Origin of the sequence: Siminovitchia thermophila, from assembly GCF_016909185.1 — a bacterium.
Lineage (GTDB): Bacteria > Bacillota > Bacilli > Bacillales > Bacillaceae_C > Siminovitchia > Siminovitchia thermophila.
Genome location: NZ_JAFBFH010000010.1, coordinates 1 through 57,671, shown reverse-complemented (window position 1 = coordinate 57,671; position 57,671 = coordinate 1). Strand labels below are relative to the sequence as shown.

Annotated in this window: 47 protein-coding genes and 1 pseudogene (1 of these 48 running past the window's edge); 34 read left to right on the top strand and 14 right to left on the bottom strand. The window is 42.5% G+C overall.

Going from position 1 to position 57,671, the window contains the following annotated elements:
- Positions 1-618 carry the 3' portion of a substrate-binding domain-containing protein gene (locus JOC94_RS08795; protein WP_205179089.1) on the top strand. Its footprint begins 303 nt before the window's first position, so only the last 618 of its 921 coding nucleotides appear in the window; its start codon lies beyond the left edge, outside the window; its stop codon occupies positions 616-618.
- Positions 619-737: 119 nt separating this feature from the next.
- Here the strand turns inward: JOC94_RS08795 and JOC94_RS08790 are convergent, their stop codons facing one another.
- From JOC94_RS08790 to JOC94_RS08775, 4 genes are all read right to left on the bottom strand, one after another.
- Positions 738-1,949, bottom strand: a complete 1,212-nt coding sequence (locus tag JOC94_RS08790) for an NAD(P)/FAD-dependent oxidoreductase (protein ID WP_205179087.1) — start codon at positions 1,947-1,949, stop codon at positions 738-740.
- A complete protein-coding gene (locus JOC94_RS08785) occupies positions 1,946-2,278 on the bottom strand; it encodes a (2Fe-2S)-binding protein (RefSeq protein WP_205179085.1) in 333 nt (110 codons plus the stop codon). The genes JOC94_RS08790 and JOC94_RS08785 overlap by 4 nt, the downstream gene beginning before the upstream one ends.
- The gene (locus JOC94_RS08780; protein WP_077113577.1) at positions 2,271-2,546 is read right to left on the bottom strand and encodes a (2Fe-2S)-binding protein; all 276 of its coding nucleotides are present in this window, start codon (positions 2,544-2,546) and stop codon (positions 2,271-2,273) included. Before JOC94_RS08780 ends, JOC94_RS08785 begins: the two co-directional genes overlap by 8 nt.
- A 69-nt stretch (positions 2,547-2,615) precedes the next feature.
- Positions 2,616-4,277, bottom strand: a complete 1,662-nt coding sequence (locus JOC94_RS08775; RefSeq protein ID WP_205179082.1) for a sigma-54 interaction domain-containing protein — start codon at positions 4,275-4,277, stop codon at positions 2,616-2,618.
- Positions 4,278-4,451: 174 nt separating this feature from the next.
- On the opposite strand from JOC94_RS08775, the gene JOC94_RS08770 reads away from it, so the two are divergent.
- The 14 genes from JOC94_RS08770 to JOC94_RS08705 all read left to right on the top strand — a co-directional run bounded on the left by JOC94_RS08770 (position 4,452) and on the right by JOC94_RS08705 (position 22,276).
- A complete protein-coding gene (locus JOC94_RS08770) occupies positions 4,452-5,627 on the top strand; it encodes an NAD(P)/FAD-dependent oxidoreductase (protein ID WP_205179074.1) in 1,176 nt (391 codons plus the stop codon).
- Entirely contained in the window at positions 5,624-6,661 is a 1,038-nt protein-coding gene (locus JOC94_RS08765; RefSeq protein ID WP_205179072.1) for a proline racemase family protein, read from the top strand. Before JOC94_RS08770 ends, JOC94_RS08765 begins: the two co-directional genes overlap by 4 nt.
- Complete coding sequence (locus tag JOC94_RS08760; protein ID WP_205179070.1) at positions 6,658-7,596, top strand: proline racemase family protein; 939 nt, start codon at positions 6,658-6,660, stop codon at positions 7,594-7,596. Before JOC94_RS08765 ends, JOC94_RS08760 begins: the two co-directional genes overlap by 4 nt.
- A 37-nt stretch (positions 7,597-7,633) precedes the next feature.
- Positions 7,634-9,055: a Na+/H+ antiporter NhaC gene (gene nhaC, locus JOC94_RS08755; RefSeq protein ID WP_077113572.1), complete on the top strand. Its 1,422-nt coding sequence runs from the start codon at positions 7,634-7,636 to the stop codon at positions 9,053-9,055.
- A gap of 22 nt (positions 9,056-9,077) precedes the next feature.
- On the top strand, positions 9,078-9,980 hold the full coding sequence (gene dapA, locus JOC94_RS08750; protein WP_077113571.1) for a 4-hydroxy-tetrahydrodipicolinate synthase: 903 nt from the start codon (positions 9,078-9,080) through the stop codon (positions 9,978-9,980).
- Positions 9,981-10,067: 87 nt separating this feature from the next.
- A complete protein-coding gene (locus JOC94_RS08745; protein WP_205179061.1) occupies positions 10,068-11,507 on the top strand; it encodes a sodium:solute symporter family protein in 1,440 nt (479 codons plus the stop codon).
- Between the two features lie 3 nt (positions 11,508-11,510).
- Entirely contained in the window at positions 11,511-12,647 is a 1,137-nt protein-coding gene (locus JOC94_RS08740) for a M24 family metallopeptidase (RefSeq protein ID WP_205179059.1), read from the top strand.
- A gap of 184 nt (positions 12,648-12,831) precedes the next feature.
- Positions 12,832-13,998, top strand: coding sequence for a metal-dependent hydrolase family protein (locus tag JOC94_RS08735; RefSeq protein ID WP_205179052.1), 1,167 nt, complete (start codon positions 12,832-12,834; stop codon positions 13,996-13,998).
- A gap of 33 nt (positions 13,999-14,031) precedes the next feature.
- Positions 14,032-15,519, top strand: coding sequence for an aldehyde dehydrogenase family protein (locus JOC94_RS08730; protein ID WP_205179050.1), 1,488 nt, complete (start codon positions 14,032-14,034; stop codon positions 15,517-15,519).
- Positions 15,520-16,052: 533 nt separating this feature from the next.
- Positions 16,053-16,595 carry a cupin domain-containing protein gene (locus JOC94_RS08725; RefSeq protein WP_077113567.1) on the top strand — a complete coding sequence of 181 codons (543 nt, stop codon included), beginning with the start codon at positions 16,053-16,055 and terminating at the stop codon, positions 16,593-16,595.
- Positions 16,596-16,692: 97 nt separating this feature from the next.
- On the top strand, positions 16,693-18,729 hold the full coding sequence (locus JOC94_RS08720) for a hydantoinase/oxoprolinase family protein (RefSeq protein ID WP_077113566.1): 2,037 nt from the start codon (positions 16,693-16,695) through the stop codon (positions 18,727-18,729).
- On the top strand, positions 18,726-20,372 hold the full coding sequence (locus JOC94_RS08715) for a hydantoinase B/oxoprolinase family protein (protein ID WP_077113565.1): 1,647 nt from the start codon (positions 18,726-18,728) through the stop codon (positions 20,370-20,372). Before JOC94_RS08720 ends, JOC94_RS08715 begins: the two co-directional genes overlap by 4 nt.
- A gap of 102 nt (positions 20,373-20,474) precedes the next feature.
- Positions 20,475-20,903 (top strand): cyclophilin-like fold protein, encoded by a 429-nt coding sequence (locus JOC94_RS08710; RefSeq protein ID WP_077113623.1) that lies wholly within the window; start codon positions 20,475-20,477, stop codon positions 20,901-20,903.
- A gap of 26 nt (positions 20,904-20,929) precedes the next feature.
- Positions 20,930-22,276, top strand: coding sequence for a purine-cytosine permease family protein (locus JOC94_RS08705; protein WP_077113564.1), 1,347 nt, complete (start codon positions 20,930-20,932; stop codon positions 22,274-22,276).
- A gap of 109 nt (positions 22,277-22,385) precedes the next feature.
- On the opposite strand, the gene JOC94_RS08700 is transcribed toward JOC94_RS08705, so the two are convergent.
- Positions 22,386-23,480 carry a M24 family metallopeptidase gene (locus JOC94_RS08700; protein ID WP_077113563.1) on the bottom strand — a complete coding sequence of 365 codons (1,095 nt, stop codon included), beginning with the start codon at positions 23,478-23,480 and terminating at the stop codon, positions 22,386-22,388.
- Positions 23,481-23,829: 349 nt separating this feature from the next.
- On the opposite strand from JOC94_RS08700, the gene JOC94_RS08695 reads away from it, so the two are divergent.
- From JOC94_RS08695 to JOC94_RS08670, 6 genes are all read left to right on the top strand, one after another.
- Positions 23,830-25,500, top strand: coding sequence for a peptide ABC transporter substrate-binding protein (locus JOC94_RS08695; protein ID WP_077113562.1), 1,671 nt, complete (start codon positions 23,830-23,832; stop codon positions 25,498-25,500).
- Between the two features lie 74 nt (positions 25,501-25,574).
- Positions 25,575-26,504, top strand: a complete 930-nt coding sequence (gene opp3b / locus JOC94_RS08690) for an oligopeptide ABC transporter permease (RefSeq protein WP_077113561.1) — start codon at positions 25,575-25,577, stop codon at positions 26,502-26,504.
- The gene (gene opp3C / locus JOC94_RS08685; protein WP_077113560.1) at positions 26,501-27,517 is read left to right on the top strand and encodes an oligopeptide ABC transporter permease; all 1,017 of its coding nucleotides are present in this window, start codon (positions 26,501-26,503) and stop codon (positions 27,515-27,517) included. Before opp3b ends, opp3C begins: the two co-directional genes overlap by 4 nt.
- A gap of 11 nt (positions 27,518-27,528) precedes the next feature.
- Positions 27,529-29,499: an ABC transporter ATP-binding protein gene (locus tag JOC94_RS23365; RefSeq protein WP_077113622.1), complete on the top strand. Its 1,971-nt coding sequence runs from the start codon at positions 27,529-27,531 to the stop codon at positions 29,497-29,499.
- A 22-nt stretch (positions 29,500-29,521) separates the two neighbouring features.
- Complete coding sequence (locus JOC94_RS08675) at positions 29,522-29,863, top strand: DUF3899 domain-containing protein (RefSeq protein WP_077113559.1); 342 nt, start codon at positions 29,522-29,524, stop codon at positions 29,861-29,863.
- A gap of 20 nt (positions 29,864-29,883) precedes the next feature.
- Positions 29,884-30,960, top strand: coding sequence for a M24 family metallopeptidase (locus JOC94_RS08670; protein WP_077113558.1), 1,077 nt, complete (start codon positions 29,884-29,886; stop codon positions 30,958-30,960).
- A gap of 658 nt (positions 30,961-31,618) precedes the next feature.
- Here the strand turns inward: JOC94_RS08670 and JOC94_RS08665 are convergent.
- Both JOC94_RS08665 and JOC94_RS08660 read right to left on the bottom strand, forming a co-directional pair.
- Positions 31,619-32,641 carry a proline dehydrogenase family protein gene (locus JOC94_RS08665; protein ID WP_077113556.1) on the bottom strand — a complete coding sequence of 341 codons (1,023 nt, stop codon included), beginning with the start codon at positions 32,639-32,641 and terminating at the stop codon, positions 31,619-31,621.
- 267 nt (positions 32,642-32,908) lie between these two features.
- On the bottom strand, positions 32,909-33,448 hold the full coding sequence (locus JOC94_RS08660; protein ID WP_077113555.1) for a helix-turn-helix domain-containing protein: 540 nt from the start codon (positions 33,446-33,448) through the stop codon (positions 32,909-32,911).
- Between the two features lie 187 nt (positions 33,449-33,635).
- Here JOC94_RS08660 and JOC94_RS08655 point away from each other — a divergent pair, with 187 nt between their 5' ends.
- Positions 33,636-34,646: a proline racemase family protein gene (locus JOC94_RS08655; RefSeq protein ID WP_077113554.1), complete on the top strand. Its 1,011-nt coding sequence runs from the start codon at positions 33,636-33,638 to the stop codon at positions 34,644-34,646.
- A gap of 192 nt (positions 34,647-34,838) precedes the next feature.
- Positions 34,839-35,828 (top strand): ornithine cyclodeaminase family protein, encoded by a 990-nt coding sequence (locus JOC94_RS08650; RefSeq protein WP_077113553.1) that lies wholly within the window; start codon positions 34,839-34,841, stop codon positions 35,826-35,828.
- A 537-nt stretch (positions 35,829-36,365) separates the two neighbouring features.
- On the opposite strand, the gene JOC94_RS08645 is transcribed toward JOC94_RS08650, so the two are convergent.
- The 7 genes and pseudogenes from JOC94_RS08645 to putP form a co-directional block, all read right to left on the bottom strand.
- Positions 36,366-37,574, bottom strand: coding sequence for an MFS transporter (locus tag JOC94_RS08645; RefSeq protein WP_077113552.1), 1,209 nt, complete (start codon positions 37,572-37,574; stop codon positions 36,366-36,368).
- Between the two features lie 469 nt (positions 37,575-38,043).
- Positions 38,044-38,394: pseudogene (locus JOC94_RS08640) on the bottom strand (response regulator); the annotation flags it as partial.
- Positions 38,395-38,574: 180 nt separating this feature from the next.
- The gene (locus JOC94_RS08635; RefSeq protein ID WP_077113550.1) at positions 38,575-39,615 is read right to left on the bottom strand and encodes a TolB family protein; all 1,041 of its coding nucleotides are present in this window, start codon (positions 39,613-39,615) and stop codon (positions 38,575-38,577) included.
- 19 nt (positions 39,616-39,634) lie between these two features.
- The gene (locus JOC94_RS08630) at positions 39,635-40,495 is read right to left on the bottom strand and encodes a permease prefix domain 1-containing protein (RefSeq protein WP_077113549.1); all 861 of its coding nucleotides are present in this window, start codon (positions 40,493-40,495) and stop codon (positions 39,635-39,637) included.
- Entirely contained in the window at positions 40,485-40,814 is a 330-nt protein-coding gene (locus tag JOC94_RS08625; protein ID WP_077113548.1) for a PadR family transcriptional regulator, read from the bottom strand. The genes JOC94_RS08630 and JOC94_RS08625 overlap by 11 nt, the downstream gene beginning before the upstream one ends.
- Positions 40,815-41,449: 635 nt before the next feature.
- Positions 41,450-42,679 carry a PucR family transcriptional regulator gene (locus tag JOC94_RS08620; RefSeq protein ID WP_077113547.1) on the bottom strand — a complete coding sequence of 410 codons (1,230 nt, stop codon included), beginning with the start codon at positions 42,677-42,679 and terminating at the stop codon, positions 41,450-41,452.
- A 102-nt stretch (positions 42,680-42,781) separates the two neighbouring features.
- Positions 42,782-44,248: a sodium/proline symporter PutP gene (gene putP / locus JOC94_RS08615; protein ID WP_077113621.1), complete on the bottom strand. Its 1,467-nt coding sequence runs from the start codon at positions 44,246-44,248 to the stop codon at positions 42,782-42,784.
- A 460-nt stretch (positions 44,249-44,708) separates the two neighbouring features.
- On the opposite strand from putP, the gene JOC94_RS08610 reads away from it, so the two are divergent.
- The 11 genes from JOC94_RS08610 (at position 44,709) to JOC94_RS08560 (ending at position 57,334) form a co-directional block, all read left to right on the top strand.
- On the top strand, positions 44,709-46,403 hold the full coding sequence (locus JOC94_RS08610) for a helix-turn-helix domain-containing protein (protein ID WP_077113546.1): 1,695 nt from the start codon (positions 44,709-44,711) through the stop codon (positions 46,401-46,403).
- Between the two features lie 667 nt (positions 46,404-47,070).
- Positions 47,071-47,976 (top strand): ABC transporter ATP-binding protein, encoded by a 906-nt coding sequence (locus JOC94_RS08605; protein ID WP_236017032.1) that lies wholly within the window; start codon positions 47,071-47,073, stop codon positions 47,974-47,976.
- Between the two features lie 21 nt (positions 47,977-47,997).
- Positions 47,998-48,744 (top strand): ABC transporter permease, encoded by a 747-nt coding sequence (locus JOC94_RS08600; RefSeq protein ID WP_077113544.1) that lies wholly within the window; start codon positions 47,998-48,000, stop codon positions 48,742-48,744.
- Between the two features lie 25 nt (positions 48,745-48,769).
- Positions 48,770-49,234 carry a LytTR family DNA-binding domain-containing protein gene (locus JOC94_RS08595; RefSeq protein ID WP_077113543.1) on the top strand — a complete coding sequence of 155 codons (465 nt, stop codon included), beginning with the start codon at positions 48,770-48,772 and terminating at the stop codon, positions 49,232-49,234.
- Positions 49,224-49,634, top strand: coding sequence for a DUF3021 domain-containing protein (locus JOC94_RS08590; protein ID WP_077113542.1), 411 nt, complete (start codon positions 49,224-49,226; stop codon positions 49,632-49,634). Before JOC94_RS08595 ends, JOC94_RS08590 begins: the two co-directional genes overlap by 11 nt.
- A 958-nt stretch (positions 49,635-50,592) precedes the next feature.
- Positions 50,593-52,188 carry a hydantoinase/oxoprolinase N-terminal domain-containing protein gene (locus tag JOC94_RS08585; protein ID WP_077113540.1) on the top strand — a complete coding sequence of 532 codons (1,596 nt, stop codon included), beginning with the start codon at positions 50,593-50,595 and terminating at the stop codon, positions 52,186-52,188.
- Between the two features lie 17 nt (positions 52,189-52,205).
- Positions 52,206-53,378: a DUF917 domain-containing protein gene (locus tag JOC94_RS08580; RefSeq protein WP_077113539.1), complete on the top strand. Its 1,173-nt coding sequence runs from the start codon at positions 52,206-52,208 to the stop codon at positions 53,376-53,378.
- Positions 53,375-53,653 carry a hypothetical protein gene (locus tag JOC94_RS08575; protein ID WP_077113538.1) on the top strand — a complete coding sequence of 93 codons (279 nt, stop codon included), beginning with the start codon at positions 53,375-53,377 and terminating at the stop codon, positions 53,651-53,653. The genes JOC94_RS08580 and JOC94_RS08575 overlap by 4 nt, the downstream gene beginning before the upstream one ends.
- Before the next feature lie 27 nt (positions 53,654-53,680).
- Entirely contained in the window at positions 53,681-54,778 is a 1,098-nt protein-coding gene (locus JOC94_RS08570; protein WP_077113537.1) for a M24 family metallopeptidase, read from the top strand.
- A 15-nt stretch (positions 54,779-54,793) separates the two neighbouring features.
- The gene (locus JOC94_RS08565) at positions 54,794-55,939 is read left to right on the top strand and encodes a DUF917 domain-containing protein (RefSeq protein ID WP_077113536.1); all 1,146 of its coding nucleotides are present in this window, start codon (positions 54,794-54,796) and stop codon (positions 55,937-55,939) included.
- A gap of 69 nt (positions 55,940-56,008) precedes the next feature.
- Positions 56,009-57,334, top strand: a complete 1,326-nt coding sequence (locus JOC94_RS08560; protein ID WP_077113535.1) for a purine-cytosine permease family protein — start codon at positions 56,009-56,011, stop codon at positions 57,332-57,334.
- Positions 57,335-57,671 lie beyond the last annotated feature (337 nt).

Sequence of the window (57,671 nt, the reverse complement as noted above, 5' to 3'; positions counted from 1 at the left end):
CCGTTGCGTTCTTACGCGGGCAGCCTTGACGGCTTGATTGCCATGTATTTGGGAAAAGCGGATATTGTCAGTACGCATTTGCTCGACGGTGATACACTTCAATATAATATTCCCTACATAAGAAAGCTGCTTGTCAGTCAATCCTTTATTGTGATGAACTTGATCGGCCGCAGGGCCGGGCTTTATGTGGCAAAGGGAAATCCATTGCAAATAAGGGGTTGGCCGGACTTGGCCAAGGCTGGTTTAAAGCTGATTAATCGTGAGAAGGGGGCCGGAGCCCGGGTGCTGCTAGACGAACAACTGCGGCTTAACGGTATATCGAAAAAACACGTAAAAGGATATGGAGATATTCAAACAAGCCATTTGGGAGTGGCTAGCAGCGTGGCCAATGGAAGAGCCGATGTCGGTGTCGGCATTGAACATACGGCCAAAGTTGCGAATATTGATTTTATCCCCTTGATGACAGAAAGCTATGATCTTGTCATATTAAAAACAAATGAAAATGAACAGCTCATCGGCAACGTGCAGGCGATTTTACAAAATAAATCTTTTCAAGAAGAATTGCAATCCCTCGGTTATGATGTATCCAGAACTGGTGAAGTAGTATATGAACAGTAAAGATGTTAGTTCGTGAATTGGCCAGGTTTTTAAAACCATGAGGGTACGCCAAGAGATTGCCATAAATATCAAATCAGCATAAAAAAACTGGACCTGCCCGGTCCTGTTTTTTTATGAGCCTATTCGGCAGAAAGCTCTTCCCAAATCTTTTTCATGCGCTCTCTGCCTTGTTGGATGTTTGGTGAAAATTGAATGGCGGCCGCCTGCCTGGTTTCCTGGATAGCTCGTACGGCCTCATCCAATTTTTGATCAATGATCATGGACTCTTTTGCCGCCTGTTTTGCAATCGAGAGTCCGGCGGCAGTCCCTTGGGCCATGGCAATTTTTCCGCTTTCAATCCCGGTGATATTTCCCGCCACAAACAGGCCTTCAAGCGGTGTTTCCATTGTTTCTGAATGAACAGGGACATGCCCTCCCAATTCAGGAATATACCGGAACGGACAGCCGGCGACTGCGGCCAATTCAGCAAGTGGATATAACCCGCCCGCGATGCAAACAAAGTCCGCTTCGTACTCCGTTTGCGAATTTGACATGATATTTCCCCGGGAATCAATATTGACGGTTCGTACCCCTTCCACTTTTGTCTTTCCCACAATTTCAACAGCCGCTTTTCGGAGTTGGAGGGAAGTGCCGTTTACTTTTATGCCTTGTTTCGGATAAAATTGAAGACCCCAGTTTCGGAAAGCAGGACGCTTCATCAAGCGGCTGCCAATGCGCAAAAATCGCGAAGGAGCCAAATGGGAAGCATGGAGCAGGGATTCCATGACATTTTCCGGTATAGCGGCATGTTGACTGAGCGCGTTTTTTTCTGGGAGGATGATCCGTTCCACACGAATGCCGGCCAGTTGCAGTTCATTTAATATGGCAAAGGATAGTATGTTTGCTCCGATAATGATCCCTTTTTTCCCTGCCCGAACCCGGTGGACATTGGTCATCACTTGGGCGGCTCCAATAGACATCACACCCGGCAATGTCCAGCCGGGTATGGGGATTGGAAATTCGGCTGCTCCAGTGGCAAGTAATATAAAAGGAGCATCAAATGTTCCGGCGTCTGTATGGATTTTCCAAAGTTTTTGGGCTTTTTCCAAATCAAAGACTGAAACACCGCAGTGTATATGAACGGACAATTGTTTTGCTTTTTCATGCAGGCGTTTCGATTCTTCTATTCCGTTCCACCATTTTCCCGGTCTTTCTTCGTGTAGCTGTCCAAGCAGCCGGCCGCCCGGCTTTATAAACTCATCGAGTACTGTTACCTCTAGGCCGTGTTGAGCACAGGCAATGGCTCCTGCAAGTCCTGCGGGTCCGGCGCCAATCACAATAACATCGCTCATTTTTTTGCCACCATCTCTTTAATCATATTGGGATGCTGCTTTCCGCTCTCAACAGCCATATCTTTTTTCACAATCGTAAGACAGGCGCGTTGATTTGCCTTCCCGTTGACGGTGACACGGCATTCCATGCAATGGCCAATGTTACAGTAAAATCCGCGAGGTGTTCCACTTTGTTCGTGGACACGGAGTTGGCGGATGCCATTGGCTAAAAGGGCGGCCGCGATTGTTTCTTCTTCGTAAGCGGTATATGTTTCTCCGTCAAATTGAAAAGGAATTTTTTTTCTATGTTCGATTTTGCCTAAAATAGGGTGGTCAATAATTCTAGTCATCAAGATCACCTGCCGTTCCGAAAGTGACCGGTCTGACAGGCGGCTGGTATTTCAACGGAATGTCTGAAACGGAGATGCCCGGCAGTACCTCTTCAATGAGCCGGTCAAGTGTCACCCTGCATGTGCGGCCTCCACAGAAACCCATTCCTGCCCGCGTTCTGAGCTTTAACTCCCTTGCACTGCATGTATATGTTTCAACAGTTGTTTGAATTTGTCCGAAAGTGACTTCCTCACATCGGCAAATGACCAAGTTCTCGTTGCCAGTCATAGGCTTTGCCTCCTTTTGCTGTCTATGCAAGTTTATAATGCAAAAACTGTACCAACAAAGGGAGGATATTCAGTCAAGTCCAAGGCGCTTTAGCCGGTTATACAGGGTGGCTCGTGTGATGCCGAGTTGCTTGGCGCACTCCGCTTTATTTCCTTCTACGATCTTTAAGGCCCGCTCCAACACTTTTCTTTCATGCTTTTCCATTTCGGTCTGAAGCGGCAAAATGGTTTGGTGTTGTTCTTGCTCTTCCCATTTGGGCAGCTGTTTTTGATCAGAGAAGCTGTCCGGAACGAAAGGCAAATACTCTTTTTTGATGATACCGTCCGTCGCAAAAACGACAAGCCGTTCGATGACATTGCGCAGTTCCCGAATATTGCCCGGCCAGTCATACTGTAATAAGGAATGCATAACTTCGGGGGAAAAATCTTGGATGGGACGATCGTAGCGAATAGACAACTCTTTTAAAAAATGATTTGTCAGTTCAATAATATCTTCCTTCCTCTCACGTAAAGGAGGAATTTGGACACTGACGACATTTAAACGGTAAAATAAATCGTCACGGAATTTTCCTTCTTTCACGAGCTCCGATAAGTTTCGATTTGTTGCGGCAATGATACGGAAATCAATATTGATTTCCTTTTCACCGCCAATTCGGTAAAATTTTTGCTCCTGCAACACCCGTAATAATTTTACTTGCATGTCAAGCGGCATTTCTCCCACTTCATCGAGGAATAAAGTTCCTCCGTTAGCCAGTTCAATCTTTCCTTTTTTCCCCTTTTGGCTGGCGCCTGAAAAGGCCCCGCGTTCATAACCGAACATTTCACTTTCAAAGAGAGAATCCGGTATGGCCCCACAGTTAACGGAAATAAATGGGGCGCTTTCTTTTTCGCTTGCATCATGGATGGCTTTCGCGAACACTTCTTTTCCAACGCCGCTTTCCCCTAAAATCAGGACGGTTGACTTAACGGCACACACTTTTTTTGCCAAATCCACTGTTTCCTGGAGGATTCTGCTTTTTCCTTTAATAGCGCTGAACGGATCGTTTGTTTTTCTGTATTTCGCGACCTCTTGCTCGAGGCGGTGTACTTCAAAGGACATGTTAAACAGTTTTTCATTGAGTACTACTTGGCTGGTGACATCCGTTTCCGACACCACGGCCCCAATGATTTCCTCTTCGTAATAGACGGGATTGGAATTAATCAGTACAAATAAGTCGGAACGCGGATGATGTTGTTTGTTTTTAATGCTTTTCCCTTTGTGAAGAGAATGCAAGATTTCCAGTTTGTCAGGTTCAAAAAAGTCCGTAATCAACCGTCCCAATATTTCTTCTTGTTTAATCGAAAATATTTCTTCTGCGCCCTTTGTCCATGTTTTGACACGACCGTCGGCGTCAATGGCCGTCACCGAAGAATCTGATGTGTTGATGACTGCTTCATAAAAAGCGCTTACATGTTGAAAGGAGGTGTAGAGAAACTGGATCATCTGAGCTGCGGTAATATAGCCGTTCGGCTTGTCATTGGCATCAAGCACCACTGTGACGAAAGTTTCTTGGAACGCATTGGTTAACGCCATAAAAGTGTCGTCCTCGTATACCGTTTTACATCGCCATTCTTTTTCAAACGGACTTTTTTGGTAAAAAAACCGCCCGTCTCTTTCCAATATATAGTCCATGTTGTTAGGCCGTATTAACGTATGCAGCACTTCACGGATAGTTGGCAGCGAAAGAGCCATGATTCCACCCCTTATATATAAAAAATTTTACAGTGTAAAGATTATTATACACTAATATGTTCAAGTTTTTAAAATTTTCCCGAAAGTAATATTGATTTTCTCATGTGGCAGGCGGAGCGACCTGGCACAGTATTTGCAACCTATAAAAAGTAAGCACCGAAGGGAGGAACAGCTTTGAAACATTGTGATGTGTTCATCATCGGCGGCGGAATTATCGGGTGTGCTATCGCCTATTACGTGTCCAAATCCGGTCGGCAAGTGACCCTTGTTGAAAAAGGAGATTTTGTAAGCGGCACTTCTTCTCGTTGTGATGGAAATATTTTGGCTATAGATAAAGATCCGGGTTTTGACAGCCAGATGTCTTTGGTCAGCCAGAAGCTTGTCGCTGATTTATCACGGCAGTTGGATTATCCATTTGAATACCGCGCACCAGGAAGTATTCTTGTTTGTGAATCTGAAGAAGAAATGGAAGCTGCGGAGCAATGGGTGGAACGCCAAAAAGCGGCAGGATTGCCGTTTCGGATGTTGGACCGAAATGATATACGGCATGAGTCCAAGTATTTTGCTGACGACTTGCTTGGGGGCTTGGAATGTTCCACAGATTCAACCGTCAATCCATATATGCTTGCTTTTGCATTGTTGGAAGCGGCAAAGCAGCAAGGATCAGAGGCTTGGAAACATACGGAGGTGAGGCGTGTAAAAAAGGAAGGAGACGGGTCTTTTTCCATTGATACGTCAAACGGAATGTTTACCGCTAACCATGTGGTGAATGCCGCTGGCGTCTGGGCGCCTAAAATCGGGGAGATGCTGGGCCTGTCGATTCCGATCAAGCCAAGGAAAGGGCATATCATTGTCGCCTCCAGACAAGAACAGATCGGTTTGCGTAAAGTGATGGAGTTTGGCTATTTAATTTCCAAGTTTGGCGGGGAGCGCCGGGTTGATCCGCTTACAGAGAAATATGGGGTGGCGCTTGTCTTTGAACCGACGGAAAGCCAGAATTTTTTAATCGGGAGCAGCCGGGAATTTGTCGATTTTAACACGAAGGTAGAGCATGAAGTCATTCAATGTATTGCCCGCAGAGCGATTCGCTTTTATCCAAAAATGGCTGACATGATGATAATCCGTACTTACGCAGGTCTCCGGCCGTACACGGAAGATCATTTGCCGATTGTGTCGCGAGTGGATGAGATTCCAAATTTTTACATAGCGGCAGGACATGAGGGGGATGGAATCAGCCTGGCGGCTGTCACAGGGAAAGTTGTGGAGGAGCTCATGAATGAAAAAGAGACCAGTATTCCGATTCAACCTTTAAGCTATCATCGTTTTCAGAAAGGGGTGGCAAGTATTTGAAGGCGCAAAAAGTGTTTACAACGATAGATACACATACAGGAGGAAATCCCACGAGAACTCTCATCAGCGGGCTTCCCGAACTAAAAGGAAACACGATGTCGGAGAAGATGCTGTACATGAAAAAAGAGTATGACTGGATCCGCAAGCTGCTCATGAATGAGCCCAGAGGGCATGATGTGATGTCGGGAGTGCTTTTGACAGAGCCGTGCGATCCCGCGGCGGATATCGGCGTCATCTACATTGAAACAGGCGGATATTTGCCGATGTGCGGCCATGATACGATTGGCGTCTGCACAGCTTTGACAGAGTCGGGGCTCATCTCTGTAAAAGAGCCGGTGACCTCCTTGACATTGGATACACCGGCCGGGTTGGTGGAAGTGGATATCCTTGTCGAAAACGGAAAGGCGGTCACCGTTTCTTTTAACAATGTGCCATCCTTTTTGTTAAAGAGCGTCAGCGTTGATGTGGAAGGCATCGGCGAGGTGCAGGCGGATATCGCGTACGGGGGAAACTTTTACGCGATTATTGACGCCAAATCAGTGGGACTCGATTTGATTCCTGAAAACGCTTCCGACATTATTGCAAAGGCGATCAACATTCGTAACGCCATCAACGAATCAACGGAAGTGGTCCACCCGCAATTTCCGTTTATCAGGGGATTGACCCATGTGGAATTTTTTACGGAGCCAACGCATAAAGAAGCGGATGTAAAAAACACCGTTGTCGTCCCGCCGGGCGGGATCGACCGTTCACCGTGCGGGACGGGGACTTCTGCCAAGCTGGCTGTTCTTTATGCCAATGACGAAATAGGGATAGAAGAAGAATTTGTCCATGAGAGTATAGTCGGCACATTATTTACAGGGCGTGTGCTTCATGAAACGCAAGTCCAAGGAATGGACGCGGTTGTGGCAAACATATCGGGATCGGCCTGGCTGATGGGCATGCACCGCTTTTTCTACAATGAGGAAGATCCGCTTAGGGAAGGGTTTCTTCTTATTCCGCCGATGGAGCATGAAACGGAGGATGTGACATGAAACTGCAAAAAATGTATCACACGACTGACGTGCATGTGGCAGGCGAAGTTTTTCGGATCATCCATGATGTGCCACTCGTTCATTACAGAAGTCTGCAACAATTGGAGGAGCAGCTGCCGGCCACTTTTTCGGAAGAAATGAAATTGCTTGTAAAAGAGCCGCGCGGATTTGCGGGGATCACCGGCTGTCTCGTTGTTCCGCCTGTCAGTGAAGAAGCGGATGTGGCTGTTATCTTTTTTGATCATGAAGGCACAGTGCCTGTTCATAATGCCGGAGTTGCCGCCATCACTACTGCCCTGCTTGAAAATGGCCGCTTAAAGGAGAAACAATCAAGCGAGTATTTGATAGAAACCGTTCAAGGCATCGTTTTTGCATCGGCGGTAATGGAAAAGGAACAGGTTGTATCCGTTATTGTGGAGACAGGTTCGTTTACTCTCGTGAAGTCTGACATTCCTTTTTTAGAGACAATGTATACCCTCGTGCAGGGGGAGCATTTGTATGCTCTGTTTGACGCGAAGGAAGTTGGCGCCGTGCTGGAACTCGCCAATCTTTCAGAATTAAAAGAATGGGGACGACAGGCTGTTCAAAAGTTGGCAAGGGAACGCGCAGTTGAAAGGGTTGTGTTAATGGATTGGGCGGAAGCATCCAAGGGAAGGGTGAAATCAGTCACGTTCCGGGAGGACGGATGGCTCGTCCGTTCGCCGGGCTTCGGTTCGACGGCGGCCTGTTTTACAAGTCTGGTGGGGAAAGGGGAAATCCGGTCGGAACAACGGCTAGTGAATGAAAGCATTTTTGGAAGTTTTCTTGAAGCAAATTTGCTTCAAGTCGACGGCGACAATCGGTTCAGTATACGTGCGAGAGGGTTTATGACAGGGGCGCAAACGTTTATCCTCGATCCAACGGACCCTCTGCCTGACGGTTTTTTGCTTAAGTAATGGCATTCCTGGTTTATGAAAAATGAGGAGGAAAACCATGGTAAAAGAAAAGCGTCTTCCCAATCTGCCTGAAGTAATCTTTGTGTTAGTGAGTTTTATTGTCATCATGTACGTGTTTGTTGCGCAAATTGGCCTTCCGATTCAATTGGCATTGTTCGTTTCCTGGTTTGTCATTATGCTTGTCGGCCTTAAAATCGGTTACACGTATTCCGATTTGCAGGATGGCATTTTAAAGGGGATTCATAACGGTTTGGAAGCTGTCTTGGTCCTCATTACGGTGGGGGCGTTGATTGGTACATGGATTGCCGGCGGAATCGTTCCGAGCATCATTTATTATGGTCTCACCATTATTAATCCGACGATCTTTTTATTTGCCGCTTTCGTTATTTGTACGTTGACATCGCTGGCAACCGGAACGTCATTCGGCACAGCGGGCACTGCCGGCATCGCCATGATGGGGATTGGACACAGTTTTGGAATACCGATAGCGCTTGTGGCAGGGGCCGTCATTTCCGGAGCTTATGTTGGAGATAAAATGTCTCCGCTTTCAGACACGACGATCATGACGGCCTCATTGACGAAAGTAAACTTGATTGAGCACATCAAATCCATGCTGTATGTCAGTGTTCCCGCTTGGGTGTTAACGGGGTTGTTATTTATCTTTACCGGTTTGTTTTACGTGAACAAAAGCGGCGACCTAAGCCGTGCAGAAGCGACGATGGCTTCATTGCAGGAGCATTTTCATATCGGCTGGTATATGCTCATTCCTGCCGTGATTGTTATTATCCTTCTAGCCATGAAAAAGCCCTCGATTCCGACGATTGCTTTTGGTGCCTTGCTCGGAGCCATTTGGTCCTTTCTATTTCAAGATATGACGATACTGGATGCGATTAAAACTTCCTACAGCGGATTTGCGATTGAATCGGGCGTCGATTTTATCGACAATTTGCTCAACAGGGGCGGGATTGTCTCCATGCTTGATGTCATTGTTCTCATTTTGTTTGCTCTTGGCGTTGGCGGTTTGATGGAGAAAATCGGCATATTGCAGGTTATTTGCAACACGATGCTTGCTTGGGCGGATAATGCGGGGAAAGTGACACTTTCTACGATCATTTCCGGATTTTTTGGGAACTTCTTTGGAGGCGCTGCTTACGTATCCATTATCACGGCGAGTAAGATTACCGAAAAAAACTATGATCGTCTTGGCATTGACCGGCGGGTGCTTTCAAGAAATACAGAAGCGGGCGGAACAGTTACGACGCCGATGGTGCCGTGGAGTGATGGCGGGGTATATATGGCCACTGTATTAGGTGTAAGCACTTTGTCCTACCTTCCCTTTTTATGGTTTAACTTTTTGGCTGTATTCATTACGTTGATTTACGGGTTTACGAATAAGTTTATTTGGTATACGAACGATTCGGACAGTGAAGATACGGATCAACAAATTGCAAGTCTATAACATAATGAATGGAGGAAGTAAAATGTCAAAAATCAGGGGAGCTTTTCCGGTTTTAATTACCCCGATGAATGAACATCAGGAGATTGATTGGGGAGGTGTTAAGAACAATATACATTATTTTATCGACCAAGGTGTGGCTGGAGTCATTATCAATGGGAGCACCGGAGAGTTTGTCAGTCTGACGAAAGAAGAAAAATATAAGATGGTTGAAACGGTGGTTCAAGAAGTAAACGGACGAATTCCTGTAATGGTTGGGACAGCGTCCGAAACGACGAAAGAAACAATCGAATACACGAAACAGGCGGAAGCGAATGGCGCGGACGCCGCCTTGATCATTAATCCTTACTATTGCAAACCGAAGGAAGAAGAAATCTATTTTCATTTTAAAGAAGTTGCCAAAGAAACGGATATTCCGATCATGCTGTATAACAATCCAGGTCTGTCCGGCATCGATATGAGCACGGAGTTGATGCTGCGGCTTGCAAGAGAATGTGAAACCATTACACATGTCAAAGAATCGAGCGGCGATATTCAGAAAGCGAGAGACCTCGCCCGTGAAGGAAAAGGCGACATTGAAGTGTTTTGCGGAGCTGAAGAGCTGGTCATGGAATCTTATTTCGTCGGAGCAACGGGCTGGGTGTCCGTAGCGGGCAATATTGTGCCGAAACTGGTGACAGATATGTTTCACTACTTCCAAAATGGTGAAATTGACAAGGCCTGGGAAATCAACGACCGCATTCTTCCTCTCTGTCATTTCCTTGAAGGATCGGGGAAATATGTCCAAATTGTCAAGCGGGCTCTGGAATTGACCGGGCAGGCCGGCGGACCGTCGCGCTATCCAAGACTGGGATTGTCGCCGGCTGAAGAACAGCAGTTGAGAGATATTTTATCTCAATTAAACATTACACTCGCCACAGTAAAATAAAAGAATATGATGTTTGCGAAATTCAGTGGAAAGGACAGGATTACATGGTTTAGTAAAATGTCAATCTTCTACCAGGGGTGGTAAGCCATGAATGTTCATTTAATCATTGTTATTGTGTATTTAACTAGCATGGTTTTCTTAGGAATGTATTTTGCTAAGCGCGAAGTTAAAAATACCGAGGATTTTATGATAGCAGGGCGGCGATTGCCGGGTTTTATCCTCGTTGGAACATTGCTTGCCACGTGGGTGGGATCAGGAACAATAGTCGGAGGGGCCAGTTTTATTTTTCAATACGGGCCTCTCGCCTCTATTATTTACTTTGCCGGTGGACCTATTGGGATCATGATTTTATACTTCATTGCCGATAAGGCCCGATTATTGAAGAAAAATACTTTACCAGAAATGTTGGAGAATAGATATGGAAGTACTACTCGGCTTGTCGCCACTGTTTTTATCCTGTTGGCGTATGTGGGCATTACCGCTTACCAATTCATAGGCGGAGGAGTCATACTGAGTATGACGACTGACATATCACCTGAAACCGGCACGATTCTCATTGCTGTTTTTGTCATATTTTTAGCTGTAACAGGTGGACTATTTTCTGTCTCTTACACAGATTTTGTAAGCGCTATATTGATTGTGTTTGGATTTTTAATCGCTGTCCCATTTTTATTGCCCAAGGTAGATGGTTTTTCTGGAATGGTTTCCGCATTGCCTGACAGTCATGTAAGCTGGTCGGGAGGATTGACATTCCCGCAATTGTTGGGGTTCTTTTTACCGACCTTCCTATTAATACTGGGAGACCAAAATATGTACAATCGATTTTCGGCAGCCAGGGACGAAATCACCGCAAAAAAATCAACAATCGGATTCTTTTTTGGGAATGTCATCATTATTAGTTTAGCGATCTTTATTGCGACAACTGCTGTTGTGTTATACCCGGAAATTCAATCTGACACTTCTATTTTTCATATTGCCGCAAATGCAGTACCGGTTCCCGTTGGGTCACTGATATTGGTTGCTTCCATTGCGTTGGTCATTACGACAGCTAACTCCTTTTTATTATCCATTGCCGGAAATATCGTTTACGACATTTACTCTCGATTTAAGGGTACGCTCACAGATCGGCAGCATTTACGTTTTAGTCGGATGTCTGTTATACTGCTTGGTATTTTGGCCTATGTACTCGGTACTTTTTTTCCGAGTGTATTAGAAGTACAAATGTATTCTTACACGATGTATGGTGCAGCAATTACACCCGTTGTGATGGCGACATTTTTTTGGAAAAGAGCCAATACGGCGGGGGCGCTGGCTTCTATTATTACTGGTGGGATGGCAACCCTTTTCTGGGAACTTGTACTCAATAAGCCGTTTGATTGGAACAGTGTTTTGTTTTCTTTGCCGTTATCGGTCGCTGCCCTCATTATTATCACGTTACTCACGTCAAAAAAGAAGGATATCGCGAGTATGGATACAGATTCAACAATCGTTCATCAAGCAAATGATAAACTTCCGGGAGGTCGGTGAAAAATGAATATAGACCATCGGTTAAATGAATTAAGAACGTTTATGAATGAGCAAGGGCTTGCGGCTTGTGTCATTTCTAATCCGGATCATCAATATTATCTCAGTTCCTTTAAGGCGATCTTATATTCGCGTCCCATTCTATTTGTGCTAGATGAAAAATCAACGAGCTTAATCGTTCCGGCGTTGGAAGAGGTTCATGCCAAGGAAGAAGCAAAGATAGATCGTATTCTTACTTATTATGAACATCCGGAAAAAGCAAAGGAAGGTATTCATCCATATCAACATTTGGAAAAATTGCTCGTTCCGTATTCGACAGGATCAAAAATCGGCATCGATATGAGTGCGACTTCCGCGTGTCTGGCTGAATGGATACGGAAGTTGGGATTTACACTCGTTGATGTAGGACAAAAAATCGTTGAAATGCGTTATATAAAAGATGAAGAAGAGTTGAAGTTGATAGAGGAAGCGGGCCGGCTTGCCAACTTGGCGGTAGATCAATCTTTAAAGGCGTGTAGAGAAGGAATCACGGAAATCGAAATGGATGCGGCAGGAAATGAAGCTTTATTTAAGGAAACGGCTAAAAAGCATCCAAACTCAACACTGGATTTATTTGCCATGTCTCCTTCCGGCATAGAACGCACGATCATGCCGCATGTCTTTTCAAATACAAGGAAACTACGAAAAGGAGATGTGATTATTCATAGCCGTCAAGTGGCACTCAACGGTTATCGGGCCGAGCTGGAAAGAACGGTAGTCCTTGGCGAATTAACGAAAGAGCAAAGAAGAGGTTTTGAAGCGGCAAAACTGGCCCAGCAAGCATCAATTGATTTTATTAAACCGGGAGTTACGGCCGCTGAAGTCGACGAGGTATCAAGAAATGTGTTAAGAGAGGCTGGATTTGGACAGTACGCCATTCACAGGGCTGGGCATGGCATTGGGATATCCGCGCATGAAGAGCCTTCATTACGGTTTGATAATGATTTGATGTTAAAAAAGGGGATGGTATTTACGATTGAGCCGGGAATTTTCATTCCAGGCATAGGGGGATTTAGACACTCAGATACACTTATACTGACTGAGAATGGTCATAGACTCATCACCGAATACCCGCGTGAATTAGAAGATTTAACCTATCGTTAATCCGGGAGTTACTATACATCCGGACTTTCTCCGATACGCCTGTTGCAGATTCGCAGGACAAATAGTGACTGCCTGTCACCGTATTGGACAAATTTTTCATGAGTCCTTGAACATATTGCAATGTCCGCAAAAATCTGATGAAAAAAATTTGCAACTAAATGATCCATTTATCGGAGGTATGTTTATGGAATTTATCATAAATGGGGTAACGGCTTTTTGTGGTGAAAATCTGGCATTGAAAGAAGAGCAGGCTATTTGGATTAAAGATGAGATGATTTATAAAGTTTTACCAAGTGATCAAATTCCATCAGATAAGCATGTCATTGATAGAAGCGGGATGTTTTTGCTTCCTGGATTAATCGATTTACATGTCCATATTATTTGGGACGGTGAGACGGACCCTGTTAAAACGAATGCGGAAGAAAGCTATGAACAAATTATCATTCGCGCTGTAACCAATTACCAAAAATATATAACGAAAGGGATTACGACAATCAGGGATCTTGGTTCCATAAAAGATATTGCCTTACATGTGGCCGAAGCAGCCGATAGAAACCTGATCGCCGGTTCAAGATTAGTCGCATGTGGAAAAACGATCACGATGACGGGCGGACATGATCCTTTTTGGGGAAGTTTTTCGGATGGACCTTCCGAAGTTCTAAAAGCGACACGAGAGCAAATATACAAACATGCCGGGGTTATTAAAGTAAGCGCCACCGGAGGAGTATATGGCAGAAGCAAAGGCGAAGTAGCCGAAAGATCGGAACTCACTTACGAAGAGTTAAAGATTATATGTGAGGAGGCTAATCGATTTGATCTTAAGGTAGCCTCCCATGCCATTGGAAGGGAGGGGATTATCAACTCTATTAATGCGGGAGTAGATTCAATCGAGCATGGTCATTATATCGATGAGGAGATCGTCGAGTTAATGAATAGAAAGGGTTCATCGTGGGTACCGACATTGGAAGTCTATCAAAAGCTTGCCAGTCTGGAGCATGTGCCTTTATATGCCCGAGAAAAAGCAAAAAAAGTAATAGAGGCGCACGAGAAAGCATTTTGTCAGTTTTTTGATCAAGTGCTTGTTGGCGCCGGTTCGGATGCCGGATCCATATCCACTCCTCACCCCTCTTTGCTGGGTGAACTTCATACAATGAATAAATATGTGAATAATCCTAGAGACATTTTGAAAACGGCGACAGTCAATGCGGGAAAGATATTAGGAATTCCTACAGGCCAAATTACAGAAGGCTATTTCGCCGATTTTATTTTAATGGATCAAAACCCTTTATTAGATCTCAATCACCTCGAAGAAATAAAAGAAGTTTATTTAGAAGGAAAAAGATTTGTATAAAAATGTATTCTATTACAAAAAGGAGACTTATCTATGATTACTTCTTATGCAACTTTGAATGAAAAGGTAAAGGATTTTTTAAGTAAACCGATTGGTCTATATATAAATGGAAATTTTGTGCCGGCGAAAAGCGGGAAAACATTTGAAACATTAAATCCGGCGACAGAGGAAGTGCTGGCAACGGTGAGCGAAGCACAGGCAGAAGATATTGATGCGGCTGTCGAGGCCGCCCACAGGGCTTTTCATGAAGGACCATGGTCTGCTTTGACAACGGCCGAGCGCTCACATTTGATCTATAAATTGGCTGATTTGCTGGAGGAGAACAGAGAAGAGCTTGCCCAGCTTGAAACGCTTGATAATGGCAAGCCATTTAAAAATGCCCTGGAAGATGATGTGGATGGAACCGTGAACCATTTTCGCTATTATGCCGGCTGGGCGACGAAGTTGTATGGACAAACGATTCCCATCTCTAAACAATATTTAAATTATACGGTTCATGAGCCAGTCGGGGTGGTGGGGCAGATTATTCCCTGGAATTTTCCGCTGGCAATGGCCTCATGGAAACTGGGAGCGGCACTTGCAACGGGTTGCACTGTTGTCATCAAGCCTGCCGAACAGACTCCCTTGTCGCTTCTTTATACAGCAAGACTTTTTAAAGAGGCAGGCTTTCCCGACGGTGTGGTCAATATTGTTCCGGGATTCGGGCCCGAAGCAGGCGAAGCAATCGTCACCCATCCGAAAGTAAATAAAGTTGCATTTACCGGATCGACCGTCACGGGAAAAAACATTATGAAGAAAGCGGCAGATCAAATCAAACATGTAACCCTGGAGCTCGGAGGCAAATCGCCAAATATTATTTTTGAAGATGCCAATGTGGAAGAAGCGATTGAAGGGGCTTTCCAAGGGATCATGTACAATCATGGGCAAAATTGCAGCGCGGGTTCACGCGTCTACGTCCAGCGTTCATTGTATGATCAAGTGTTGAATGCCCTAGTTGAAAAAGCGAACGAACTCGTTCTTGGCAATGGGTTGGACGATAAAACGGAAATGGGGCCGCTCATATCCATGAAACAATTAGAACGCGTCCTTGGCTATGTTCAAAAGGGAGAGGAAGAAGGAGCCAAAATGGTTGCAGGCGGAAAACGGGCATTCGATACAGGCTTCTTCATGCAACCGACTATTTTTGCCGATGTGACAGACGATATGACCATCGCCAGGGAAGAAATTTTCGGGCCGGTCGTTGTGGTGATGCCGTTTGACACGGTAGAAGAGGTCATTCGCAGGGCAAACGACAGTCATTATGGTTTGGCCGCCGGAATCTGGTCGGAAAATATTCAAACTGCCCATTATGTGGCCAGTCGTCTCGAGGCAGGAACCGTTTGGATTAATGACTACGGCTTGGAAATGGAAGGCGCGCCATTTGGGGGCTATAAACAATCGGGAATCGGCCGAGAACTTGGAAGCTATGCGCTGAATGAATATACCGAGGTAAAAAGTGTTTGGGTGAAAGTGAGATCGTAATCCATAGATTTTTAGAGAAAAACTGCCATAAAGGGGCCGGGACGCCCCCTTGTAAAAATGAAATAAATCGCATGGAATCAAGTTTAAAACCTTGGTTTCACGCGGTATTATTCTAACGATTTTTACGAATATTAATCAACTTTCAACTTATGTCCCAGCCCCTAGGCTGTCAAGAAACCTCGAAGAAAACTTAATCACGGCAAATCCATCCTCCCCTTTGGGGATTACTCGTCTTTTTTGGGGGAAGCGACTTTTGGGGTTTACTAGCGACTATTTTGATTTACTCCCGACGGAAAGCGAAATATGTTGACGTAGCGATGAGGGGGATTTTTTTACACAAATAAACCGGACAATTATAAATGAATTGTTCGGTTTTTGCTATTTCGTATTTGCTTATGTCCCGGCCACTTCCTCATAAAACCTTTTCATGAAAAATCAATTTTATTAAAAAAAAGGTTGATTCACTCTATTTTTTACAGTATAATCATAAATAATTTCAGTAATACTGTAAAAATAGAGAAGAGAGGATTTTGATGGAGGACATTTTTATTAAGATTCAAAAGTTGAGAAAAGAGAGGAGGCTGACTTTAAAAGAGCTGAGTACGGCGACTGGTCTTTCCATTAGTTTTTTATCGCAAGTCGAGAGAGGAACAACGTCATTGGCGATCACTTCATTGAAGAAAATAGCAGATGCTTTAGAAGTGCCCATGGTCTATTTCTTCGAAGAGGAGAGGGATGTAAACTATGCGGTTTATAAAAAAGACCAACATCCTTTTCGAATAGGCAGTTCGGATTCCACGCTCATCAGATTAAGCAGTCAGTTCCCAGAAAGAAAAATAGATGCCTTTATTATTACGTTAGATCCAAAACATAAAGATCCGGAATTGGTTCAGCATCCGGGAGAAGAGTTTTATTATGTATTGGAAGGCGAGGTTCTCATTTATATTCATGACAAAACATACTTGTTAAAAAAGGGAGATGCCATCCATTTTCCTTCAACCATTCCTCATAAATGGGAAAATCCGCTTGATAGCGAGACGACATTAATCAGCTCTGTAACACCAGCCGTTTTTTGATTCGCAGCAGATAAAACTGCTTGCGAATGAAATAATGTAAGCGCATAACAATTGTTCACTGCAAGTTCATATCTGAAAGAAATGAGGAGGATATACCATGCACCGTTACCGTTTAGGAGTAGACATAGGTGGAACATTTACAGATTTGGTTTTATACGATAAAAAAACCCGGAGTTTCCACACTCATAAAACATTGACAACACCTGATAACCTGGCTGAAGGCGTCATGCAATCTATCAGTAAATATGTAAGGGATTTCAATGAAATTGAATATTTTGTGCATGGTACGACTTCGGGGCTCAATGCTTTGTTGGAGAGAAAAGGTGCCAAGGTTGCATTGGTCACAACAGAAGGATTTCGGGATGTTTATGAGATTGGCAGAGCCAACCGTGTGGACATGTACAATATTCAGTATAAAAAACCAGCTCCACTGGTTGATAGAGAACACATATATGAAATGGCGGAGCGAGTTTCCCATGACGGAGAAATATTACAGCCAATTGACAATGAGGAAGTTAAAAAATTGGTGAACCGTCTGAAAAAAAACCATTATGAAGCCGTCGCTGTTTGCTTTTTGCACTCTTACAGAAATCCAATCCATGAGCAGGCCGTAAAGGATTTGATAGAAAAAGAGCTGAATATCCCAGTCTCGCTTTCTAGTGATATTGCAAGAGAGTGGCGTGAATATGAGCGTACAAGCACCACGATCATGAATGCGTACATCGCTCCGATCGTCAGGAAATATTTAAATAAGTTGGAAACGATGCTAGCTGAAAGCGGATATACAAACGATATTTACATTATGCAGTCAAATGGCGGTGTGATGACATCAAAGGTGGCTAAGCAACTGCCTTTGCAAACGCTTATGTCCGGGCCGGTGGGCGGCACGATCGGAGGTGCCAATCTCTCTGCGCTCATAAATGAAAAAAACTTAATTTGTGTAGACATGGGCGGTACGAGCTTTGATGTGAGCATGACGATTGACGGGGAACCGGATATTACCGCTGAAACAATGATGGAAGGCTTTCCACTTCTTTCACCTATGGTGAATATTCATACGATTGGTGCCGGAGGGGGCTCCATCGCCTATACAGAGGGAGGAGGGTTGAGAGTCGGCCCGGAGAGTGCCGGATCGTACCCGGGCCCAGCCTGTTACGGCAACGGCGGGAAAAAACCTACTGTCACTGATGCCAATTTAATTCTTGGCAGGATTGATCCGGATCATTTCTTGGGGGGAGGGATGAAACTGGACAAGAAAGCCGCTTATAAGGCCATCCAATCTGTGGCAGATGAAATTGGGTTATCTGTCGAAGAAACGGCTGAAGGCATATGTAATATTGCCAATGCGAAGATGGCAGATGCCATCCGGACTCTGACTGTCAGAAAAGGCATTGATCCGCGTGATTTTACGATGGTGGCCTTTGGCGGCGCCGGACCCATGCATGCGGTAATGATTGCCGAGTCATTGGGGATACAAAAAATATTCGTTCCAAACACATCCGGGACATTTTCCGCTTGGGGAATGCTGCAAACAGATATTCGTTTTGATTCTGTCAGAAATGATCACTCATTATTGTCTAGCGTTGATAAAGACAGAATGCATTCCCTATATGAAGAAATGAAAGAAGAATGTATGGACATGATGCGCCAGCAGCATATCAGCTCTCATAAAATACGTCTTCAGAAAAGCATGGATGTGCGCTATGTGGGGCAAGAATACACGATCAACATTGTGAATCATTCGGATGATCCACATGATTTGGAGCGCTTATTCCATCAAGCTCATTTCGAAATATATGGGCATCATAATCCGGATAATCCAACGGAAATCGTGAATCTCAGGATGACCGCCATAGGTGATTTGGAGAAATTGGAGTTTCATCAAAAAGAGGAAAAGGACAGCAAAACAGTAATGCCTCAGCATACAAGAGAGACTTTTTGGAGTGGTGAAGCCAAAAGAACCGGGATATACTCAACGGCGGATTTGATGAACGGAAACAATTTGACAGGCCCGGCTATTATTGAAGATCAGAACACGACAATGGTGATTCCGCCTAAATACGCTGTTTTGATTGATGAAAATAAGAACATTCAAATTGAAAAAATCTTCAGCAAAGAGGAGGTATATTCATGAAAGTGCAAGAAAAAAACTTTTTAGAAAATCCCGTTACTACTGAAATTGTGCGAAATGCCCTGATCTCTGCTGCGGATGAAATGAATGCCAGTTTAGCCAGAAGCGCTTTTTCCCCGATCATTTATGAAATGAAGGATTGCAGTGTTTGTTTATTTGACAAAGAGGTCCGGTTGCTAGGCCAATCGGCCGGATTGCCCATATTCCTCGGCAACCTGGATGAATGCATTAAAATAACGACGGACTTAATAGGCGGGATAGAGAAGTACAAAGAAGGCGATTTATATATATTAAATGATTCCTATATTGGAGGAACCCACTTAAATGATGTAACGACATTTTCTCCGATTTTTTACGAAGGGCAACTTGTGGGATTTACCGCTACAAGAGCCCACTGGCTTGACATCGGATCAAAAGATCCGGGATATCCGATGGATGCCACAAGTATTTTCCAGGAGGGCATTCGTATCCCTCCTACGAAAATATATGAAAATTTCAAACCTCTGGAACATGTTATACGGTTAATAACAACGAATAACCGCTTTCCGGAAGCGGCTTTAGGTGACTTGAATGCTCAAGTGGCAGCGTGCAGAACGGGTGAAAAAAGATTTAAAGAGTTAATAGATAAGTTTGGTCTCGAAAGAATCGGCCATTGTATACATGATATTTTCTTGCAATCTGAGATGTTGGATAGAGAAGTCATCGAGAAAATACCAGATGGAGCATACGAGGCGGAGGGGTATCTTGATAATGACGGGACAAACGATGAACCTATTTATGTAAAAGTAAAAGTTTTAGTGGAAGGCGAACATATAACGATTGATTTATCGGGATCAAGCCGTCAAAGGAGAGGGCAGACAAACTGTGGCTATGCCCAGACAATTTCTGCTTGCAGGGTTGCATTTAAAGATCTAATCAGCCCGAGTGCTCCTGTCACGGGCGGGAACTTTAAAACGCTCCGTGTCGTGGCGCCAGAGGGAACCGTTTTTCATGCCGTTGAACCTGCGCCTTGCGGGTGGTATTTTACACCATTAGGTCTATTAATAGACCTCATCATTAAAGCTCTTTCTCCCGTTATGAAGGAAAAAGCAGCGGCCGCCCATTACGGAGATTCAATGGTTGTCACTTTTGCAGGAAAAGACAATAACAGTGAATTTTTAAGTGTGGAAGCAACAGCAGGCGGTTGGGGAGCATTCCAAGGCGGCGATGGGCCATCGGCTTTGATTAACCATGTAAGTGGAGATTTTAAAAATTTGCCTATTGAGGTGTTTGAATCCAAATACCCGATCCGGATCAACCAATACGCTTTAAGAAAAAATTCCGGTGGAAAAGGGCAGTTCAGGGGCGGTCTTGGGGTTATAAGAGAATATGAAGTGTTACGTGACGAAACTTATGTATCACTGTGGTTTGAGCGATCCAAAACACCTGCATGGGGACTTTTTGGAGGAGAACCGGGCCAGGAGCCGGACGTTGAAATTGTTTCTGGACACGGCAGCGAGCATATTTTAAAGGTGAATGGAAAAGAATTGAGCAAAGGAGATCGAGTGATTGTTAAAACCGGAGGCGGCGGCGGTTTTGGCAAGTATTCCTTACGCAGACAGGAAGACATAGAAAGCGATTTAAGAAAAGAATATATAGACGGATAGGGATGGACATCTTTGAAAGAATTCTTTTGGTTCAAAAGAATTCCTTTTTTAAAATATAAGTCAGAATATTCAGATATAAATGTGCGAGAAGGAGTAGCAAACGTGAAAAAAATCAAAATCACATTTCAATCGGGCAAAAGCTTATTTGTGCATTTAAACGAGGACAGCAGGACAGCGCGAGAAATTTATAAGATGTTGCCTTTTAAAAGTGAAGCAGTACATTCCAGATGGTCAGGAAGGGAGATCAATGCCGAATTGCCCATCGATCAAAAAATTCCTCCGGAGGATCAAACGATCTATACAAGCTTGGGAGAAGTGTGTTATTGGAGCAACTGGAGAAGAGGAGAAAACGAAGAGCAAAAACATGTCATAGCCATCTACTATGGGGCAGAAATGACGAGAAGTAAATGTGGCGAGGAGCCAGTGAACGTCATTGGACGAGTAAAAGAGTGTGATATAGAAACGTTGACGGAATTGGGAGAGATGATTTGGCTAAAAGGCGCTCAAAAAATGTATATGGAGAGAGCCTAAAATGAGAGGAAATCGGGGGAATTCACATGAGTTTTTTAGATAAAGACTCCGCAATGAATCGTGTACCTGCATCCGAAAGACAACACTGGATTGTGCCTGCGACAATTTTTGGAGGATTGGAGTTCTCTGTCCCGGTGATCATGATTGGGGCAGCCCTTGCAGGCAGTTTTGGACTGACAAAGGTTTTGGTCATTCTTCTGATAGGGTTGGTGATCATCCAGTGGGCAGGCAATGCCCTGCAAGGATATATTGGCGCCAAAACGGGACTGCCTTCTTCAGTCATCGCGAGAAACAGTTTTGGATCTTTACAAGCAAGATTTATTATTGCATTGGCTTTAGTGATTTTAAATGTGGGGTGGTTCGCGGTAAATACGGCTGTTGCTGGAAATGCGATTGCGGCGGTATTCGGGATTGATTATGCGAATTCCCGAATTTTATGGGCATTATTAACAGTATTAGCCGGGGCTCTTTTTGCTTTGCCGGCGGTCATTGGCTATCATTCCATGAAATGGACTGACTATTTGGCAGTCCCTTCAGGATTATTATTGATTACAGCGGCTGTTTTTTACGTCCTGAAAGGAACAGGCTGGGATGCCATCATGTCTTGGAGTCCGGAACCAACCATGACATTCATGGGAGGCATCAGCCTCGTTTTGGGCGCGAATGTGGCGCAATGGTTAATTGCTTCAGACTATACGCGATATTCTAAACCAGCCCTAAAAGATCAGGCATTGATACCATTGGGAATCGTTGTCATTGGTTTTGTGTTCTTTTTGACAGGAGCCATTATGTCAGTAGGTGTGGGCGAAGCTGATATCGTTCTTGTGATGCAAAATTTGGGCTTTCCATTTTGGGGATTTTTAATTTTGTGGCTCGCTTTGTGGACTAGCCAACTTGTTGCCAGCTACTCTATCGGACTGGCAGCCGCTAATATGTTTAATGTCCAATCGGGACGAGGACGTGCCTGGCTCACAGTGATCGGTTCGGCTGTTGGCGTACTTTTAGCGTTGCTGGGCATCCTGTCTTACTTTATGGATTTTCTCGTACTTTTGGGTGTGATCTATCCAGCCATTGCGGGTGTCATGTTTGCCGATTTCTTTTTTATTCGAAATAAAAATTGGGAGGACAAGGAAGGCTGGAATTGGGTGGCAACAATTGCCATGGCGGGCGGAGGATTCCTGGGATATGTAACACAGTATCTTGTCCCTTTTGGAATTCCAGCAGTTCAGTCCCTGATTGCATCCGTATTCATTTACCTGATAGGCATGAAACTAAAAGCCCAATACGCTCCTGACCACTTTACAAGGATTGCCGGAAAAGACATCATTCCCGACTCCGCGGATACGGTCACCAACAAGGAAGATTTATTGTAAACAAAAGCGGCGATCAGTTGGATCTTTTTAAAATACCCCCTTCATCAATGAAGGCTTCGGATTAGAAACGAATCCGAAGCCTTTTATGTTGAGGTATGGCCCAGTCTATTTAAAGGGTTTGCAGCTTTTTCGGGAAGGAAGTGAGTACTTCTGCTTCTCCTCTCTCATTGATGTACACAATATCTTCGATTCGGACTCCACCCTCTCCGGGTATATAAATTCCTGGCTCAATTGTAAAAACGAGACCTTTTTCGGCGATCTCTTCATAATGTTGGTGGATGGAAGGCGATTCATGGACCTCAATGCCCAGTCCATGTCCAACCCGGTTGTTGAAGTATTGGCCATATCCATGATCTATAATGACCTTCCTGGCCGCGATATCAAATGTTTTCAAGGGGACTCCGGCCTTTACTGCCTGAATTCCGGCTTCATTTGATGTCAAGACAATGTTATAGATCTCTTTTTGTTTTTCAGATGGCTCCCCCAGTACAAAAGTTCTCGTGATGTCAGAGCAATACCCATCTTTGACGACACCAAAATCAATTAGCAGGAAGTCTCCTTCTTCCAACTTGCGATCTCCGGGTGAACCGTGCGGCAGAGCGGATTTTTCACCGGAAAGGACGATGGTGGAAAAAGAAGGGCCGTCCGCTCCAAACTTACGCATCAAAAACTCAAGCTCAGCAGTCAATTCGGCTTCTGTCATGCCTGCCGCAACTTTTTTGATACCTTCGGCCAGCACTTTTTCAATTAGCTTTATAGAATGGGATAGCTTTTCTACTTCCGCCCTTGATTTTTTCTCCCTCTGCTGATTAATAAACGGCTGTACATCTTTTATTTGAGCGCCGGGATACATTTTTAGCAAATTCGTATAACGGTCATAGGAGAAGGCTTTTCCTTCGATCCCAAAACAGGTTGGAAAGGAACCCATGCAATTTTTCAACACTTCAAAAGGATCTTCATCATCGGCGATGGGAATGATTGTCTCCATGTCGGCATCCATTTGGGCAGCTTCAAAATCCAAAGCGGGTACAAACAAAAAGGCCTTTTCTGCTTTTGGGCAAGTGACGTAGGCCATAAACCGTTCGTAAGGCTCAGATAGGAAGCCGGTGTAATAATACACATTGGCCGGATCGATAATGATTCCCGCTTCTATTCCTTTTTCTGATAAATGTTTATTTAATAGAGTTCTTCTTTTTTCATACATACGTTTCCATTCATCCCCTTTTCTTCTATTTAAACATAAAAAAGCAAGAAATGTGCCACGGGAAAGCTGGCATAAATATTGCAATATTAATAACTACAATAAAAGGAGGGGAGGCAACCGTTCCAAAAAAGAATGTATGTGAGAAGACAGGCAACTTGTTGGAAAAGTTTCGCAATGGATTGCGTCAAGAGTAAGCTGAAATATACTATTACAAACTAATCGTTGTAAAAGAAAATAGACAGTGCTTAAAAATTTTGACAAGCCGTTTTCAAAGAAATTTGACAATGTACATAGTCATTTACTCTTTAATTGAAACCGTTTACATCAATAAAATGGGGAGGACAAGTACATGGAAAACAAAAGGCGCTATTGGCTGATGGTTCTTTTATTTGCAAGTTTCCTAACGCTTGCCGGCTGCTACGGGGGAGACAAAAAGGCGACAAAGGACGGGAAAATGGATACAGGTGGAGGAGAGAAAGCGGAATCTGGGCAGGTTCTCAATCTGTCGGTGGAAGGTGAAATACCAACGTTAAGAACGAATGGCACCATGGACGGGCTGTCACAAACGATCATCCAAAACATTTTTGAAGGTCTTTTTCGTTTGAATGAGAATGATGAAATTATTGAAGGTGTGGTAGATTCGTATGAAGTCAGTAAAGATGGGAAAAAGTATACGTTTCAATTGAAGGAAGACGCGGTTTGGAGCAATGGTGATCCTGTAAAGGCCGACGACTTTGTCTATGCATGGAGAAGGAACCTGGCTCCGGAAACAATTTCTCCACATGCGTATTTAATGAATGCGGTAAAAGGGGCGGAAGAGATTCAAAATTCCAAAAGCGATTTGTACGGAAAAACAGATCAGCTCGGAGTAAAAGCGATTGACGCATCCACTCTCGAAGTCGAGTTGGTGAACAGTGTTCCGTATTTTACAGAATTATTAGCCCATGCTGTTTTTTATCCGCAACATGAAGAATTTGTCGAATCCAAAGGCGATCAATACGCGTTGGAACCGGAACATTTGATCTTTAATGGACCTTTCCAGCTTGATTCTTGGGATCACGATCAAAAATGGACGTTGAAGAAAAACTCGTCATATTGGGATGAGGAAAATGTAAAAGTGGAAGAAATCCGCTACAATGTCGCAAAAGATATGGCGACAAGCGTGAACTTGTATGAAACCGGCGCTATTGATGCTGTCAATTTATCATCTGACTTTGTCGATGCCTATAAAGATCATGCGGAATTTACGACTTCATTAAAGTCGGAAGTGTACTTTTTAAGGATGAACCAAAAGAATCAATATCTACAAAACGTAAACATCCGGAAAGCGATTGACATGGCTTGGGACAAAGAACAGGCTGCCGATTCCATATTGAAAAACGGATCAAAAGCCGCATATTGGCTTGTCTTTCCGGGGTTTGTACAGTCTGAGGACGGAGAAGATTTCCGGGAAAAATTCGGTGATTTGAATAAGGGAGATCTGAAAGAAGCGCAGGCGTTGTGGAAAAAAGGTCTTGAGGAATTGGGTACAAAGGACATTTCTTTGGAACTGTTGAGTTATGACGATGAACAAAGAAAGTCGATTGCGGAATATATGAAAAATCAGTTGGAAAAGAACTTGCCCGGTTTGAGCATTTCGATTAATCAACAGCCAAACAAGCAGAAGTTGGCGCTTGAAGAAGCGCAGGATTACGACTTGTCCCATTCGGGCTGGAGAAACGATGTGTCCGACCCGGTTGAATTTTTATCTGTCTTTTTATCTGACGGCCCATATAATTGGCAAGACTTTAACAACGAAAAGTATGACAGCCTTGTCAAAAAAGCGATGTCTGATTTCTCTGATATTCAACAGCGATTTGAAGAACTCCAGGAAGCGGAAAATCTATTGATCGGCCAGGAAGCCGCCATTTCACCAATGTACCAAGCGGGGTCCGCAAGACTCATCAAACCGTATGTAAAAGGGTATGTGGCCCATGCGAATTCAACCGCTTCATTCCAGTGGGTATCCGTTGAAAAGTAGTTCATTTATATCCGAATTTCCTTCAGTGGTGGAGCTTGTCGTGGAATGATACTCCTTTAAAGGTGGTGAAAAATGTGAAGAAATATATTGCCAGCCGACTTGGGTATATGGCGCTCACCTTTTTATTGATCACAACTTTCACATTTTTTTTAATGCAGACATTGCCCGGGTCTCCCTTTAACGATGAACGCCTGACCCCTGAGCAAAAAGAAGTTTTGTATGAGAGATATGGCTTAAATGAACCGATGAGTGTTCAGTATGTCAAATATGTAAGCAATATTATCAAAGGGGACTTTGGTGTTTCTTTTCAGTTTGACGGGCGGCCAGTGACAAGCATTATTGGAGAGAGGATTGGCGTTTCCGCTGTACTTGGAGCACAGTCATTGGCGGTAGGAACAATCATCGGACTGCTGTTGGGAATTGTTGCTGCCATCAGACATAACACGGTTATTGATTATGGAGCGATGGTAGTGGCGGTTTTGGGATTGTCCATTCCCAACTTTGTGTTGGCGGGTCTTCTTCAATATTGGGTGGGAGTGCGTCTCCAATGGCTTCCTGTCGCGTTTTGGGAGGGGTTTGAGTACTCCATTTTGCCCACAATCGCGCTAGCGGCATTCGTTGTCGCGACCATTGCCCGTTTCATGCGAACCGAAATGCTTGAAGTGCTTGGACATGAATATATGACAACGGCCCGCGCGAAAGGGGTGGGGGAAGTGGCTGTCATTTTCAGGCACGGTCTTCGCAATGCCATGATTCCCATTATTACGATCATGGGTCCTTTGACTGTTTCACTGATGACGGGGACGCTCGTTGTGGAGAAAATATTCAGCGTACCGGGACTGGGTGAACAGTTTGTCAAGTCGATATTAACGAATGATTATCCTGTGATCATGGGCGTGACTTTGTTTTATAGTTTCCTATTTATCCTGGCCATATTTATTGTCGATCTGCTGTACGGTGTGATGGATCCGAGAATTCGCCTATCAGGGGGTGGACGAAAATGAACATCAATGAGATGGAATTAAACGACGAGCTATTTGAGCAATCGGATGAAACATATCATCAAAAAAAGGAAGAAAGCCGTCCCGCTTCCACCTTTTGGCGGGATTCATGGATTCGCCTGAAGAAAAACAAAGGGGCTTTTGCCGGGCTGATTTGCATTATCATCATTGTTTTTTTGGCGGTATTCGGTCCGCTCATGAATTCTCACGGGTTTGACGATCAGGATTTGACTAGGGCTAATCTGCCGCCAAAGATTCCGGTCATAGAACACATCCCATTTTTGGGATTGGATGGCGTGGATATAAACGGGACGGATCAATATCAGGAAAAAGATGTTGCCGGTTATTTTTGGTTTGGAACCGATGATTTGGGCCGGGATTTATGGACGCGAATATGGCAGGGGACGAGAATTTCTTTATATATCGCGTTTTTGGCGGCGGCGTTGGATTTGTTGATCGGTGTGGCATACGGGAGTATATCTGCTTACTATGGCGGCAGGGTCGATAATGCGATGCAGCGGATCATCGAAATTTTAATGGGAATTCCGAATTTAATTGTCGTCATTTTATTTATTTTAGTTTTAAAGCCCGGAATCGTTTCGATTACGTTGGCAATGGTGATTACCGGATGGGTGAATATGGCGAGGATTGTTAGAGGACAAGTACTGAAACTGAAAGGACATGAGTTTTTCCTGGCATCGAAAACATTGGGTGCTACGGATCGCAGACTTATTTGGGGACACCTCATTCCAAACTCATTGGGTCCAATCATTATCACGACGATGTTTACCATTCCAAGCGCGATTTTTACGGAGGCATTTCTCAGCTTCATCGGCTTGGGCCTGCAGCCGCCCATCGCTTCTCTCGGAACAATCGTAAATGACGGATTTAAGCTGTTGAAAATTTACCCGCATATGCTGATGTTTTCATCGGTGATTATTAGCTTGATCATGATCAGTTTCAATTTACTTGGCGATGGTCTTCGTGATTCTTTTGACCCGAAAATGAAGAAGTAGAGGTGAAAAAGGTGGAGAAAATACTGTCAGTAGAGGACCTGCACATATCATTTGATACGACTGATGGGGAAGTGAAGGCTGTCCGGGGTGTTTCATTCGACTTGTATAAAGGAGAGACATTGGCTGTTGTCGGTGAATCCGGGTCCGGGAAGTCAGTGATGTGTAAAAGCATTATGGGGCTCATTCCGAAGCCGGCGGGAAAAGTGGTGAGCGGAAGCATTTGGTATGAACAGAGGGATATCGCAAATTACTCGAATAAAGAATTCATGGATATCCGCGGATCTGGCATATCGGTCATTTTTCAAGATCCGATGACGTCGTTAAATCCGACGATGACAGTGGGAAAGCAAATAAGGGAAGGGATTTTGGCGCATCAACAACTGTCAAAAAGAGAAGCGAACGAAAGAACAGTTGAGCTATTGGACCTTGTTGGCATTAACCATCCTGAAGAGCGTTTAAAGCAATACCCTCATCAGCTTTCCGGAGGAATGCAACAGAGAGTGGTTATTGCGATGGCCCTTTCATCCAATCCGGAAATAATAATTGCGGATGAACCTACGACCGCCCTGGATGTCACTGTGCAAGCACAGGTGCTGGACCTGTTGAAAGAAATCCAAAGAAAGAAGAAAACATCGATCATTTTTATTACCCATGACTTGGGAGTCGTTGCCAATGTGGCAGATCGGGTTGCCGTGATGTATGCCGGAAAAATAGTGGAGGTTGGGAAAACGAACGAAGTTTTTTACAATCCCCAGCACCCTTATACAACAGGACTGTTGGCGGCCATGCCTGATTTGCATACGGATCAGGAAGAGCTGGAGGCGATTCCCGGCGCGCCTCCGAACCTGTTGCATCCTCCAAAAGGGGACGCCTTTGCTTTAAGAAATCCTCTTGCTTTAAAAATTGATTTTTTGTACGAGCCTCCCATGTTTCAGGTGTCGGAAACCCATTTTGCGGCCACCTGGCTGCTTCATAAAAAAGCTGCCGGAAAAAAGAAGGGGAAACAGGCGGGACAAAAGCTTATGTTAAACGAAAAACAAAGTCCTTCTAAAACGGTCGGCAAGGAAAAATTGTTGGAAGTAAACGGTCTCGCGCTGCATTTTAAGAGTGGAAAAAACAACATTTTGAAAGCGGTGGACGGCATTACGTTTCACATTTTTAAAGGGGAAACGTTCGGTCTTGTCGGTGAATCGGGTTGTGGAAAGTCGACAACCGGGAGGACGCTCACGCGCTTATATGAACCAACAGCGGGAGAAATCTTGTTTAAAGGAACCAACATGCATGGACGGCACCGGATGAATTTACATAAGGACATCCAAATGATTTTTCAAGACCCGTATTCTTCACTCGATCCAAGATGGACAGTTGGCGATATCATCTCGGAAGGCATGGATATTTATCAATTATATACGTCCGGGCAAGAGCGGACAGACAAAGTGTATGAACTGTTGGAAACGGTAGGGCTCCGAAAAGAGCATGCCAACCGTTATCCCCACGAATTCAGCGGGGGACAAAGGCAGCGGATCGGGATTGCCCGAGCGCTCGCTGTTGACCCGGAATTTATAATAGCGGATGAACCGATCTCCGCGTTGGATGTTTCCATTCAAGCTCAGATCATTAACTTGATGAAAAGACTGCAACGGGAAAATGGACTGACGTACTTATTTATCGCCCACGACCTTTCTATGGTGAAGTACATCAGCGACCGTATCGGGGTGATGTATCAGGGAAAATTGGTGGAGGTGGCGGAAAGCGATACGCTATATCAAAATCCGCTCCATCCTTATACAAAAACCCTTTTGTCGGCCATACCGGTTCCCGATCCCAAGATGGAAAAGAAAAGGATCAGACTGCCGAAACAGGATTGGACAGTAGCTTCGGCGGATTGTCTGTTGAGAGAGGTAACAAAAGACCACTGGGTATTATGCAATGAAGAGGAGTATGAACGGTTGACAAAAGAAACTTGCTCCCATTTTATCTAAACAGGTTAAAGGGGGACAATCAATGAAAACAAGCTGGTTGCGCATACTGACTGGCCTCATTGTGGCAGCATCATTATTTGGCTGGGCCCATGTTGTCTATTTGGATGCCTTATTTTTGGGGGGACTTATTCTTTTTATGGCAGGCGGATTTGTTTTTATGTTGGAAAAAAGAGTGTTTGATCGTTTCTTCCAAAGCTTTAAAAAGTTTTTGCGGAGTACCTCTAAGCTGGAAGAATACGTCTCTGAAACGGAAGGTTCCCGACAGCCTGCTGTCATTCGTACTTCTTCTTTCAGTGTCTGGGCATTACATACCGGATTGTTTGTCATGTTGATGACTACGGTAATAGGATTCTATTATTTTTAATATAGCAGGAGGTTCTGATTATGGAACGGATTGTACAACTGCGGAACAGATTTGATGAGCTGGATATGGACGGCTTTATGATCAATGGGGAATGGAACAGGCGGTATGTGTCCGGATTTACCGGGTCTAACGGGCTTATCTTGATTACGAAGGACGAGGCGATTTTGATAACAGACTACCGCTATTTTGAACAAGCGAAAAAACAGACAGAATTGGACATCGTCCTGCATAAGGAGCATACCGGTCATAAACATAAAATTTATGACGAAGCAACGAAGCAAATCAAACGTTTGGGTGTGGAACGTCTCGGTTTTGAGCAGCAACACTTGAACTTTGGAAACTATGCAAAATTAAAAGAACAGTTGCATATGGAGCTTGTCCCTACCTATGATATGGTGGAAGATTTGCGGATGGTGAAAAACGATGATGAGCTGGAGAATATAAGAATTTCCTCCCGCATTACGAACGAAGCTTTTCTCCATGTGTTGGAGATAATCAGGCCGGGATTAACGGAAATGGAAGTAGCGGCGGAGTTGGAAAGCTTTATCAAACAAAATGGGGGCAGCGCATCCACCTTTACGCCCATTGTTGCTTCGGGAAAGAGGTCGTCGTTGCCGCATGGAAGGGCCAGCGACAAAGTGATTGAAAAAGGAGATATGATTACCATTGATTTTGGGACAAACTACAACGGCTACTGGTCTGATATTTCGCGAGTCGTGGCGATTGGCGATCCAGGCCAAAAAATGAAAGAGATTCATCAAGTGGTGTTAGAGTCGTTTCAGAACTGTCTCAACCATTTGAAAGCCGGGATGACCGATCAGGAAGTGGACAAGTATATGAGAGAAATTTTGATTGCATCGGGCTACAACAAATATTCCGGCACCGGAACAGGGCATGGGATCGGTCTGGAAGTGCATGAAAAGCCGCTGTTTTCAGTGGACCTCGAGAAAACATTGCAGCCGGGAATGGTCGTCACCATTGAGCCGGGCATCTATTTGGAAGATATCGGAGGAGCCCGTGTCGAAGACATGCTTCACATTACAGAAAACGGATGTGAGGTTTTGTCTCCTTCCACCAAAGAACTAATCATTATTTAGATGGCTACGTAAATGCTTTTAAAGAAAACGCGGAACGAAGCTTTGCACATTTAAAAGAATTGCCTTGGCTTCGCGATTTATTTAGCACTTGAAACATTAGGGCTTGATCAATCAGAGATTCTACGTGCGGGTTTTGGTTTTAAATACGATATTATTCCTGTCTCCGAGCTTGGGATTGCATCATGTTGGATCAATCGGTATGGAGAAGTTCGCCCTTCCCATGACAAAGAAACCTATTTGGTGGTAGATATGAGAACTTTTGCTCTCCTAGTAAAAGGGTTGGCTCCACCCTGCAATTGGGGGTGGGACACAACTAAATCAGCTGATGAAAAAACGAACCATAAAGTGACACTTCATTCAGTAGGCGTTTTCTTCCATTTCCTACTGAATGTTCGTTGAACGAATCGGGCATGTAGGTGCCGTTTTCTCCCACTGAATTTCCTTTGTTTCCATATATATGGGATCTTCTACAGCGGTTATCATATGGAATTTCCCAAAGGATCTGATTCAGTACTTCGCTCACAAGTGGCTCTCTCGGCGCTTTACATTCAGTACAGGTTCACAAAAGGGCGCCACTAGCCAAAAGAAAATTGATCTTTTATACAAATTCAGGTGGAGAAAACGTTTTGTTCTCCCACCTGTTTGATATTCCAATGTTCTATTTTTTGTAATTCCCGGAGCATTTCCGTTGTTTAGCGGTATGCTTTTTTCTCTTTTTATTTGCCCTCATTAAAATCAAAGCCAAAGCTCCTACTCCAATCGCGGTGTTCGTTTTCTTGTTGAATATTTGTTTGGCAATTAACGAAAGATTTTGTGGGCGCTCGGCCAAGCGGCGCATGAAATAGCCAAACCAATCATTGCCGAACGGGACGTAGGTGCAAAAATGAAATCCTTCCTTCACTAACTGAAGCTGCAGATCCTTCCTAAATCCATATAACATTTGAAATTCAAACTTATCTTTCGGGATGTTATGTTGCTTCACAAACTGTTTTACATGATTAATAATATGGTGGTCATGGGTGGCAATGGACGTAAATTTACCGTTGAGTAAATGATACTCAATTAATTTGATGTAGTTTTCATCAATATCCTTTTTATCTTGATAAGCAAGATGTTCAGGCTCTTTATAGGCCCCTTTGACAATTCTTAAGCGAAAATCTTTATATTTCTTAATATTTTCCATGGAATGGTAAAAATAAGCTTGAATGACAGTGCCTATATTGTTGTAATCAGCAGATAGTTCGTCAATCAAATCAAACGTGGGTTGTAAGTGACCATAATCTTCCGTGTCGAAATTGACAAAAATACCATATTGATTTGCTTTTTCGATAATCTCTCTTAAATTTTCAAGACAAAAATTGTAACTGATATCCAGTCCCAATTGAGTGGGCTTTAACGAAATATGAGCATCCACCTGATGATCGTGAATCGCCTGGATGACTGCCAAAATTTCTTCTTTTGCTTTTAAAGCTTCTTCACGTTCATAAACAAATTCTCCCAGATTGTCAACGGTTGCAGAAATACCTTGTGCGTTCAGTTTTTTTACACTGGCGATCATTTCTTCTATATTTGTTCCGGCAACAACAGACTGGGCTCCCAGTTTTAAACCCCAACGTTTCGCAGCACTATTTAATGCCTGGTTTTGAGAAAGCGTTATAAAAAAATCCCTCGTTAGTCCCATTAGCCTCAACTCTCCTTTTATAGCAATTTTCTTGGGAATAAAAAACGATAGAAAGCGCAATCATTTCCTGCCAATAGGTCCAGCAAGGCTGTAACATGGTTTTACATGACGGCATCTTGCAAGTTTAGTGAATGTAGCGCCTAATTCAATTATAAATTGCTTTATCGTTTTTAGCATTGTTGTAAAGAAACGAGAAAAGCCTGCTTCTATTGTTGGTTACTTACAAGGGATTGTAATCGGGTTATTTGAAAGTAAGGGACTTTTGAATTACTCGGTAGAAATACATAAAAATGAAACCGGCTTTTCTGTTACATTTAGCCAGTAGTGCGGCTGGCTGGAATCAATAATAATGGAATCGCGGGGATGCAAATGATATTCTTGCTCGCCCGCTTGCACCGTTAACATGCCTTCAAGCACAAACAGGAATTCTTTTCCCGCATGGGTAAACTGACTCCCTTTGTTTTCGCCTGGGTTTAATAAAACGAGTAAAGGGATGAACCCCAATCCTTTATATTGCCCGGCCAAGTTTTTGTAGACAAACTGGCTCCCCGTTTCATCCGCATGTACATCGCCTGCCCGAATGACTGTGGGCTGTTCAGCCGTTTCATCATCGGAGAAAAAGTAACTTGGGTTGACTTCAAGCACATCCGATATTTTTTTCAACGACTCGAGTGTCAACGATGATTTCATTCTTTCCACTTGTGATAAAAAGCTGATGGACAATCCTGTTTGATCTGCGATTTCCTTTAAAGTAAGCTTTCTTTTCTTCCGCAACATTTTCATCTTTTGTCCGATTGACACATTCATCTGATTCCCTCATTTTTCACTTTTTATCTATTATAAAACATTTTATCAACGCAAATTTATCAGAAAAGTATAAAGAGTATGTTGACAGATTTTTTCAACTGCTATAGTATTATGGATAAATTGAAGTGGTACTTCAATTTCTTTAGCGTTTTACTTTGATTTTTACCAAAGGATGGAGTGCTGTCAAATGATGATGAATCAACTGTATTCAACCATTGATGTTCATGTATCTGGAGAGCCGCTTAGAATCATCACCGATGGATTTCCTGAAATAAAAGGAAGAACTCAATTGGAAAGACGCGCTTATTGCATGGAATATTTGGATGACATTCGGCAAGTTCTCATGTTCGAACCAAGGGGCCATCATGGGATGTACGGATGCATCATGACACCACCCGCCAGTCCTCACGCCGATTTTGGCGTATTGTTTATGCACAACGAAGGCTGGAGCACGATGTGCGGCCACGGAATCGTCGCGGTCATGACAATGGGTATTGAAACGGGAAGGTTGAAAGTGACAGAAGAAAATCAGAAGTTCATCATCGACAGCCCCGCAGGGGAGATTGTTGCGTACGTAAAATCCACTGACGATCGCGTAGAAGCGGTTTCTTTTGAGAATGTTCCTTCTTTTGTATTGGAAAAAGATGTCTCCGTACAACTGGGTGGACATGAGTTTCACGTGGATATCGCTTTCGGCGGGGCATTTTACGTTGTAGTCAATAGCGGTGATCTCGGATTAAAAGTAAATAAAAAAGATTTGCCGGCAATCCAAAAGTGGGGGACAAAAATAAAACGCTTTATAGAGGAGAAAATCAACGTTGTCCACCCAATTGAAAAAGGTTTGCATGGGATTTATGGCGTCATTTTTTCGGATGAACCTGTAAGTGGGGAAGCCGATTTGCGGAACGTAACCATCTTTGCCGATGAACAAGTGGATCGTTCTCCTTGCGGAACCGGCACATGTGCCCGGCTTGCCACATTGCATGCTCATGGAAAATTGGGAGAGCGTGGCAGTTTTGTCCATGAAAGTATTACGAATGGACACTTTACCGGCGAAATACTTTCCTTGACAAAGGTTGGGCCGTATGAAGCAATTGTCCCGAAAGTGACCGGCAACGCCTTTATCACTGGTTTTCATCAGTTTGTTGTGGATCCTCATGACAATTTGCCGAAAGGATTTTTATTGGAGGAAAAATAGTGAACTTCGCAATAGAGGGATAAACTGTCATGGTCGCATGATGGGGAATCGGCTATCAATAAATGGCCCGCTTTTCCGCTTGTTGGTCCATTGTTAAGTGCAGGAGTTATCCTTAATGGCTGAATGGTCACCGCAACGTGTTACCATTGAAAGAGTCGCTCACGCGATTTTGAACAAGAGAGGAGTTTTATCATGTTGGTTTTATCAGAAAAAGAGATTCGGTCCGTTTATACAATGAAGGAGGCGATTGCGGATATTGAACATGCGCTTCAATTACATGTCAAAGGCGCAGTGGAAAATCCGGTCCGGACGGTGATTCAATATCCCGAAAAGAATGCGTCTACTTTAATAATGCCGAGTGCGGTTGAACCAATTGGGATCTCCGCTGTAAAAGTGGTCACGATTTTTCCGGATAATCCTTCGGTGGGAAAAAATACGACACAAGGTGTCATTTTGCTCAGTGATACAAATGAAGGGGATCATGTCGCCTGTTTGGAAGCATCGTATTTAACACGACTCCGGACGGGGGCGGCAAGCGGTGTAGCCACGAAAAAGCTGGCGAGAGAAAATGCCCGGGTTGTTGCGGTGATCGGATGCGGGCGCATGGCGGAAGAACAGTTGCAGGCTGTCTTGGAAGTTCGCCCAATTGAACAAATATGGCTTTTTAATCGTACGACAGAACGGGCAGAGCAATTTGCCAAACGTATTTCCAAGCTTTCGCCAAATTACACTGGAGAAGTAAGAATCGCGGGCGAAGCGAATGCGGCAGTTGAAAAGGCGGATATTGTCATTTGCAGCACACGCGCTGAAACGCCTGTTTTTTCCGGAGACGCATTGCGGCCGGGCACGCATATTAACGGTGTGGGTTCTTACCTTCCGCATATGCAGGAAGTAGATGAAGTCACCTTGCAAAGATGCAGTAAAATTATCGTCGATACGATCGCTGGGGCAAAAGAAGAGGCGGGTGATTTTCTCATCCCTGAAAAGGAAGGCAAATGGGATTTTTCGTTGCTGCATGGTGAACTCGATCAACTTGCTGCAGGCCAGATTACAGGAAGAGAGAAAGAAGAAGAAATCACCTTTTTCAAATCTGTCGGGACTGCTTATTTTGATCTCGCCGTTGCCGCTGCCGCCTATAAAAAAGCCGTGAAACTAGGATATGGGACAGAAGTGCCCATGTAAATGCTTGGCTATCGAATGAACGAAAGTATTTCTTTCAATCTTGATACTATTGGAAAAAGGTGTTAGCGGATCAGGGGAGCGTTTTGCGGCTTGAGAAACAAAGTGGATAGAACTATAACCAGCCAACATGTGCTTCTCCCTCAGCAGACAATGAAAGCAGGTATTAAGAAAATATCCTATTTTACAACGCAATGTGAAGGATAGAGAAGAATGGATCAAAATCCATAGCAGCAGAGCAATTCTTTATAGAAATGGCAACTAAAGTCTTTCTTAAAGTGAGTGCGCCAATCGGTCCTGGATCATTAAGATGGTAACTATTACATTTAAAACCTCCCTACGCTTGCACCCGGTCAGTACAAAGGGAGTTGATTCTCCCTTATTTTTATTCCATGCTCGTCATGCCGATATGCATGTACTCAATCATTTTTATTGTAAATATCTTCTCTTCAGCGCAAGAATATTCCAGATTATTTTTAACAAAAACGGGCTGGTGAAGCCGAAGAGTCATCATTCTTGCATATTTTTGTATATGCCGCTTCATTTCTCTTTTGATAGTAGATTTGCAAGGAAAGCATTTACAAAATACAAGACTCCCATAAAAAGAAATATCGATCGAGCGTTAACAAATTCTAGAGCGCCCCCGGTTATGGTTCGTCCTGCTGGTAATAGAAGCCCATTGAATGTAGATTGCACCCCGAATACTCTTCCGTGCAAACGTCCCGGGACCTCGCGTTGAATCGCACTGTAAAAGGGGGCACTCACCAAACCAAAGGAGATACCGGCCACCGTTACTGAAAGCATAATCGCTACTGGATGACTTAAAACGAAAAGCAATCCAAAACCAATTGCTTGTAAGAGATATCCGATGGTTAAATTCACTCGGATGCGATCTGGTACATATCCAATAAGCCAAAACCCTATGAGTTGGCCTAACGACAAAATTGAATAAAGGATTCCTAGAAAGGTAGCTTGTTCTTTTGAGGATAACGTTAATCCTTCATCAAGGAAAATAGGAAGATTGACAAAAAAAGGTGAATACGCAATGGTGGATAAGATGGATATTTGAAATAGACGTATAACAAATTGATTTTCTTTAATAAATTGCAATCCTTCTTTTAAGTCATGAGTCCATTTCGTCGGGGATATGGCTTCGGGCATATTATTTAATGGAACGTTCACTTTTGAGATCAATAACGCGGCTAGTAGAAACGATATTCCATTTAAAACAAGAACCATCTCCACATTAAAAAACGTAATCAGGATGCCACCTAGAGTAGGTCCAACCAAATATCCTATACTCTCTGTAGTTCCTAATGCCGCATTTCCTTGGGTAAGTTCTGTTTTGGACACGAGATTCGACACGGATGCTCTAACCACGGGTTCAAAGAACTGGGTCAAAGCCCCGAAAACAAAAGAGAAAAAGACCAACAAAGGTAAATGGAGCATCCCAAAATAAAAGGTCAGAGGGATAACCAGCACAGTGACTCCACATAGCACACTAGAGCTTATGATAAGGGTTCTGCGGTTCATTCGATCCGCTACAACACCAGCAAAGATTCCAAACACGAAAGTTGAAAAAGTAAAGGCTCCTAGCACAATCCCCAGCGACAATGCCGATCTATCTACCTGATATGTCATCCAGATTATGGCCACCGAATACAATCCGTCTCCAAGTCTTGAAACAAACATGGCAAACCAAGTCAATCGAAAGTTGGAATTCGCTCGGATTAACTGATATAAAGACATTGTATCCCCCCTATGTTTCGTTAGATAAGGGTTTGAAAAATAAGCCCCTTTTAATCGTACCCGTCCCGTGAGGAAAAACGAATGGAAATATCGTACCTCTCCCGTGCGGGAAACCGAAGAGCGTTCACAAGCCCGGTGACCCGCATGGCAGTATCGCACCTCTTCCGCGAAGGAAAACTAAAAAGCAATCATCCGAATGGAAATATCGCGCCTGTCGAGCGGGGGAAACCCGGAGAACGGTGACCAAGCCTGGTGATCATATCTGTTCCGTGCGGGAAGCCGAAGAGCGGCCTTGAAAGGCGGTGAACTGCGCCTCAATTGTGACATGTTCCCCCTAAGATAGAAAGGTAAGCGATTAAGCAGCCTTATTCCCTTGGATTATAGAGTGCGACGCAACGTTGCGGGAGATCGAAAATCCTGTCAAACGGACGATTTCAATCCACAAACTCATGTAGGGTTAAAGGCTGGACAGCCTTGCTTTTACTAAAGCAACCAGCTCTTTTGTGTAGAAGGGCTTCGCCACATAATCATCCACCCCAAGTTCAAAACTGCGTTTTCTATCTTTTTCCGAACTACTGGCTGTTAGCATAATAATAGGCATTTTGTATTTTTTACGAATCTCATAGCACACTTCCATCCCATCGCAATCTGGAAGCATGACATCAAGCAGAACGATATCCGGCCGCATATCCTCAACAAGTTTAAGCGCTTCTTGGCCCGTATAAGCACATTGTACAGAAAACCCTTCCCTCTGGAAGCGGAACTGCAATATATCAGCTATCGGTTTCTCGTCATCTATAATAATAATCTTCGTCTTCATAGCACTTTCTCCTCCAACCTTGCTACATTATTCATCTTTACCTTTTGCACTATTGAACGAATAAGTTAGCTTTTCATTAATCAGGCTAAATCAGGAAAGTTAAATGGACTATCCATAATACTGAGCGGTTTGGCAGAAGTCGGAATTTGACTATGCAAAGCCATTCATCAAGTCCGGATTCTATTTATCATTCGGAAGCGGAATCTCCGTAATGTTCGTTCCATCCAAATTCATCTGATAAAGATGATAATCGCTATTTCTTTGACCAAAACGCTTATCAACCATAAAGTAAATTTTGTTCCCAGGAGCAATTTCAGGTCCTTCAGTATATTCTTTTAAATTGGTTAGTTGCTTTTCTTCTTTTGTCTCTGCATTGTATGTGTATAACTCATATTGAAAGGTTTCTCCTGTGTCCGGATTACTAACCGATTGAAAGATGAATTCGTTTTTATTCGGAACTACTGTAAAGTCATAGATATCGTTTTTTCGTTCAGGGTTGCTGACAACTTTTAAGTTTGTCGGTTGGTCTAGAGGAATCTGGAAGATCCGCTGGAACGATTCAAAGCTGCCTTCAGCAGTATTTACGTCTTCATCATCCGGCATTTGTACAAATACAGACTTACCATCTTGTGCAATTGTAAGGGATTCCATTGAGTATTTCTTAAGGTTTGTATGTTTCATTTGTTTTTTATCCGCAAATCTGTACTCATGCAAGTCAAAATCATGCGGACGTTTACTTGCAATCGGTGAATAGTTCTTGAATACTTCTGCTTGCAAATAAAACAATGATGTTCCTGTCGGTGAAAATTCGATTTCAGTAATAGCTGATTGGACAGAAAACAGCTCCTTTACTTCCTTTTTTTCAAGATCATATTGATAAACGGTGCTTGCCAACTTTTCATCTGAATCTTTGTTCGCAGCTATGTAGACCAGAGTGGAACCGTCATTTGAAAAGCTGGGGTCTACAATAATTTGATCATTTTCTAGTTCTAATGCTTTCATTTTCAGTGACTGTTCAGGATTGTACAAGTGAATTTCTGGTTTACCCTGTAAGTAATGGACATAAGCAATTGTTCCTTGTTTAGAAATATCAAAGTCGCCCGACAATCCATTTTGTTTTTCTTTTTCATCTTTACCAAACAACAAGCCGATGACAATAAGGGCAAGTGTGAGAATGATAACGATGGTGACGAAAATCCAAAGCCATTTCCTTCTCTTCATAGTAAACCTCCTTAGTCTGTTAAAACGGGAAATAAATATAAATGAGTATGAAAGCATTCATTAAAATTGAAATTATCGCAATAACAAAAGCACTTCTTTTGTGTTTTTTCAGTAATCGCATCTGCAGAAAATATAATAAAATCCACAATATAAAAGGAATCGTTAGTAGCAGCATGAATGGATGATAACCGCCAAACAACCACATTCCAATCCATAGGTTAAATAATATGACACTAGTGACAATGACACCTAAAACGAGATTAATAAGGTGCAGCCATTTTGCCTCTTTTACCATTTCACTTTGTAAGTCAAGCTCATAAATGGTTGTTCGATAAACCAAAAAGAGTGCTAAAAGAATGTTCATCCAACTAAGAATTGCGAACGGCAAAAAAGCTGGATGATCAATAGAAGATACAATTGTATACCCGTATAAATAGGTAATAATATGAGTAACGAGTATGCTATTCATCCAGCGTCTACGGTTAAATTGAGCAACTTGATTTAAAGAGATAAGCAAGATCAATGAATGAACAAACATAGATAGAACTAACCAGCCAACATGTGCTTCCCCCTCAACAGACAATGAAAGCAGGTAGACACTGATAGAAAAAACGAAGGAAGTCACAGATAATGTCAGCATCAGTTCTTTACGGTATGGAAAAATGGACTGTTGCAATTGATATCCTATCTCTACCTCTGATCCAAAACGTTCTATCGCTTCCAATTCAGCCTCTTTCTCATTCATCCCTTCTCTTAACAGTTCCTCTTTTGAAAGTTCCAGATGAATGAGAAGTTCTTCTCTTATGTCTTCTTTTTCTTCATTTCTGCACTCGGTTTGCTGTAGTATTTTTTCAACATAGCATTTGAAATTAGATTTCACCTAATCCCTCCGAACTCTTTTTCACGAGGTTGTGAATGAAATTCCAATTTTCCTTCTTAACCTCAAGCTCCTTTTTACCCAAATCGGTAATGCTATAATATTTACGCCTTCCAACTTGCGTTTCACTCCAATAAGAAGTTACCCACTGTTTCCGTTCTAGTCGTCTCAGTGCGGGATAAAGAGTGCCTTCACTCATTTCATAAGCTTTCTCACTTAATTGCTTTAACGTTTTGATGATCTCGTACCCATATAAATCACGTTGTGCAATCAAAGATAGGAGCAATAAATCTATACTGCCTTTCATCATTTCCTTATCCATTTCTTTCACCTCTCTCAGAATCAATATACTTAATATTGTAATACGATGTACATCGCATTACAAGTTCGTTATTCACATGAAGTGGGCATGACTGGCTTTTTCTAAAAAGCTTAACAATACAAAGCGAAAAAAATGATACATCACATGGCTTGAAAGAAAGATTGATGAAATGAATATACTTAGTGTGTCACGTGCAGGAAGATATATTGATGATGGATCTATGGAGTGTTTACGGGGAATATTCAAATGTAAAAAATATTATCTACAACGGTATTCAACTTTTGAAGAATTGAGTATTGCGGTTGAACATTATATATAGTGTTACAATCACATTCGTTACGGGGAGCGTTAAACGGCATTAGCTCCTTGAAACTCCGGGACGAATGCCGCTTAAAACCGCTATTTATTTTGACAGGGGGCCTTCATTCATTGTTCAACTTTTCCAACAATTGGGTACAGTTCAAGGTGGAGCGTGCCCGTCAAACGTGGAGACCCGAAAGTCGGAACGTAGTTGTGCATGACCGAAGTAGGGAGGCCATCGTCGATTTTTGGCTTTTGGACGATGGCTTTTTTTATGTAAAAGCGTTGAGATAACATGTACCATCTCATTTTTTTGGACAACCTTCCGTAGATTCTCACTCATTAATTTTTAACATCTGCAAATCTATATATAATTGACAGTTCGTCTGAAAGTTGTCGAATGAGATGGACGTTAATTCGGTAATTTGGTTCAAACGGTATTTGAGCGTGTTTATGTGGATAAATAGCCTTTCCGCCGTAGGCTTTAAGCGGCAATTTTTCGACAAGTAGACTTCAAGCGTATGGAGCAAGCTCGTGTGGTCTTCTTTGTCTTTTTGCTGTAGTTTCAGCAGATCTTCGTTTACGTAATTCATTTTTTTCTGGTATTGGGAAATTGATTCCAGGTAACGGAACAAGCCAAGTTTTTTATATTCAAAGGATGGAAGGGAGTCCAGCCCGACAAACTTCGCTGTTTTGATCACTTCCATTGCTTCCATGTAGCTTTTTTTCAAGTGAAGGATGGAGGAACGCTCCGTGCTGATTCCCGCGTATATTCGCTGGCCGTTGAACTGGCTCAGGACGGTGGTTGTCAATTCATTGGCGCCATCAACGAGCTCCCCACGGTGTGACAGGTTGCTGCCAATCATGACGATAATTTTTAATTGGTCGATAAAAAGGTGGGTAGGTAGTTTCAGGGCATTTGAAAAAAGGCCGGATTTTTCCAGCAGCTCCCCAAAAACATCTTCGCTTGTTTGCCCCACTGTAAATACGCAAATAATGTAGGAATCCGGGATGGGGAGGTTGACATTGGCGGCCTCCCACTTGACCTGAGCTTCGGTTTGAAATTCATCTTCCATGATTTTTTTATAGAAATCATTTTTCTCCTGATCTTTTTTTAATTTCAATTGTTTTTTTTGATACAGGATTTTTCCGACATGATGGGAAACTTCATCAATAAAGTCAAGTTCAGCCTCCGTCAGCGGTTTGCCGGTTTCCTGTATCCATATATAGCCGAGAATGTGGTCCTTATACCTCATACTTGCGACGATGCGCTGGTTCAAGCCTATTTCCTTGATTTGCTTTACGCGAAATGGCTTGGGGCTCGTTTTTAACTGTGTCACAATGCCTTTGTCCATGAACATTTCCAAGATGGAGATTGGCCAGCGTTTGGAAAAGATCGTTTGCTTATTTGCTTCGTCAAATTGCTCAATATAGAAAGAGCTGTAAGCTAGTAAGGAAAATTGGTCGTCTTCGATAACGACCGGTTTTTTTAAATAGCCGCTGATTGCTTCCGTAATCTCCTCTATATTTGTCATCATCATGACTTTTTCCAACATGCGCTCCATTCCAATCCCCTCTATCCCAAGAAAATCCAGCTATCGCTATTTTATCATATTTTCCCGAATGCATGAAAAAGCCGGGGAATCGCTTCCCCGACAGAAAAAAACTTACTCTTTCAGCAAACGAAGACTTTCATCAAATTCTTTTTCGATTTCTTCGTTGCGTTTATATGTGGCCAGGCTGATAATAACGGCCACTAATAGGTTGATTAAAAAACCGGGCACAATTTCATACAATTCCGACCCCGTCCATTGCCAAACAAGGACAGTGATCGCACCGGAAACCATTCCGGCAATTGCTCCCCAGTTCGTCAGTTTCCTCCAATACAAGCTTAAGACGATAATCGGTCCGAACGAGGCGCCAAAACCCGCCCAAGCATGGGCAACCAGGTTTAATATCGTTTCCGTTTTGTTGGAACTCAAAATGTAAGCGACTATTGCTACGGCTAATACAGCCAAACGGCCGAATGATACAAGTTCCTTGTCGCTTGCGGCCCGGCGGAATAATAATTTGTACAAGTCCTCTGTCAATGCGCTCGATGTAACGATTAGCTGTGAAGAAACCGTACTCATAATCGCCGCCAGAATGGCCGCCAGTATAAATCCGGCAAACAGCGGGTGGAAAAGAATTTGTCCAAGCTCAATAAAGACAGCCTCCTTATCATGCAACGTCGTATTCGTTGTATGGAAGTAGGCAATTCCAATCAGAGCCGTCAAAACAGCGCCAATGAGGGAAAGAATCATCCAGCCCATCCCGATGCGGCGGGCGACCTTCGTTTCTTTTACCGAGTTGATCGCCATAAAACGAACGATAATATGGGGTTGCCCCACATATCCAAGCCCCCATGCGAGAAATGAAATGATTCCGATAAATGTCGTATCCTTGAAAAAGGTTAACAGAGTAGGATCAATTGACTTAATGATACTCACTGTTTCTGCCGGACCGCCCGTTTGAGTTACAGCCAGCGCAGGAACAATGAGTAGGGCGGTAAGCATGATCAATCCTTGGGCAAAATCAGTCCAGCTTACGGCTAGAAATCCGCCGAACAGTGTGTAGGCGACAACGACACCCGCAATAATCAGCAGTCCTTGCTGGTAGCCAAACCCGAAAGAGCTTTCAAAGAAAACCGCTCCGGCGACAAGGCCGGACGAAACATAAAAAGTAAAAAATATTAAAATGACAAGTGCGGATACGATTCGCAACAGTTTCGTATTGTCCTTCAAACGGTTCTCCAAGAAAGAAGGAATGGTAATAGAGTCATTGCTCGCTTGTGTATATGTGCGGAGCCGGGGAGCTACAAATAGCCAGTTCAAATAGGCGCCAATCGTCAGCCCGACGGCAATCCAGACACTTGTTAAACCGCTTGCATAAATAGCGCCGGGCAATCCCATTAGCAGCCATCCGCTCATATCTGAAGCACCCGCGCTAAGTGCTGTTACTGCTGGTCCAAGCGAACGACCGCCAAGCATATAATCCGTTAGATCCTTTGTTCTTCGGTAGGCTACCCAGCCAATGAACAGCATTAACAACATATAAATCACTATCGTCAATAACTTTAAGGCTTCATCTGACATGTTTTTATCTCTCCTTGTTCCGTTTTTTGGGCCTATGCCAACTTGATTAATGATAAAATAAGGTTCAATTAAGGAGTATGGTGGAAGCCGCCATCTTATTGTCGAACCAAGATCATAGAAATCTGGTGTATCATCTACGACGAAAAAATAAGATATGAGCACGTAAAATCCGATAAGTTGCATGAACAGCTATAAGCGCAGCTCTTATGAATCAAACCTTAAAGAATACGCGGTGAGGTTTAAAACAGAAGTGCTTTAATCGAATTATAGCAAATTTTTGGGGGCGTTTGGAGTGAAGACATTACAAATTATTAACCGTTATGTCAAATTTTCTCGCTGGAAAGGAGGTTTTGTCAGCCTAAAGCCACTACATGGAGGAGTGCTTTCATAGGTTACTGAATTACGTTTTTAGCAAAATGGTATTTAGTACAGTGAACAGGATAGTAAGGGGGAGGTTTCATTGAACATTACGTATAAAGTTGTTGGCGCTCAAGATTTTCAGAATGAACAACAAAACATGATAAAGCATGGGGTAAGTGTTAAAGAAATCGTTCACTTTACATCTATTTTCCAAAAAGTACTAGTTCCTCCGAAGCGTGACAGAATGATTCAGAAAGTATCTGTCATAGAAGTGAAAGAGTTCGGTTCTTGGTTGAAAGGTAATGAATTAGCGCTCACTACGATCCAAAACTTTCATACGAAAGAGCTTCAGCTATCCCTGTTACAGCAACTTATAAAAGGAAAGGCGGCTTGTCTCGTTTTTCACCCCGGCAATATCCATGAAAAACAGGAAATTTTTCACGAGACTTTGGAATTTGCCAGACGCTTTCATTTTCCTGTTTTCCAAGTATTTCCTACAGTCACTTATGCCGAAATAATCGAATTGATTTTCAACTTAAAAATGAAAAAACAACATCAAGAAATTGATACACTTAATGAAGTCAATCAACTATATTTTCAATTTTTATCACACCATATAAACTTGAAAGAAATGCTGCATAACGTTAAGCGACTGACGGAAGTAGAAATGATTTTAACTGATGTCAATATGAAACCGCTTACTATTGTTCATTTGCCGGCATCTTCCAGGTTGCGATTTGTATTTGAAAGTGACCAGTTCCAATCGTTTATGAATCGTGAAGAAGTGTTTAAGTTATTTATAAACGGCAACAGATTACAAATCGAGATAACAGATGGGGGCAGTTCCATGGCAGTATTAGCAGAGCCGGTGATGAACCATCATTATCTTCGATCGGTCATTTTTGTCTTGTTAAGCAAAAACAAAGTATTTACTTATAAACTATTGGAAAGTACAGTAGAAGCGCTATCTATTGAAAAAGATACCTTATATGAAGCAAGGTCAAAAATAGAGGACGAAGCAAATCGCGAGCTTTTTGAAAAAAACAATGTAAAGAAAGCCCAAGCGCTTTTTGAGAAAATAGGGTTTCAAATTCAAGATAAATCCTTGTTAATCGTCATGGATGTAAGGGTGAAACAAGTTGGTCAAAAAGAAGAGCATGCGAAGTATGTAGAAAATCTGAAAGTGCGCGTTCGTAAGTCTATTGAACCATATCTGCTCAAAAACGATTTTTCAACATGGTATAAAAACAAATTGATTATTTTTATTTCATCAGAGACCAAACATTATCAACAAGAGCTTTTACGGAATGTAGCCGCGATGATGAATAAGGTCTTTTTTTTCTTACATTTTTATATCGGTGTGAGCGGTGCAGAAACAGAAAGCTTGTACAAAGCTTTCAAAGAAGCGCTTGCCGCTATTAAACACTGCATGAAAAACAAGGAAAGGTTTAGTTCATTTGATGATATTGGATTTCTTCAAGTTTTTACAAATCAAGATACGGATTATTATTTAGTCAAGTATTATGAACAAACATTACGCCCGCTATTGGCATTGGAACCCGATCGGCAAAATGAACTATTGGTTACTTTGGAACGTTTTGTTGATCATAACTTACATTATAAAGAGACTGCAGAAAGCTTATTTGTCCATCCCAATACCGTCCGATATAGGATTCAAAAAATAAAAGAAATTTTTGCTGATGAACATATATTTTCTGATCATGATAAAAGATTTAATATATATTTTGCCTTAAAATTATGGAACCAACATATGAAAAGCCGGACACTCTTGTAAAGGCTGATGTTTCATATGAATTGATTAATCTCAGTCACTGCCGGTATCTGAAAAAGGTCTTGGTGAGTTTTAGATACTGGCAATGTTTTTTTCAACGAGTCAAATCGTTTTTAAGATAATGATTTTCAAATGATGTATAAAAGCGAACCGCCATTTATCCAGTATGAAGCAGTTCACCTCGCTGGCAAGGACAATCCTTCGTAAATACAGGACGAGGTGGATAATGCTCACTCTGAGCTCTTGGAGCCTACGGAAAGTTGTTCCGGTTCCGGCAACTTTATTGAGATATTTTTGCAGTCTACTAGCGTTTGATAATGTTGTGCTGGACATTAAAGCTTTTGGCCAGGACGATCATACTGCGAGAACTCTCCGATTTTACTAACAGTTCAACAATTGATATACCTGGAACAGTGAATGTCCATCAGCTTTAAGGGGAGAAGAGTCTCTATATCCTGTTTTCTCTCAAGAGAACGAAATAAGGGTTTGTCGTAACATTATATTTTGGAAATGCTCTATGAAACTAGTAACGCCTGTTTCTTGGAGCTTTTTTTTATGGTGAAACATAAATGCTGGCATCTTGTGCGAAAAAAGAGTGATGTTATGCAGTATTCCACCTGTTTTCCCCCCTTGTATTTTATGATAAAAACATCTATATAAGGTGGTGGCCATGATGTTAGCGATAAACAATGTGAGTAAACATTACGGAAAAATAAAAGCTTTACATAAGATTTCCCTCAATCTGAACAAGGGGACTTGTTTGGGTTTAGTGGGACCTAATGGTGCAGGGAAGTCGACTCTTTTGAAAATCATTGTCCACATTGTTCAAGATTATGAAGGAAAAGTCACATTTACGAGCGCGGCCAATACTGATCAGAAGCGAACAATCGGATACGTTCCCCAAGATATTTGTTTAGAAGAAAACGTCTCTGCCTTACAAAACTTGTATTTCTTTGGCAGGATGTATCAGTTACGGGGAAAAGCGTTGCAACAACAGGCGGAGAAAGTACTGCATTATATCGGTTTGAGCGCGAGAAAAAAAGATAAAGTGAAAACTTTTTCAGGTGGTATGAAACGCCGCTTAAATATTGGGTGCGCCCTAATGAATGAGCCGCAATTCATTATTATGGATGAGCCGACAGTGGGGATTGATCCACAATCAAGACGGTATATTTTAGACATGATTCAGCAAATGAAAACTGAAAATCGCACCATTATCTACTCTAGTCATTATATAGAGGAAGTAAATAAGATTTGTGATGAAGTCGCATTTATTGATAAAGGAATATTAATAGAACATGACACAATTGACAAATTGATTGAAAAGTATGCCGTCCCTGCGCTATTTTTCACATGTCATCATCGTGAAAAATTACTTGAGGATATCCAAGTTTCTGGTGATGTGGCACCATATAAAAATGGATACAAGATCACAACGGCCAATCCTATGCTGACAATGGAGGAAGTGTTGCGTGTATGCAGGGAGAAAAAGGTGGTGTTAAAGCAATTTGAACTTACCCATCCTACATTAGAAGATATATTTTTCAAACTGACTGGAACGGAGCTTCGTGCTTAAAACTGATGGGAGGGAATAACCATGAAAGCCATTTTTCAAATGGAAATGATAAAAAACGCGCAAGATAAAGGACTCTATTTTTGGACATTTCTTTTACCAATCATTTTTACCGTTTTATTTATTTCAATCTTTACCGCCGGGACAGAAGGAGCCGATAAAGAGTATGTGATTATCTCGATCGTACCTGGATACACCGTCATGTTCGTTTTTTTCATTATGATCTCCATGGGTTTTTCGTTTATTGAAGACCGTGATAAAGGAATGGTGGCACGCCTTGCGAGTACTCCCCTTTCTCCGTACGCTTATCTTTTCGGAAAATGGTTACCGTATGTAGTGATTGTATTTATTCAAATGATTGTGTTGCTTGCCTTTGGAAAAATAGTTTATAATTTTCCAATTGAACAACCTTTATTGCTCGGTATGTTAGCACTTATTCTGACATTTTGTATTACCGGACTAGGGTTAGCTTTATCTTTATTCATCCGTACTAGCAATATGGGAGTCGCGATTACACAAGTCATCACTTTAGGCGGCGCGTTATTAGGCGGGCTTTGGATGCCAATGGAGGCGATGCCGGCACTTTTCCAAAAAGTTGGAAAGCTAACGCCGCAGTATTGGGCGCATAATGCGTTTCAAGAAGCGATGACCGGAACATTGACTTACACTGATTTTTTGATCGCCAGTCTCATTTTGCTCGTATTCGGTGCGGTTGGCTTCATCATTGCCTTCTTTGCCTACCCAAGCTTTTTAAGACGTGCCAAGCATTAATGAGTTCATGAATGGGGGGAGTATAATGAAAGTAAAAATCGATATCGACGATCAATATGAAAATACTTCCATTACGATTCAAACGAATGAGTGGACGGATGAGCTGGAGCAACTCGTTAGTTTCATTAAAAAGGAAAAACCAAAACGGTTATTTGGTGTGGAGGAGGATCAAACGATTGTCTTAGATCCGGAAACGATCGATTACATCTATGCGGAAAAAAGAAAAGTTTACGCAGCACTGGAAAATGGGCGGCGATGGGAAGTTAAAATGAAGTTATTTGAAGTAGAAAATTTGCTTGCTAACAGTTATTTTACTCGTTTTTCCAAATCTGTAATCGGTAATGTAAATCGTATTCAACGATTTGAACTATCATTTAATGGAAATCTCTGTGTTTACTTTTCCTCAGGAAATAAAGAATATATTACAAGAAAGTATGTGGCAAGCGTAAAGGAAAAACTGACGTCAGGAGGACCCGCTAATGATATCTAAAATGATTCACCGATCCATGTACGGAGTCGCTTTTGGGTCAATTGTAACATTCATCGCTTTAACGTTTCTTATGGCGTTCAATATAAATCTCCCTGTATCGCAGATTTGGCTTTATATGCTAGCAAGTTTTTTCATTGGTATTTACTACGGGCTTGCCTCCTTTATTTTTGAGCTGGAAGCTTGGAGCCCACTAAAGAAAACCGTGGTGCATTATAGTTTATCTATAACTGTCTTCTTTATATTTGCGCTTTCTCTTCATTGGGTTCCTTTCAACTGGAAAGCAATTGTACTTACGATTATTGGCTTTACACTTATTTATGCCTTATATTGGTTTGGATACACGCTTTATTATAAAAGAGTGGAATCCTCTCTAAACGATACATTACAGAAACACAAGTAGAAAGGTAAAAAAAGGATTTTATGGATTGGAGCTGCAAGCGAGTTCAGTTCATATGGAAAGCGTGCCACAACTTTCAAGAATGGGAATAACGCTAATGAGTCAGTTTGAAGCTGTTATGCGGTCGGAGAAAGCTGACCCATATTGGGATGAGACTTTTTATGTTCGTATGGGAGCCTTTTGCGTTAGTTGATGTGAAAAATGAATCCAAAGTGTAGCGTCTAGTATAAAAGAACCGTTTTTTTAGGGTTCCCTTTGCGGTATTTGAGAGGTACGCTGTACCGATTGTCTTCAAACGGATGACATTGGCTAAAGCGCCTTCTTTTTTTGCCTTGGTGTGATACTGCTTCACCGCCCCAAGTGACTTCAACTTCCATTTTCGGAAGTGGATGATGAGATTGAGTTTCATCTCATTTGAAGTCCTTGGGGATTTTTATGTTTCTTATTCATCATTACATGATTTTGAATCGTTTTCCAGCTTTAACAAGCTTCTCTCTTTCTCTCCTCGAAAAAACTCCCTTTTCAGCATGTTTCATGAATTCAGGACATTGGCATCAACCAACAAAACCAGCCCTTGCGCCAACGCTTGCTTGGATCGTTACAAGCGTACACAAAGCTGATGTAATGCTGTTTGCCTCCTTCTACCATAGTAAGAACAGACTGAGAACGATATGCCATGTGACGACAACGGCAGACACACAAAGTCCCCGCTGATTGAAGTTTCGCTTTGGTGATTCAGGTGGTTACCATTTTCATTTTTAATTGAAATTCCATTTATTACCTAGTTGTTCTCCGCATACAAAGATATACAAATTTTTTGTTAGCCGTTCATATATCATTGGCAAACTTAAAAATGAATAATGTATTTATATCCACTTCAATATAATTCAAGTGGTTTTTACCTGTATATTCGCCAGCTTTATATTAAATGAACATTTTTATGCAGAAGGAGATGGTATGGATGAAAAAAGAAGTGAGAGTAGGCTTTGATGTTGGAGGCACATTTACAGATGGCGTGATTGTTAAGGGAAAAGATATTTTAGCGAAAACGAAAACATTAACGACAGAAGATGTGACAACTGGAATCATCAACGCGCTGGATGATTTATTGGAATCCAGTCAAGTAGATCCGCTGGAAATTGGCATGATTTCTTTCGGAACGACGCATACAACGAACGCCATTATTGAACGAAAAAATTTAAATAAAGTTGGTATTTTCCGTCTTGCCGCGCCTGCAACAACCGCTATTCCTCCATTAACTGGCTGGCCTGAGGATTTGGTAAAAGCTATTGGAGGAAATGAAAACGTATTCATCGTTGAAGGCGGTTCAGAATATGACGGAAGGGATATTGTTCCGTTAGATGAGCAAGCCATCAGAGAGGCTTGTGAAAAGCTGAAGGGAACTGTGGATTCAATCGCTGTTACGGGTGTATTTTCTCCGATGATACCGGATCATGAAAATAGAGTCTCTGAGATCATTAAGGAAGTCTTAGGCGACATACATATAACGCTATCCCAAAATATTTCCACCATCTCCATTTTAGAAAGGGAAAACTCGACCATTTTGAATGCGTCTGTCATATCAGTGATGCAACGTTCCATTTATGCTTTAAAGAACGCCACTAAAAAAAGAGGGATGGATGCGCCCTTATATGTGGTTCAAAATGATGGCAGCGTCATGTCTTCAGAGTTTGCCATAGATTATCCCATTTTTACAGTTGCTTCTGGACCGGCAGCAAGTGTTAGAGGAGCGGTTTACTTATCTGGTATTACAAACGGTGTTGTGGTGGATGTTGGGGGGACTTCTACAGACATTGGATATATTGTTGATGGCTTTCCTCGTGAGTCGGCTATAACGGTCACAATTGGCGGAGTAAAAACAAATATTCGCTGTCCAGACCTACTTTCAATCGCTTTAGGCGGCGGAACCATTATAAAAAATAAAGGGCCTGAGGTTTTAGAGATAGGACCAGAAAGTACAGGATATAACTTGGTGAACTTGGGAAAATCGTTTGGTGGTCCAATTTTAACGGTGCATGACATTGCTGTTGCCAGAGGTGGTTTGAACGAAAAATTGGATATTTTTGCAACTGATTTTGTCACACATTCAGAAAAAATTGATGAGCTTTCAAAAGAACTGGTTCAGAATTCCACAAAGAAAATAAAGGAAATGCTAGAAATCACAATTGATCAAATGAAAACTACACCAGAGGATATACCAGCACTCTTAGTCGGCGGCGGGGCAACAACCATGCCAAATAAGGGGGTAGAAGGAACTTCAAAAGTCATTCATCCGGATCACTTTGAGGTGTGCGGGGCTGTTGGCGCGACGATCGCCGAAATCGGGTCTCATGCAGAAGGAGTGGCAGATTTAGAAATAGATGATCGCCAAGAGGCGATTAACCATGTCATTGAAATGGCCAAAAACAATTTAGAAGTCGCCGGTGGGGTGAGAGAGACCGCAGAAATTATTGATATTGAAGAAATTCCATTCGCTTATATGCCGGGGAAGAGACAAAAAATCAGAGTCAGGGTAAAAGGGAAAATTTTCGCATAAATAAGGGAGGTCATCTTATGAGTGTATATCAAGTATTAGAACGTTGGGGAATAAAGAATTATCGGGTGATCGACAAGAAAGCCATTGAGGAAATCACTTTGGGAGCGTCAATTTTGGCTACCGGAGGCGGCGGAGATCCGGAAATTGGTCTCCTTTGGACTTTGGGGACCTTGGCAAGAGGAAAAGATGTTGTGCTGATTCATCCGGAAGACATCCCGGATGAAGTTGTGGGGGCAAGTGTAGGTTGTTTAGGCGCTCCAATTGTATTAACTGAAAAACCGCCGTCCCAAAATGTTCTTGAAAAGGCATTTAAGCAATTATCCAGCTATCTAAATAAAGACTTAGAAGTCGTGATACCGTTTGAATGCGGCGGGGTAAATTCTACAGTTGCCTATGCGATCGCGGGAGAATTAGGGATACCGGTGGTTGATGTGGACGGAATGAATAGAGCGTTTCCGGAGCTTCACCAAACTTCTTGGGTGGCAAACGGAAGCCACGCGTCTCCCGCGGTTTCTGTTGATGATCGCGGAAACATGACGATTATCGATACAAAAGAAGATAATATTCGAGCAGAAACAATTGCCAGAAGCGCGGCCATGGCCTATGGGGGGATTTCATGGAAAGCTTCATATCCATTGACCGGAAAAGAAATAAAAGAAAAGTCGATTTTATATTCCCAAAGTATTGCTTGGGAAATTGGCAAAGCGGTGAAGAAAGCAAGAGAAAGTCATCGTGATCCCATAGAGGAAGTGATGAAAAAACTGAAAGAAACAAGAGAGGTTGATAGTTTTAGAGTATTTAACGGGAAGATCGTTGATATTGATAGAGACTTTGGCGGAGAAGCGACAAAAGGATTTTCGTCCGGCAGGATTCGCATGGAAGGTATCGGGAAGTACAAAAATCAAATAGCTGAAATAGATTTTCAAAATGAGTGGTTGCGGTTAAAAGTGGACGGAGAGACATTATGTCTTCCACCGGACTTAATTGCCATCTTGGATAATGAAACTGGAGAACCGATAAGAACCGATATTATGAAATATGGCTACAGAGGCTCTATTTTATTAATACCGGCGCAAGAAAGAATGCGAACGAAAAGAGGATTAGAAATCTTCGGGCCGTCCTATTTCGGTTATGAAGAAGAGTATGTGCCTGTTGAGAAAATTGTTTCGAAGAAAGGATGTCAAAAGTGATTGAAAAAGTGAAAGACCTTATTCACGACGATGCCCGCTGTAAAACAATCATCAAGAAAGTATATGAACATCCATATATCGAATTAAAAGAGGTATATAAAGACGTATCTAAAGAAAACCGGTCTTTTTACGAAAAGGCATTGCAGAAATTAATGGATGAATACATTCTAGTCGAACTCACAAGCCAAGCCGGATCTTCAGTTGAGTCCAGAGTACCTAAGAAAATATTAATCATCAATCCGGAGATTAGTGCTGAACTTGAGGAAATACTGTAAATAAAGCTTCTAGGAAGGTGTCCACTCATGAATGAATTTCAAAAGAGAATTGAACAATTTGCCAAAAGAATGAAACAGGAACATATTGATGCTTCTATCCTCTTTGATCAAAGCCATATTCGTTATTTTTCTGGTTTTATCGTCAATCAAGTAACAGAATCTGTTTTAATCATCGAAAGCGATGGAACAGTTTCTTATTTGGTTCCGAGATTGGATTTCTATAGGGCTGAACGGGATTGCTGGATTGAAAAAATAGAATCTTTTTTAGAAGACACTCCGGATTATTTGGCTCCTTTAAGGAAAATAGTAAACAAAAACTGGCAAAAAATTGGCATTGAACAAAATATCATAACGGTTCGTCATCTTTCTTATATCAAAGATATCTGTAAAGGAAATCTTACATCTGTCGATCTATTGTTGGAAGATCAAATGAAAATAAAGTCTGAATGGGAAATAGCAAATTTACGGCAGGCCGCAAACATTGCCAGTTTGACAATGGATGAAACCAAGCGTTATATAAGCGAAAATACCGGAGTGACAGAACGGGAAGCATCAGGATACGCCAAATATATCATGAATAAAAATGGTGCGGAAAACGTTTCATTTGAACCATTTATCATGTCAGGATTGGATGCCGCCCTTCCCCGACGAATTTCTACCAATAAAGTGCTGACAGAAGGGGAGCTCATCCTCTTTGATATGGGTTGTATTTACAATGGCTATTGCTCAGATATAACGAGGACCTTTTCTTTGGGGCAGGTTTCAGATAAACAAAAGGAAGTTTTTGAGATTGCATTGGAAGCGCAAAAAAAGGCAGTCAAGGCGATAAAACCAGGCGAGCATGTTCAAACAATAGATGCAATCGCTAGGGATTATATCACTGAACATGGTTATGGTGAATATTTTCCCCATTTGACAGGGCACGGACTGGGGATGGCCGTACATGAATATCCAATTTTGGATCAAGGTGAAAAAAGTATTTTACAAAAAAATATGATTGTCACAATAGAGCCTGGTGTTTATATGCCGGGAGTGGGCGCGGCCAGAATGGAAGATATGATTTTGGTTACTGATAGCGGATATGAATACTTAACCACTTCATCAAGAGTGTTGCTATTAAAATAGTCAGGGGGGCGAATTATGTCAGTTTATGATCTTTTGAAAGAATGGAATGTTACTAGCTATAAAAAGATCACTTTGGAGGATTTGGAAGATATCACAGTGGGCTCAACCTTATTGGCGACAGGGGGTGGCGGAGATCCCGATATTGGTTTTTTGTGGGCGCAGAAAATAATCGAAAATAGCCATGATATTGTCTTGATAGACCCGGAAGATGTTCCGGACGAGGAATTCATTACAAGTGTCGGTTGTTTAGGCGCCCCAATCGTACTTACAGAAAAGCCCCCAGGAGGCAACGAAATCTTTAAAAGCTTGGAAGCGATTTCCAATTTCTTACGTAAAAAAGTAAATGCGATCATTCCTGCTGAAGCCGGAGGGGTGAATATGACCATTCCGATGGCTGTGGCAGGAGCATTGGGTATACCCGTGATTGATGCCGACGGAATGGGAAGAGCGTTCCCTGAACTGCAAATGACTTCTTTTTATATCGGAGGGTTGAGCCCTACTCCGGTTGCCGCCTCGAATGAGAAAGAGGAAGTTTGTTTGGTACAAGCAGACGATGGGGACGTGGCAGAACGAATTATTAGAAGTGCGGCCATGGCATATGGAGGAATATCCTGGATTTCTTCTTATCCGATGTCGGGGAAAGACATGAAAAGAACATCTATTCACCGTACCGTTACACAAGCCCGAAACATCGGAAAAATAATACGAAAAAACCGGGCTCAAAACACGGAGCCGGTAGAAGAAGTAGTGGAGTATATGAATGGAAGTCTTGTGTTTAAAGGAAAAGTAGTAGATTTACACAGAGATTTTGGTTCGGAAATGACGAAAGGATTCTCGTCAGGAACGATTGTCATGGAAGGGATTGACTCTGATAAAGGTTCAACTGCGGAAATTTTATTTCAAAATGAATGGCTGCATTTAACCATTAATGGCAAGACACGATCATTGCCACCAGATTTAATTATTTTAATGGACCCGGAGACTGGTGAAGCCTTGCGCACAGACATTATTAAATACGGATATAGGGGCTATATCGCTTTAATGCCTGCCGATGAAAAAATGACGACAGAGAAAGGGATCGAAGTCTGTGGACCGCGCGCATTTGGAATGGATGAAGATTATGTCTCGTATGAAATATTAAACGGTTTGCCTGCTAGATAAGTGAAAGATTTTTTACACTTGACCCTAATAGAAGCACTTTAATCATTTAATGAAGGGGGGATTTTACATATGGAACATCTTAGAGAGGATGAGGATAAGAGCTTTTCAAATCGTCGCGCAACTGCAGAGCATTATGATATGAACCAAGAAGAAGGAAAATATGCCCAAAGCCCTGTGCCTAATGATAAAAGAAAGAGCTGGATTGGAGTGGCTGCCATTTATTTTGGGATGACAGCGGCCCTTTCTGCATTCGCTACAGGGGGCGCCTTAATTTCAGGTTTGACGTTGATGCAATCTATTGTGGCTGTTGTTTTGGGCACAGCGATTTTGGTGTTTTTATTTTTTATTCCCACTGGCTATATTGGTTCTCGAGAAGGTTTAAACACATATATGGTCGGTGAAGCGGCATTTGGTTCGACCGGATCCAATATTGCGACGGCTTTTATTGTCACAATTATTCCCAGTGTAGGATGGTATGGAGTTCAAGTTTCAATTGCGGCCGATGCTTTAACGGAGGTATTAGGCGGAAACCAAAATGTAACACCGTTTCTCATGATTGTTTTAGGGATCCTCTTTTGTTTGCCGGCAATGTTCGGCGTAGTAAGTATGGCATGGTTAGATTACTTAGCCATTCCTGCCATATTGATCATAACGATATATGGTTTTACGAAAGTAATGAGTATAACTGGATTAGAGGGACTTTTGAGTTATGAACCAGCTGCCAGTCAATCAATTGTGTGGGGAGTTAACTTAATGGTGGGCAGTATGATTGTCGGCGCTACGTTTACAGCCGACTATACGCGGTGGACTAAAAATAAGCTGTCCCATGTAGCTTATGCTGGAATTGTTGGCAACTTTCCGCCTCTCTTAATTTTAACTGTTATTGCGGCGATGATGGGCATTTCCGCAGCTTCCTTGGGAAATATTGATGAACCATGGAATATCGCAGAGGTGATGAAAGTTTTAGGATTACCTTTCATTTCGCTGGCATTGGTAATTGTGATGCAGTGGTCTACAAATATTACGTCTTCTTATAGCGCAGGACTGGCTCTTACAAAGGTGTTCGGCTGGAGCAGATTTTGGTGGACGCTGATAGCCGCTATAGTTGGGACGAGCCTTTCTTTACTTGGGATTATGCAGTATTTTATCGGGTTTTTAGGAATCCTGTCCTCATTTGTTGCGCCCGCAGCAGGCGTTATGTTGTGTGAATATTTCTTTGTTTCTAAAGGGAGTTTAAACAGAAAAACGGGGCTTTACTGGCCTGGCCTCTTTTCATGGTTTTTAGGCGGACTAGGTGCTTTTTTTATACCGGTATTTATTCCTGCAGTGAACGGAGCGGTGATTGCTGGATGCATATATTACTTCATTCACGTTATACGATCAAATGACAAATGAAAATCTGTCACAAATAAGAATTAATCATTGTTTTTTTTAGAATAATGAAATAAATAATAGATCAGCTGATTAAAAAACGAACAATAAAGTGAAACTTCATTCAGTAGGAATTTTCTTCCATCTCTTACTGAATGTGAGTTGAACCAATCGGGCATTTAGGTACCGTTTTCTCCCACTTAGAACTTTTGTATCAACTCAGGTCTTGATGTGGGAGTCTTACAGCACCTTACATGCCGGATAAAGATAAAGTCCATATAATTGTGTAAAAAGAATAGGTCACCATCATGACCATGTTACAATGTTTTCGACCAAGAAAAACACATGGAGGACATGATGA

Coding starts and splice junctions, on each gene's coding strand:
- JOC94_RS08695 (WP_077113562.1), top strand. CDS start 23,830: ATGGAAAACAAAAGGCGCTATTGGCTGATGGTTCTTTTATTTGCAAGT.
- JOC94_RS08775 (WP_205179082.1), bottom strand. CDS start 4,277: ATGGCTCTTTCGCTGCCAACTATCCGTGAAGTGCTGCATACGTTAATA.
- JOC94_RS08635 (WP_077113550.1), bottom strand. CDS start 39,615: ATGAAGAGAAGGAAATGGCTTTGGATTTTCGTCACCATCGTTATCATT.
- JOC94_RS08665 (WP_077113556.1), bottom strand. CDS start 32,641: ATGGGACTAACGAGGGATTTTTTTATAACGCTTTCTCAAAACCAGGCA.
- JOC94_RS08650 (WP_077113553.1), top strand. CDS start 34,839: ATGTTGGTTTTATCAGAAAAAGAGATTCGGTCCGTTTATACAATGAAG.
- JOC94_RS08585 (WP_077113540.1), top strand. CDS start 50,593: ATGAAAAAAGAAGTGAGAGTAGGCTTTGATGTTGGAGGCACATTTACA.
- JOC94_RS08625 (WP_077113548.1), bottom strand. CDS start 40,814: ATGGATAAGGAAATGATGAAAGGCAGTATAGATTTATTGCTCCTATCT.
- JOC94_RS08705 (WP_077113564.1), top strand. CDS start 20,930: ATGAGTTTTTTAGATAAAGACTCCGCAATGAATCGTGTACCTGCATCC.
- JOC94_RS08600 (WP_077113544.1), top strand. CDS start 47,998: ATGAAAGCCATTTTTCAAATGGAAATGATAAAAAACGCGCAAGATAAA.
- JOC94_RS08675 (WP_077113559.1), top strand. CDS start 29,522: ATGAAAACAAGCTGGTTGCGCATACTGACTGGCCTCATTGTGGCAGCA.
- JOC94_RS08595 (WP_077113543.1), top strand. CDS start 48,770: ATGAAAGTAAAAATCGATATCGACGATCAATATGAAAATACTTCCATT.
- JOC94_RS08720 (WP_077113566.1), top strand. CDS start 16,693: ATGCACCGTTACCGTTTAGGAGTAGACATAGGTGGAACATTTACAGAT.
- JOC94_RS08715 (WP_077113565.1), top strand. CDS start 18,726: ATGAAAGTGCAAGAAAAAAACTTTTTAGAAAATCCCGTTACTACTGAA.
- JOC94_RS08760 (WP_205179070.1), top strand. CDS start 6,658: ATGAAACTGCAAAAAATGTATCACACGACTGACGTGCATGTGGCAGGC.
- JOC94_RS08730 (WP_205179050.1), top strand. CDS start 14,032: ATGATTACTTCTTATGCAACTTTGAATGAAAAGGTAAAGGATTTTTTA.
- JOC94_RS08670 (WP_077113558.1), top strand. CDS start 29,884: ATGGAACGGATTGTACAACTGCGGAACAGATTTGATGAGCTGGATATG.
- JOC94_RS08655 (WP_077113554.1), top strand. CDS start 33,636: ATGATGATGAATCAACTGTATTCAACCATTGATGTTCATGTATCTGGA.
- JOC94_RS08785 (WP_205179085.1), bottom strand. CDS start 2,278: ATGACTAGAATTATTGACCACCCTATTTTAGGCAAAATCGAACATAGA.
- JOC94_RS08570 (WP_077113537.1), top strand. CDS start 53,681: ATGAATGAATTTCAAAAGAGAATTGAACAATTTGCCAAAAGAATGAAA.
- opp3C (WP_077113560.1), top strand. CDS start 26,501: ATGAACATCAATGAGATGGAATTAAACGACGAGCTATTTGAGCAATCG.
- JOC94_RS08590 (WP_077113542.1), top strand. CDS start 49,224: ATGATATCTAAAATGATTCACCGATCCATGTACGGAGTCGCTTTTGGG.
- JOC94_RS08645 (WP_077113552.1), bottom strand. CDS start 37,574: ATGTCTTTATATCAGTTAATCCGAGCGAATTCCAACTTTCGATTGACT.
- JOC94_RS08740 (WP_205179059.1), top strand. CDS start 11,511: ATGAATATAGACCATCGGTTAAATGAATTAAGAACGTTTATGAATGAG.
- JOC94_RS08745 (WP_205179061.1), top strand. CDS start 10,068: ATGAATGTTCATTTAATCATTGTTATTGTGTATTTAACTAGCATGGTT.
- JOC94_RS08565 (WP_077113536.1), top strand. CDS start 54,794: ATGTCAGTTTATGATCTTTTGAAAGAATGGAATGTTACTAGCTATAAA.
- JOC94_RS08790 (WP_205179087.1), bottom strand. CDS start 1,949: ATGAGCGATGTTATTGTGATTGGCGCCGGACCCGCAGGACTTGCAGGA.
- JOC94_RS08620 (WP_077113547.1), bottom strand. CDS start 42,679: ATGGAGCGCATGTTGGAAAAAGTCATGATGATGACAAATATAGAGGAG.
- JOC94_RS08735 (WP_205179052.1), top strand. CDS start 12,832: ATGGAATTTATCATAAATGGGGTAACGGCTTTTTGTGGTGAAAATCTG.
- JOC94_RS08660 (WP_077113555.1), bottom strand. CDS start 33,448: ATGAATGTGTCAATCGGACAAAAGATGAAAATGTTGCGGAAGAAAAGA.
- JOC94_RS08700 (WP_077113563.1), bottom strand. CDS start 23,480: ATGTATGAAAAAAGAAGAACTCTATTAAATAAACATTTATCAGAAAAA.
- nhaC (WP_077113572.1), top strand. CDS start 7,634: ATGGTAAAAGAAAAGCGTCTTCCCAATCTGCCTGAAGTAATCTTTGTG.
- putP (WP_077113621.1), bottom strand. CDS start 44,248: ATGTCAGATGAAGCCTTAAAGTTATTGACGATAGTGATTTATATGTTG.
- dapA (WP_077113571.1), top strand. CDS start 9,078: ATGTCAAAAATCAGGGGAGCTTTTCCGGTTTTAATTACCCCGATGAAT.
- JOC94_RS08560 (WP_077113535.1), top strand. CDS start 56,009: ATGGAACATCTTAGAGAGGATGAGGATAAGAGCTTTTCAAATCGTCGC.
- JOC94_RS08780 (WP_077113577.1), bottom strand. CDS start 2,546: ATGACTGGCAACGAGAACTTGGTCATTTGCCGATGTGAGGAAGTCACT.
- JOC94_RS08725 (WP_077113567.1), top strand. CDS start 16,053: ATGGAGGACATTTTTATTAAGATTCAAAAGTTGAGAAAAGAGAGGAGG.
- JOC94_RS08580 (WP_077113539.1), top strand. CDS start 52,206: ATGAGTGTATATCAAGTATTAGAACGTTGGGGAATAAAGAATTATCGG.
- JOC94_RS08605 (WP_236017032.1), top strand. CDS start 47,071: ATGATGTTAGCGATAAACAATGTGAGTAAACATTACGGAAAAATAAAA.